General features: G+C 66.7%; 53 protein-coding genes and 1 pseudogene (2 of these 54 only partly in view). 32 read left to right on the top strand and 22 right to left on the bottom strand.

Annotated elements, in window-relative coordinates; all coding sequences use genetic code 11:
- The 7 genes from ACSFBF_RS11210 to ACSFBF_RS11180 all read left to right on the top strand — a co-directional run.
- Window positions 1-1,155 carry the 3' portion of a type II secretion system F family protein gene (locus ACSFBF_RS11210; protein WP_435466876.1) on the top strand. It extends 75 nt beyond the left edge of the window, so the window shows 1,155 of its 1,230 coding nt (coding positions 76-1,230); its start codon lies beyond the left edge, outside the window; its stop codon occupies window positions 1,153-1,155.
- Window positions 1,155-2,120 (top strand): prepilin peptidase, encoded by a 966-nt coding sequence (locus ACSFBF_RS11205; protein WP_435466874.1) that lies wholly within the window; start codon window positions 1,155-1,157, stop codon window positions 2,118-2,120. The genes ACSFBF_RS11210 and ACSFBF_RS11205 overlap by 1 nt, the downstream gene beginning before the upstream one ends.
- A gap of 8 nt (window positions 2,121-2,128) precedes the next feature.
- Complete coding sequence (gene coaE, locus ACSFBF_RS11200; RefSeq protein ID WP_435466872.1) at window positions 2,129-2,737, top strand: dephospho-CoA kinase; 609 nt, start codon at window positions 2,129-2,131, stop codon at window positions 2,735-2,737.
- A 69-nt stretch (window positions 2,738-2,806) separates the two neighbouring features.
- Window positions 2,807-4,300 (top strand): MBOAT family O-acyltransferase, encoded by a 1,494-nt coding sequence (locus tag ACSFBF_RS11195; RefSeq protein WP_435466870.1) that lies wholly within the window; start codon window positions 2,807-2,809, stop codon window positions 4,298-4,300.
- A 1-nt stretch (window position 4,301) separates the two neighbouring features.
- Entirely contained in the window at window positions 4,302-5,336 is a 1,035-nt protein-coding gene (locus tag ACSFBF_RS11190; RefSeq protein ID WP_435466868.1) for an alginate O-acetyltransferase AlgX-related protein, read from the top strand.
- A gap of 30 nt (window positions 5,337-5,366) precedes the next feature.
- Window positions 5,367-6,122: a cell division protein ZapD gene (gene zapD, locus ACSFBF_RS11185; protein WP_435466866.1), complete on the top strand. Its 756-nt coding sequence runs from the start codon at window positions 5,367-5,369 to the stop codon at window positions 6,120-6,122.
- Window positions 6,119-6,331, top strand: a complete 213-nt coding sequence (locus tag ACSFBF_RS11180; protein ID WP_435466864.1) for a DNA gyrase inhibitor YacG — start codon at window positions 6,119-6,121, stop codon at window positions 6,329-6,331. Before zapD ends, ACSFBF_RS11180 begins: the two co-directional genes overlap by 4 nt.
- Window positions 6,332-6,351: 20 nt before the next feature.
- Here the strand turns inward: ACSFBF_RS11180 and ACSFBF_RS11175 are convergent, their stop codons facing one another.
- The 6 genes from ACSFBF_RS11175 to secA are packed head-to-tail and all read right to left on the bottom strand — an operon-like array spanning window position 6,352 to window position 15,689.
- On the bottom strand, window positions 6,352-8,319 hold the full coding sequence (locus ACSFBF_RS11175) for an acyltransferase family protein (RefSeq protein ID WP_435466862.1): 1,968 nt from the start codon (window positions 8,317-8,319) through the stop codon (window positions 6,352-6,354).
- A 17-nt stretch (window positions 8,320-8,336) separates the two neighbouring features.
- Complete coding sequence (locus tag ACSFBF_RS11170; protein ID WP_435466860.1) at window positions 8,337-10,295, bottom strand: acyltransferase family protein; 1,959 nt, start codon at window positions 10,293-10,295, stop codon at window positions 8,337-8,339.
- Between the two features lie 7 nt (window positions 10,296-10,302).
- On the bottom strand, window positions 10,303-10,773 hold the full coding sequence (locus tag ACSFBF_RS11165; protein ID WP_435466858.1) for an NUDIX domain-containing protein: 471 nt from the start codon (window positions 10,771-10,773) through the stop codon (window positions 10,303-10,305).
- A complete protein-coding gene (locus tag ACSFBF_RS11160; protein ID WP_435466856.1) occupies window positions 10,770-11,645 on the bottom strand; it encodes an ATP-binding protein in 876 nt (291 codons plus the stop codon). The genes ACSFBF_RS11165 and ACSFBF_RS11160 overlap by 4 nt, the downstream gene beginning before the upstream one ends.
- Entirely contained in the window at window positions 11,642-12,871 is a 1,230-nt protein-coding gene (gene argJ, locus ACSFBF_RS11155) for a bifunctional glutamate N-acetyltransferase/amino-acid acetyltransferase ArgJ (protein ID WP_435466854.1), read from the bottom strand. Before argJ ends, ACSFBF_RS11160 begins: the two co-directional genes overlap by 4 nt.
- A 31-nt stretch (window positions 12,872-12,902) precedes the next feature.
- On the bottom strand, window positions 12,903-15,689 hold the full coding sequence (gene secA / locus ACSFBF_RS11150; RefSeq protein WP_435466852.1) for a preprotein translocase subunit SecA: 2,787 nt from the start codon (window positions 15,687-15,689) through the stop codon (window positions 12,903-12,905).
- A gap of 169 nt (window positions 15,690-15,858) precedes the next feature.
- Here secA and ACSFBF_RS11145 point away from each other — a divergent pair, with 169 nt between their 5' ends.
- The 4 genes and pseudogenes from ACSFBF_RS11145 to ACSFBF_RS11130 all read left to right on the top strand — a co-directional run bounded on the left by ACSFBF_RS11145 (window position 15,859) and on the right by ACSFBF_RS11130 (window position 19,783).
- Entirely contained in the window at window positions 15,859-16,167 is a 309-nt protein-coding gene (locus tag ACSFBF_RS11145) for a hypothetical protein (protein WP_093077492.1), read from the top strand.
- A gap of 55 nt (window positions 16,168-16,222) precedes the next feature.
- Entirely contained in the window at window positions 16,223-17,209 is a 987-nt protein-coding gene (locus ACSFBF_RS11140; RefSeq protein WP_435466850.1) for an ornithine cyclodeaminase family protein, read from the top strand.
- Between the two features lie 573 nt (window positions 17,210-17,782).
- A pseudogene (locus tag ACSFBF_RS11135) lies at window positions 17,783-18,169 on the top strand (YadA family autotransporter adhesin); the annotation flags it as partial.
- Between the two features lie 18 nt (window positions 18,170-18,187).
- Window positions 18,188-19,783: a YadA family autotransporter adhesin gene (locus tag ACSFBF_RS11130; RefSeq protein ID WP_435467405.1), complete on the top strand. Its 1,596-nt coding sequence runs from the start codon at window positions 18,188-18,190 to the stop codon at window positions 19,781-19,783.
- A gap of 13 nt (window positions 19,784-19,796) precedes the next feature.
- Here the strand turns inward: ACSFBF_RS11130 and ACSFBF_RS11125 are convergent, their stop codons facing one another.
- Window positions 19,797-20,948 carry a threonine synthase gene (locus tag ACSFBF_RS11125; RefSeq protein ID WP_435466848.1) on the bottom strand — a complete coding sequence of 384 codons (1,152 nt, stop codon included), beginning with the start codon at window positions 20,946-20,948 and terminating at the stop codon, window positions 19,797-19,799.
- Between the two features lie 93 nt (window positions 20,949-21,041).
- Between ACSFBF_RS11125 and ACSFBF_RS11120 the strand changes: the two genes are divergently transcribed.
- Complete coding sequence (locus ACSFBF_RS11120) at window positions 21,042-21,668, top strand: helix-turn-helix transcriptional regulator (RefSeq protein WP_435466846.1); 627 nt, start codon at window positions 21,042-21,044, stop codon at window positions 21,666-21,668.
- A 21-nt stretch (window positions 21,669-21,689) separates the two neighbouring features.
- Here the strand turns inward: ACSFBF_RS11120 and ACSFBF_RS11115 are convergent, their stop codons facing one another.
- On the bottom strand, window positions 21,690-22,682 hold the full coding sequence (locus ACSFBF_RS11115; RefSeq protein WP_435466844.1) for a Bug family tripartite tricarboxylate transporter substrate binding protein: 993 nt from the start codon (window positions 22,680-22,682) through the stop codon (window positions 21,690-21,692).
- Between the two features lie 19 nt (window positions 22,683-22,701).
- Window positions 22,702-23,931, bottom strand: coding sequence for a threonine synthase (locus ACSFBF_RS11110; RefSeq protein ID WP_435466842.1), 1,230 nt, complete (start codon window positions 23,929-23,931; stop codon window positions 22,702-22,704).
- Window positions 23,932-24,022: 91 nt separating this feature from the next.
- Between ACSFBF_RS11110 and ACSFBF_RS11105 the strand changes: the two genes are divergently transcribed.
- Complete coding sequence (locus ACSFBF_RS11105) at window positions 24,023-24,943, top strand: LysR substrate-binding domain-containing protein (RefSeq protein ID WP_435466840.1); 921 nt, start codon at window positions 24,023-24,025, stop codon at window positions 24,941-24,943.
- A gap of 11 nt (window positions 24,944-24,954) precedes the next feature.
- Here the strand turns inward: ACSFBF_RS11105 and ACSFBF_RS11100 are convergent, their stop codons facing one another.
- The 3 genes from ACSFBF_RS11100 to ACSFBF_RS11090 all read right to left on the bottom strand — a co-directional run bounded on the left by ACSFBF_RS11100 (window position 24,955) and on the right by ACSFBF_RS11090 (window position 30,415).
- Window positions 24,955-25,623 carry a hypothetical protein gene (locus ACSFBF_RS11100; protein WP_435466838.1) on the bottom strand — a complete coding sequence of 223 codons (669 nt, stop codon included), beginning with the start codon at window positions 25,621-25,623 and terminating at the stop codon, window positions 24,955-24,957.
- 146 nt (window positions 25,624-25,769) lie between these two features.
- Window positions 25,770-26,777 carry a response regulator transcription factor gene (locus ACSFBF_RS11095; RefSeq protein ID WP_093057426.1) on the bottom strand — a complete coding sequence of 336 codons (1,008 nt, stop codon included), beginning with the start codon at window positions 26,775-26,777 and terminating at the stop codon, window positions 25,770-25,772.
- Between the two features lie 23 nt (window positions 26,778-26,800).
- Window positions 26,801-30,415, bottom strand: coding sequence for a hybrid sensor histidine kinase/response regulator (locus ACSFBF_RS11090; RefSeq protein WP_435466835.1), 3,615 nt, complete (start codon window positions 30,413-30,415; stop codon window positions 26,801-26,803).
- A 104-nt stretch (window positions 30,416-30,519) separates the two neighbouring features.
- Between ACSFBF_RS11090 and ACSFBF_RS11085 the strand changes: the two genes are divergently transcribed.
- The 7 genes from ACSFBF_RS11085 to ureG all read left to right on the top strand — a co-directional run bounded on the left by ACSFBF_RS11085 (window position 30,520) and on the right by ureG (window position 35,846).
- Window positions 30,520-30,822 carry an urease subunit gamma gene (locus ACSFBF_RS11085; protein WP_093057424.1) on the top strand — a complete coding sequence of 101 codons (303 nt, stop codon included), beginning with the start codon at window positions 30,520-30,522 and terminating at the stop codon, window positions 30,820-30,822.
- Between the two features lie 25 nt (window positions 30,823-30,847).
- Complete coding sequence (locus ACSFBF_RS11080) at window positions 30,848-31,447, top strand: HupE/UreJ family protein (RefSeq protein WP_435466833.1); 600 nt, start codon at window positions 30,848-30,850, stop codon at window positions 31,445-31,447.
- An 11-nt stretch (window positions 31,448-31,458) separates the two neighbouring features.
- The gene (locus ACSFBF_RS11075) at window positions 31,459-31,764 is read left to right on the top strand and encodes an urease subunit beta (protein ID WP_093057422.1); all 306 of its coding nucleotides are present in this window, start codon (window positions 31,459-31,461) and stop codon (window positions 31,762-31,764) included.
- A gap of 3 nt (window positions 31,765-31,767) precedes the next feature.
- A complete protein-coding gene (gene ureC / locus ACSFBF_RS11070; RefSeq protein WP_435466830.1) occupies window positions 31,768-33,486 on the top strand; it encodes an urease subunit alpha in 1,719 nt (572 codons plus the stop codon).
- A gap of 90 nt (window positions 33,487-33,576) precedes the next feature.
- The gene (gene ureE / locus ACSFBF_RS11065) at window positions 33,577-34,185 is read left to right on the top strand and encodes an urease accessory protein UreE (RefSeq protein ID WP_435466828.1); all 609 of its coding nucleotides are present in this window, start codon (window positions 33,577-33,579) and stop codon (window positions 34,183-34,185) included.
- Between the two features lie 307 nt (window positions 34,186-34,492).
- Window positions 34,493-35,176, top strand: a complete 684-nt coding sequence (locus ACSFBF_RS11060) for an urease accessory protein UreF (protein ID WP_435466826.1) — start codon at window positions 34,493-34,495, stop codon at window positions 35,174-35,176.
- A gap of 16 nt (window positions 35,177-35,192) precedes the next feature.
- A complete protein-coding gene (gene ureG, locus ACSFBF_RS11055) occupies window positions 35,193-35,846 on the top strand; it encodes an urease accessory protein UreG (RefSeq protein WP_435466824.1) in 654 nt (217 codons plus the stop codon).
- Between the two features lie 19 nt (window positions 35,847-35,865).
- Here ureG and ACSFBF_RS11050 read toward each other — a convergent pair whose 3' ends face one another.
- From ACSFBF_RS11050 to ACSFBF_RS11030, 5 genes are all read right to left on the bottom strand, one after another.
- Window positions 35,866-36,045 (bottom strand): DUF3606 domain-containing protein, encoded by a 180-nt coding sequence (locus tag ACSFBF_RS11050; RefSeq protein ID WP_435466822.1) that lies wholly within the window; start codon window positions 36,043-36,045, stop codon window positions 35,866-35,868.
- A gap of 107 nt (window positions 36,046-36,152) precedes the next feature.
- The gene (locus ACSFBF_RS11045; RefSeq protein ID WP_435466820.1) at window positions 36,153-36,680 is read right to left on the bottom strand and encodes a hypothetical protein; all 528 of its coding nucleotides are present in this window, start codon (window positions 36,678-36,680) and stop codon (window positions 36,153-36,155) included.
- A gap of 103 nt (window positions 36,681-36,783) precedes the next feature.
- Window positions 36,784-37,395: an ATP-binding protein gene (locus tag ACSFBF_RS11040; protein ID WP_435466818.1), complete on the bottom strand. Its 612-nt coding sequence runs from the start codon at window positions 37,393-37,395 to the stop codon at window positions 36,784-36,786.
- Window positions 37,395-37,652, bottom strand: a complete 258-nt coding sequence (locus ACSFBF_RS11035; RefSeq protein WP_435466816.1) for a hypothetical protein — start codon at window positions 37,650-37,652, stop codon at window positions 37,395-37,397. The genes ACSFBF_RS11040 and ACSFBF_RS11035 overlap by 1 nt, the downstream gene beginning before the upstream one ends.
- 90 nt (window positions 37,653-37,742) lie before the next feature.
- Complete coding sequence (locus ACSFBF_RS11030) at window positions 37,743-38,903, bottom strand: porin (protein WP_435466814.1); 1,161 nt, start codon at window positions 38,901-38,903, stop codon at window positions 37,743-37,745.
- Window positions 38,904-39,115: 212 nt separating this feature from the next.
- Between ACSFBF_RS11030 and ACSFBF_RS11025 the strand changes: the two genes are divergently transcribed.
- From ACSFBF_RS11025 to ACSFBF_RS11015, 3 genes are all read left to right on the top strand, one after another.
- The gene (locus ACSFBF_RS11025; protein WP_435466812.1) at window positions 39,116-39,784 is read left to right on the top strand and encodes a nuclease-related domain-containing protein; all 669 of its coding nucleotides are present in this window, start codon (window positions 39,116-39,118) and stop codon (window positions 39,782-39,784) included.
- A gap of 89 nt (window positions 39,785-39,873) precedes the next feature.
- The gene (gene bamA, locus ACSFBF_RS11020) at window positions 39,874-42,288 is read left to right on the top strand and encodes an outer membrane protein assembly factor BamA (protein ID WP_435466810.1); all 2,415 of its coding nucleotides are present in this window, start codon (window positions 39,874-39,876) and stop codon (window positions 42,286-42,288) included.
- 16 nt (window positions 42,289-42,304) lie between these two features.
- Window positions 42,305-42,991 carry a response regulator gene (locus ACSFBF_RS11015; RefSeq protein ID WP_435466808.1) on the top strand — a complete coding sequence of 229 codons (687 nt, stop codon included), beginning with the start codon at window positions 42,305-42,307 and terminating at the stop codon, window positions 42,989-42,991.
- A gap of 11 nt (window positions 42,992-43,002) precedes the next feature.
- Here ACSFBF_RS11015 and ACSFBF_RS11010 read toward each other — a convergent pair whose 3' ends face one another.
- Both ACSFBF_RS11010 and ACSFBF_RS11005 read right to left on the bottom strand, forming a co-directional pair.
- Window positions 43,003-43,845, bottom strand: a complete 843-nt coding sequence (locus ACSFBF_RS11010; protein ID WP_435466806.1) for an intradiol ring-cleavage dioxygenase — start codon at window positions 43,843-43,845, stop codon at window positions 43,003-43,005.
- Window positions 43,842-44,003: a hypothetical protein gene (locus tag ACSFBF_RS11005; RefSeq protein WP_435466804.1), complete on the bottom strand. Its 162-nt coding sequence runs from the start codon at window positions 44,001-44,003 to the stop codon at window positions 43,842-43,844. Before ACSFBF_RS11005 ends, ACSFBF_RS11010 begins: the two co-directional genes overlap by 4 nt.
- A gap of 158 nt (window positions 44,004-44,161) precedes the next feature.
- Here ACSFBF_RS11005 and ACSFBF_RS11000 point away from each other — a divergent pair, with 158 nt between their 5' ends.
- A complete protein-coding gene (locus tag ACSFBF_RS11000; RefSeq protein ID WP_435466802.1) occupies window positions 44,162-45,781 on the top strand; it encodes an ATP-binding protein in 1,620 nt (539 codons plus the stop codon).
- Window positions 45,778-46,467, top strand: coding sequence for a response regulator (locus tag ACSFBF_RS10995; protein WP_435466800.1), 690 nt, complete (start codon window positions 45,778-45,780; stop codon window positions 46,465-46,467). The genes ACSFBF_RS11000 and ACSFBF_RS10995 overlap by 4 nt, the downstream gene beginning before the upstream one ends.
- 7 nt (window positions 46,468-46,474) lie before the next feature.
- On the opposite strand, the gene ACSFBF_RS10990 is transcribed toward ACSFBF_RS10995, so the two are convergent.
- Window positions 46,475-46,846, bottom strand: coding sequence for a glutaredoxin domain-containing protein (locus ACSFBF_RS10990; RefSeq protein ID WP_435466798.1), 372 nt, complete (start codon window positions 46,844-46,846; stop codon window positions 46,475-46,477).
- A 317-nt stretch (window positions 46,847-47,163) separates the two neighbouring features.
- Here ACSFBF_RS10990 and ACSFBF_RS10985 point away from each other — a divergent pair, with 317 nt between their 5' ends.
- From ACSFBF_RS10985 to ACSFBF_RS10975, 3 genes are read left to right on the top strand one after another with little or no spacing between them, the layout of a single operon-like run.
- Window positions 47,164-47,994 carry a transporter substrate-binding domain-containing protein gene (locus ACSFBF_RS10985; protein WP_435466796.1) on the top strand — a complete coding sequence of 277 codons (831 nt, stop codon included), beginning with the start codon at window positions 47,164-47,166 and terminating at the stop codon, window positions 47,992-47,994.
- 24 nt (window positions 47,995-48,018) lie between these two features.
- A complete protein-coding gene (locus tag ACSFBF_RS10980) occupies window positions 48,019-49,134 on the top strand; it encodes an enolase C-terminal domain-like protein (RefSeq protein ID WP_435466794.1) in 1,116 nt (371 codons plus the stop codon).
- Window positions 49,135-49,149: 15 nt separating this feature from the next.
- Window positions 49,150-49,887 (top strand): SDR family NAD(P)-dependent oxidoreductase, encoded by a 738-nt coding sequence (locus tag ACSFBF_RS10975; RefSeq protein WP_435466792.1) that lies wholly within the window; start codon window positions 49,150-49,152, stop codon window positions 49,885-49,887.
- Here the strand turns inward: ACSFBF_RS10975 and ACSFBF_RS10970 are convergent.
- Window positions 49,860-50,717, bottom strand: coding sequence for an AraC family transcriptional regulator (locus ACSFBF_RS10970; protein WP_435466790.1), 858 nt, complete (start codon window positions 50,715-50,717; stop codon window positions 49,860-49,862). The genes ACSFBF_RS10975 and ACSFBF_RS10970 overlap by 28 nt on opposite strands.
- Before the next feature lie 103 nt (window positions 50,718-50,820).
- On the opposite strand from ACSFBF_RS10970, the gene ACSFBF_RS10965 reads away from it, so the two are divergent.
- Window positions 50,821-51,801, top strand: a complete 981-nt coding sequence (locus ACSFBF_RS10965) for a Bug family tripartite tricarboxylate transporter substrate binding protein (protein WP_435466788.1) — start codon at window positions 50,821-50,823, stop codon at window positions 51,799-51,801.
- A 2-nt stretch (window positions 51,802-51,803) separates the two neighbouring features.
- Entirely contained in the window at window positions 51,804-52,661 is an 858-nt protein-coding gene (locus tag ACSFBF_RS10960; RefSeq protein WP_435466786.1) for a PhzF family phenazine biosynthesis protein, read from the top strand.
- Window positions 52,662-52,682: 21 nt separating this feature from the next.
- Here the strand turns inward: ACSFBF_RS10960 and ACSFBF_RS10955 are convergent, their stop codons facing one another.
- Entirely contained in the window at window positions 52,683-53,900 is a 1,218-nt protein-coding gene (locus ACSFBF_RS10955; RefSeq protein ID WP_435466784.1) for an acyl-CoA dehydrogenase family protein, read from the bottom strand.
- A 131-nt stretch (window positions 53,901-54,031) separates the two neighbouring features.
- Here ACSFBF_RS10955 and ACSFBF_RS10950 point away from each other — a divergent pair, with 131 nt between their 5' ends.
- Entirely contained in the window at window positions 54,032-55,369 is a 1,338-nt protein-coding gene (locus ACSFBF_RS10950) for an NUDIX domain-containing protein (protein ID WP_435466782.1), read from the top strand.
- A gap of 47 nt (window positions 55,370-55,416) precedes the next feature.
- On the top strand, window positions 55,417-55,530 hold the 5' end (the start) of the coding sequence (yccS, locus tag ACSFBF_RS10945; protein WP_435466780.1) for a YccS family putative transporter. It continues 2,115 nt past the right edge of the window; only the first 114 of its 2,229 coding nucleotides appear in the window; the start codon lies at window positions 55,417-55,419; its stop codon lies beyond the right edge, outside the window.

Below are 55,530 nucleotides of genomic sequence, written 5' to 3'. Positions count from 1 at the left end.
AACGGCAAGCTGGTGCGCGGCGAGCTTCGTGCCGCTGGCGAGAACCAGGTGCAGGCCGCACTGCGTCGCCAGGGCGTGCTCGCGTCCAAGATCAAGAAGCGCCGCATGCGCTCCGGCAAGGCGATCAAGCCCAAGGACATCGCCATCTTCACGCGCCAGCTGGCAACCATGATGAAAGCCGGCGTGCCCCTGATGCAGTCCTTCGACATCGTCGGGCGCGGCAATGCGAACGCGAGCGTGGCCAAGCTGCTCAACGACATCCGTAGCGACGTGGAAACAGGCACGTCGCTGTCGGCCGCCTTCCGCAAATTCCCGAAGTATTTCGACAACCTCTACTGCAACCTGGTGGAAGCCGGCGAAGCGGCCGGTATTCTCGAAGAGTTGCTCGACCGGCTGGCCACCTACATGGAAAAGACCGAGGCGATCAAGTCCAAGATCAAGTCGGCCCTGATGTACCCGATCTCGGTGGTCGTAGTTGCTTTCGTGGTGATCGCCATCATCATGATCTTCGTCATTCCGGCGTTCAAGCAAGTGTTCGCCTCGTTCGGCGCTGACCTGCCCGCGCCGACGCTGATCGTGATCGGCATCAGCGAATTCTTCGTGTCCTACTGGTGGCTGATCTTCGGCGGCATCGGCGGCGGGCTCTACTTCTTCATGCAGGCCTGGAGGCGCAACGAACGCTTCCAGAGAGTCATGGACCGGGCGTTGCTGAAGGTGCCGATTTTCGGCGTGCTGATCGAAAAATCTTGCGTGGCCCGCTGGACCCGTACGCTGGCAACCATGTTTGCAGCCGGCGTGCCGCTGGTCGAAGCCCTCGACTCGGTGGGTGGTGCCTCGGGCAACACCGTCTACGGCGACGCCACGACGAAGATCCAGCAGGAGGTCTCCACAGGCACCAGCCTCACCACGGCCATGACCAATGCCAACCTGTTCCCTTCGATGGTGATCCAGATGACCGCCATCGGCGAGGAGTCGGGCTCCATCGACCACATGCTGGGCAAAGCCGCTGACTTCTACGAATCCGAAGTGGACGACATGGTCGCCGGCCTCTCCAGCCTGATGGAACCCATCATCATCGTGTTCCTCGGCACCATCATCGGCGGCATCGTAGTGTCGATGTACCTGCCCATCTTCAAACTCGGCCAGGTCGTTTGATGCTCGTTTCGCGGGAGTTCGACACCGTTTTCGCCGGTGTGCTGGGGCTATTGATAGGCAGCTTCATGAATGTCGTCATCTACCGCACGCCGGTGATGATGTATCGCGACTGGCTCGCCGACGCCGTCGCCAATCTCATGTCGTCGAAGGACGCGCCTTCGCTGTGGTCGCTGGCCTTCGGTCCGAAGGTCGCGCCCCCCGCTGGGCTGGAAGCGGCAGCCGACAAGGCCGCTGCCGTCATCGAGGCCCAGCCTCCCTTCGACCTGACCCGTCCCGCGTCGCGCTGCGGAGCCTGCGGCCACAAGATCCGCTGGTACGAGAACATCCCCGTGCTGAGCTATGTCGTGCTGCGCGGACGCTGCTCGTCGTGCAAGACCTCGATCAGCCCGCGCTACCCGCTGGTCGAGCTGGTCACGGGCGCCCTGTTCGCCCTCTGTGCCTGGCGCTTCGGCATCACGCCGGCCGGGGTGCTCTGGGCCGCGTTCGGCGCCCTGCTGATCTGCCAGTTCCTGATCGATTTCGACACCCAGTTTCTGCCCGACTCGCTCAACTACCCCCTGCTCTGGCTCGGCCTGATCGGCGCAGCCATGGGCTGGACCGGCGTGCCCCTGAGTTCGGCGGTCTGGGGCGCTGTGTTCGGCTACCTGAGCCTCTGGCTTGTGTACCATGGCTTTCGCCTGATCACGGGCAAGGAAGGCATGGGCTATGGAGACTTCAAACTGCTCGCCGCGCTCGGCGCATGGCTCGGCGCCGACTACCTCATCGCGATCATCCTCGTCTCCTCGCTGGTGGGCGCGGTGATCGGCGTGACTTTGCGCATCGCCGGCAAACTGGCGCACAAGGACATTCCCATCGCCTTCGGCCCTTTCCTGGCCGGCGCGGGCCTTGTCTGCCTCGTGGCGGGCCCCGAAGTCGTGAGGCAATGGATTCCGTTCGCCTTCCCCCTTGGCGCACTAATCCATTGACACACCGCATGGTGCGGCGCATCGGCCTGACGGGTGGCATCGGCAGCGGCAAGAGCACCGTCGCCGGGCTGCTGGTGGCCCAGGGGGCGGTACTGGTGGACACCGACGCCATCGCGCGCGCCATCGCGCTCCCTGGCGGCATCGCCGTGCCGGCCCTCGAGGCAGCCTTCGGCCGCGGGGTCATCGCCCCAGACGGCGGCCTGGACAGGGCAGCAATGCGGCAGATCGTGTTCGCAGATGCAGGTGCCAAGGCCCGCCTCGAATCCATCCTCCACCCCTTGATCGGCGCCGAAACCCAGCGCCAGGCCACAGCCGCCGGCGAGGATGCGGTCGTCGTATTCGATGTTCCCCTGCTCGTCGAATCTGGCCGCTGGCGCGCCATCGTCGACCGGGTGCTGGTGGTCGACGCCACCGAGGAAACACAGCTCAAGCGCGTCGTCGCACGCTCTGGCTGGGCGCCGGAAGCGGTCAAGGCGGTGATCGCCCAGCAGGCCCCGCGCCGGGCGCGCCGGGCCGCCGCCGATGCGGTCATTTTCAACGAGTCGCTGACGCTCGAGGAACTCGCTCAGCAGGTACGGGGTCTCTGGGAACGGTGGGTTCGGCCGGGCACGCGATAATTTGGGGTTGACGCCGCGACGGCTACACGACGATCACGTCAAACGGCGCACGCCTCAGCGCCCCTCACGATGCTTTTCAATTCGTACCCTTTCATCTTTGTTTTCTTCCCGCTGGTCCTGATCGGCTTCTTCCTGATCGGTGCGCGCAGCCCCCGGTCGGCGGCGGGTTTCCTGGCACTGGCTTCGCTCTTCTTCTACGGGTGGTGGAGCGTCAAGGCACTGCCCTTGCTGCTGGGGTCGATCTGCATCAACTACTGGTTCGGGCTGCGGCTCACGCCCTCGCCCAGCCGGGAAGACAAGCACCGCAAGGCCCTGTTGATCATCGCGCTGGTGGTTAACCTTGGGGTGCTGGCGGTCTTCAAGTACGCCAACTTCTTCCTGGAAAACATCGATGCCGGCCTGGCCGCCGCGGGCTTCGCGCAGATCGATCTGGTGCACATCGTGCTGCCGATCGGCATCTCGTTCTACACCTTCACGCAGATCGCCTTCCTGGTCGACTGCTGGCAAGGCAAGGTGCGGGAGCGCAGCTTCATCCACTACGCACTGTTCGTGACCTATTTCCCGCACCTGATCGCGGGGCCCGTGCTGCATCACGCGCAGATGATGCCGCAGTTCAACAACCCGGCCACCTACCGATTCAACGCCAACAACATGGCGCTCGGACTGGGCATCTTCGTCTTCGGCCTGGCCAAGAAGATGCTGATCGCCGACCCGCTGGGGCAGTACGCCGACATGATGTTCAAGGGCGTGCACGAAGGCGTGCTGCCCTCGCTGTACACGGCCTGGTTCGGGGTGCTGGCCTACACGCTGCAGATCTATTTCGACTTCTCGGGCTACTCGGACATGGCGGTCGGCCTGTCGCTGTGCGTGGGAGTGCAACTGCCGCTCAATTTCAGGTCGCCCTACAAGTCGACCAACATGATCGAGTTCTGGCGCCGCTGGCACATCTCGCTGTCGACTTTCCTGCGCGACTACCTCTACGTGCCGCTCGGCGGCAACCGCAAGGGACCGGCCCGGCGCTACATCAACCTTTTCCTGACGATGCTGCTGGGCGGCCTGTGGCACGGCGCCGCCTGGACTTTCGTCATCTGGGGCGCGCTGCACGGCGCCTACCTGATGGTCAACCACTTCTGGAACGCCAAGGTGCGGCGCGGCAACACGAAGACCACGTGGTACGGCCGCGTGATCGGCTGGTTCATCACCTTCCTGTGCGTGATGATCGCCTGGGTGGTGTTCCGGGCCGACAGCATGACGGCCGCCGTCGAGATCTACAAGGGCATGCTGGGCATGCACGGCGCGCCTGTGTCGGCCTTCAGCGAGTTCCGCGTGCCGTTCCGCAAGCCCGAGTTCTTCCAGACCATCCTCGTCGGCATAGTGATCTGCCTGGCGCTACCGCCCACCATCACGCTCGACCGCTGGATCCCGAACGTCGCGGGGCTGGCCGGCCGCCCCCGCCTCCAGCGCCTGGCTACCTGGGTCACGGGGCTGGGCTGCATCTATCTTTTTGGCCTGTGCGTGTCGAAGTTCGGCAACTACAGCCCGTTCCTCTATTTCCAGTTCTGACATGGAAGACACGAAATCGGCCAGGACCTGGCTACGCATCTTTATCGCGGGCTATCTGGTGTGCTGCGCGCTGCTGGTCGCCAGCCTCTTCACCCCCATTCCCTACGGCGACCTGACCCGCATCGGACGCATCTCGGAACGCGAGTTCGGCTGGCATGTGCCGCCACCGCCTATCCCCGACGCAGACATCAAGACGTGGCCGATCCAGGAATCCGACATCCTGGTGATCGGTGACAGCTTCTCCGTGCGCTACGCCTGGCAGTCGGGGCTCGTGGGCGCCGGCTACAAGGTCACCACCACGCACTGGGACAACCTCGGCGGCACCCTGTGCGACGACTTCTCTGGTTGGCTCGAAAAATCCGGCTTCAAGGGCAAGGTGGTCATCGTCGAGAGCATCGAGCGCCTGCTGCAGGACCGCATCGAGAAGTCCGAGAGCTGCAAGACGATGAAGCATGCCTTCAAGCCCACGCCGCCGCCCTTCGAGAACCCGGCCAAGCCCGCCCCCGGCTTCCAGCTCAACTGGGATGCCCAGTTGCTCAGCGGCTGGTTCACATACCAAAACACCAAAGCCATCATGGCGTCGGACAGCTGGACCAATACGCCCGATCGCTGGGGCCCGCTGATCGACGCGCGCGTGGTGCCCGATGGCTGCAAGCAGTTCAGCCACCGCGCCTGCAACAAGCTGCTCATGACCGCCGAAGACCGCGTCAACGCAGCGCTGACGGCCGAGTCCGCGCAGTTCATGAAGCGCTTCGAAAGCACCGCTGCGCCTTACAAGGTGGTGTGGATGGTGGTCCCCAACAAGAGCACCGTGTATTTGCAACAAAACCATGCCGATGCGTTCCGGGCCGAATTCAACCCGCAAAATATCGGGCCAGACCTGTTCGCGCTGGCAGAAGAGAACCGCTTCAAGATGATGGATCTTTTCCCCGCCAACGAGACCCACGTCTCGACCCGGGGTTACATTCTTTTCGGGCAGCGTATGCTGGAGGCTGTGCGCCAGGTGATGCCCACCCCGGTTGCCAAATCACAATGAGCTCGAACCCGACGTGAAAAAACGATACGCGTGATCCTCTACGAGTACCCCTTCAACGAGCGCATCCGCACGTACCTGCGGCTGGAGCACCTGTTTCGCCGCCTCGGCGAACTGGTGCCTGCCGAATCGCCTCTGTCTCACCACTACGCCCTGATCACGATCTTCGAGATCATGGACGTCGCCGCGCGCGCCGACCTCAAGGCCGACGTGCTGCGCGACCTGGACAAGCACAAGAACGTCTTCAACAGCTACCGGGGCAATCCGGCTATTGCCGAAGCCGTGCTCGACCAGGTCGTCGGCCAGCTCGAAGGCAACTTCGCCACCCTCAACAGCGTGGCCGGCAAGGCCGGCCAGGCGCTGACGGAAAACGAGTGGCTCATGAGCATCCGCAGCCGCGCCGGCATTCCGGGCGGCACCTGCGAGTTCGACCTGCCCGCCTACTACGCCTGGCAGCATCGCCCCGCCGCCAGCCGCCGCGCCGATCTTGAACGCTGGTCGAACACCCTTTCGCCGCTGGCCTCGTCGATCTACCTGCTGCTCAAGCTGCTGCGCGATGCCGACGTGCCCTACAAGGTGATCGCCACCAACGGCCAGTTCCAGCAGAACCTGCCGCAGGGCCGCAGCTTCCAGCTGCTGCGCCTGCGCATTGACCCCAAGCTCGGCCTGATCCCCGAAATCAGCGGCAACCGCCTCATGGTTTCGGTGCGCCTGATGCGCCACAACGCGGACGACCGCCTCCACCAAAGCTCGGACGACGCGCCTTTCGAGCTGACCCTCTGCGCATGACGACACGGGTGAACAGCAAGGGCGAACGGATCGTCCGCTGCCCCACGTGCGGCGGCGACAGCATCTACGCGCCGAGCAACGCCTACCGGCCCTTCTGCAGCGCGCGCTGCAAGGGTGTCGACCTGGGTGCCTGGGCCAGTGAAGAATTCCGCATGCCGGCCGAAGCGCCGCCTGACGACGAGCCTTTCGGCGACCCCAAGATCCAGTAAGAAAGCAGCCGCGAGGCTGGCTACTTGCCGCCCGCGTCCTCGTCGAGCAGCGCGGGGTCGATGTAGGTTGCGAAGCTCCGCGCATACCGGGGCCGCAAGTGCCCGATGTCCTTGTAGGCCGGCGAACCGTCGTCCGGCATGCTGCGGATGCACTGGCTATCGACGCACAGGCTGGCAAACGGCTCGATGACCCGCGCGCCATTGGCCTCGGCCACCTGCTTCAGCCGCGCATTGAACTGCGCCTGGTCTTGCGGCATCGGCGCCTTGAGCTGCCCGGTGGCCGCTGTCATGCCGCCCAGCCGGCTGCCCTGGATCTGCTTGAGCGGATCGAAATCCATGCCGACCGGATTGCCTAGCACCAGGTAGACCGTCTTGTGCGCCGACAGGCGCTTCAGCGTCTCACCCAGCGACTTCAGCGACAGGTCGACGCCGTCCCCGCCGAGGAATGGGTGCACAGCCTTCTTGTCGTCGACAAAGTAGTTCACCGTGGGCCCGGCGCCGGTGAAGTAGCAGCTCCAGCACGCCCCGAGCACCACCGAATCGATCTCCGGCTTGAGCGCCAGGTCGAGCACCGCCGCGCGCCGCTCTTCGCACGCCGTATCGGTGCCGCTAAACAGGCCCGGCACAGGCGGGCACGAGCCCTTGGTCGCGAAGTACACCGTGCGGGCCTTGCCCGGCTGCGTGCGCACCAGTTCGAGCGCGCGCGGTGCGTATTGCTCGACGTGGCTGTCGCCGATCAGCAGCACGTTGTGCTTGCCGCTGCCGGTGCGGTAGACGAACTGCCCGCCCAGCGCGGCCTCTTCAAAGCCGTCGTAGTAGTTGTCTTCGCGCGTCGCATCCGCCACGGCCTGCAGGGCTTGGCTGTCGTTGCGCGGCAGCGGCGTGCCCAGGAAAACCAGCACCCCGGCCAGCGCCAACGCAGCGCCGCTGCCCGCCAATCCGCGCAGCATCGCCTGCGAGAGATGGAGCTTGACGAAGCGCTCCAGGAAACGATACGTGGCCCAGGCCAGCATGACCGACGCCACCACCAGTGCGATGCGCACCTGCAGCGAAGGCTCTCCACCGGCCACGATGCGCGCATACGAAAGCAGCGGCCAGTGCCAGAGGTACAGCGGGTAGCTGATCAGTCCGATCCACACCATGACGCGGTTCGACAGCAGATACCGGTTGAGCACGCCATTCGGCCCGGCCGCGATGCAGCTCACCGCGCCCAGTACCGGCAGCAGCGCCCACCAGCCCGGAAACGCCTTCGTGCTGCGCGTCATGAAGAGGCCGAGCACGATCAGGCCTATGCCGACGATGGACTGCAGATGCTTCGTCCACGCGCGCGGCTGCGCCGAACCGCTGGCAGCCTGCAGCCGCATTACCGCCAGCAACCCGCCGGCCATCAGTTCCCACGCGCGAGACAGCGGCGAATAGAACGCCGCCGCGCGGTGCGGCTGCACGGTCAGCACATTGACCAGGAACGAGATCGCGGCCACCACCAGCGTCACGCGCAGGATCGGCCAGCGCTTGCGCCAGGCCAGCCCCAGCATCAGCGGCCAGAAGATGTAGAACTGCTCCTCGATCCCCAGCGACCACAGGTGCAGCAGCGGCTTGGTCTCGGCCGTGGCGTCGAAGTACCCGGCCTCGCCCAGGAAGACGAGGTTGGCGAAGAAGGCGGCCCCGCCCGTGGTCTGCTTGCCCAGTTGCGAGAACTCGCCCGGCAGCAGCACGTACCAGCCGAAGGCCAGCGTCGCGAGCAGCACGAGCACCAGCGCCGGAAAGATGCGCCGGATGCGCCGCGCATAAAAGTCGCGGTAGCTGAAATCGCCCGCGGCCAGGCTCTGCAGAAGAATCGTCGTGATCAGGAAGCCCGAGATCACGAAGAAGATGTCGACCCCGATGAAGCCGCCCGGCAGCAGGCTCGGAAAGGCGTGGTAGGCCAGAACCGAGCCCACTGCGATGGCACGCAGGCCGTCGATGTCCGGGCGGTATTTGGGATGCATCGTTCGCTCAGCCTCGCTCAGCGCGACGGCTGTTGCACGGCGCGCACCGTGCGGTCGAAGTAGCTCGCCTCTTCCCGGGTGTAGCGCGGGCGCAGGTGATCGGCGTCCTTGTAGGCGGGCGAACCGTCGGGCATCGTGCGGAGGCACTGGTCGTCCTTGCACAGCACCGCCATCGCGTCGATGGCTTCGGCTCCGCTTGCAGCCGCAATCGCGCGCAGCCGGTCATTGAGCTGCTTCTGGTCGGCCGGCAACGGCGTCGTCGGCGTCGAGACCGAAACCTCCATGTGCGTCAGGCGGCTGCCTTCGATCAGGCGCTTCGGCGTGAACTCCGGGCCGCCGGGGTTGTCGAGCAGCAGGAAGACCTTCTTGTGGCGCGCCAGCTCGCGCAGCGTGGCCTCCAGCGAGGCCAGCGAGCGGTCGATGCCGTCGCCGCCCTGGAACGGATGGACCACGTTGTCCGCACCGCGGTAGTAGTACTCGAGCGCGCCACGACCGACGAAATAGCAGTTCCAGCAGCCACCGATGACCACCGAATCGACCTCGGGGCCCATCGCATAGGCCAGCATGGCGTCACGGCGCTCGGCGCATCCGATGTTCTTGTCCGCATAGACGCCCGGCACCGCCGGGCACGCGCCCTGGGTCACGAACCAGGCCGACTTGTCCGGCATCGCCAGCGTGCTGGCGAGCTCCATCACGCGCGGCGCGTACTGCTGCACGTGGCTGTCGCCCACGAACAGCACGCGCTTCGGCCCGCCGCCGACCTTGTAGACCAGCTGCTCACCGATCTGGTCGAGCTTGAAGCCCGCGTAGTAGTCGGCGTCCAGCGTGGCGTTGGCGACGACCTGCAGCCTCTCGCTGCTGTTGCGGGGTTCGGGCACACCGAAGAAGATCGCCGCGCCCAGGGCAGCCAGCAGCGCCATCCCCGCGCCCAGCGCCTTGAGCGTGCCCGCGCCGGGGCGGTTTCTGGCATAGCGCTCGACGAAGCGGTACGTGGCCCATGCGAGCAGCACGCTGGCCACCATCGCACCGGCGCGGTAGACCGGCGACGGATGCAGCGGGTCGGCCTCCACGATGCGCACGAACGCCAGCAGCGGCCAGTGCCACAGGTACAGCGGATAGCTGATGAGCCCGAGCCACACCATCACCCGGTTCGACAGCAGGTACTTGTTCAGCACGCCGTTCGGCCCCGCGGCAATGCAGCTCAACGCGCCCAGCGTGGGCAGCAGCGCCCACCAGCCCGGGAACGCCTTGTTGCTGCGGATCATCACCAGCCCGAGCACGATCAGCCCGACGCCCAGCACCGACTGCACATGGCTGCGCCAGGCGCTCGGTGCCGGTGGCTTCAGCCGCATGCAGGCCAGGATGCCGCCCACCATCAGTTCCCAGAAACGGGAGGCCGGCGAGTAGAACGATGCCGCCGGCAACGGGTGCACCGTCGTCACGTTCACCAGGAACGAGACCACCGCGACCACCAGCACCACGCGCACGATCGGCCAGCCCTTGCGCCACGCGAGCCCCAGCAGCAGCGGCCAGAAAATGTAGAACTGCTCCTCGATGCCGAGCGACCACAGGTGCAGCAGCGGCTTGGTTTCGGCAGCCGTGTCGAAGTAGCCCGACTCGCCCCAGAACACCAGGTTGGCGACGAACGCCGTACCGCCCACTGTCTGCTTGCCAAGCTCGGCGAACTCATCGGACAGCAGCAGGTACCAGCCGGCGCACAGCGTCGCCAGCAGCACCACGATCAGCGCCGGAAAAATCCGCCGGATGCGCCGCGCGTAGAAGTCGCGGTAGCTGAAGTCGCCCGCCGCAAGGCTCTGGAGAATGATGGTCGTGATCAGGAAGCCCGAGATCACGAAGAAGATGTCGACCCCGACGAAACCGCCCATCAACGCCGTCGGGAAGGCGTGATACACCAGCACGGACCCGACCGCGATCGCGCGCAGCCCATCGATGTCCGGACGGTACTTGGGATGCATCAATCAGTCAGTTGGCCGGCGCAATGACAGGCGCCACAACGGGCGCGATCACCGGCGGCGGCACGAACGGCAGGCCGCGCTCCTCTGACAGCCACTGCAGCACCGGAAACGCGCCCGGCAGCACCGGCGTCACGTCCAGCGGCAGCTGTTGCCAGGCCATCTGCTGGCCTTCGCGCATCTCGAATTCGCCGCTCCAGGCCGTGACCTTGCACCAGTGCAGGCGCACCAGCGCGTGCGGGTAGTCGTGCTCCGTGACCTTCCAGACCTCGGCGCCGTCGATGGTGATGCCGAGTTCTTCCTGCAGTTCGCGCCGCAGTGCCTCTTCGACCGTTTCGCCCGTCTCGATCTTGCCGCCGGGAAACTCCCAGAAGCCCGCATAGGCCTTGCCTTCGGGCCGGGTCGAGAGCAGCAGCGCGTCGTCGGACAGGCGGATCAGCACGCCGACCGCGACTTCCGTGTGCTTGCGAGGCTCGGTCACGCGGCGCTCCGCCCTGCGTAGTCACGCGCAAACTGGTAGGCCACGCGGCCGCTGCGCGAACCGCGCTCCAGCGCCCACACGAGCGCCTCGGGCCGCGCCGCTGCGATGGCGGCGTCGTCCACGCCGAACGACGAGAGCCACTGCGCCACGATCGTCAGATATTCGTTCTGGCTGAAGGGATAGAAGCTCACCCAGAGGCCGAAGCGCTCCGACAGCGAGATCTTTTCCTCGATCACCTCGCCGGGATGGACTTCGCCATCGTCGGTGTGCGTGTACGTGAGGTTTTCCTTCATGTACTCGGGCAGCAGGTGGCGCCGGTTGCTGGTCGCGTAGATCAGCACGTTGGGCGTCGAGGCCGCAATCGACCCGTCGAGAATCGACTTCAGCGCCTTGTAGCCCGGCTCGCCTTCGTCGAAGCTCAGGTCGTCGCTGAACACGATGAATTTCTCGGGACGCTGCGAGACGACTTCGACGATGTCGGGCAGGTCGACCAGCTCGGCCTTGTCCACCTCGATCAGGCGCAGGCCCTGCGGCGCATAAGCCTGCAGGCAGGCGCGGATGAGCGACGACTTGCCCGTGCCGCGCGCGCCCGTCAACAGCACGTTGTTGGCCGGCTTGCCTTCGACGAACTGCTGCGTGTTGCGCGCGATCTTTTCCTTCTGGACGTCGATTTCCTTCAGCGAATCGAGCGACATCGCAGCCACGTGCTTCACGGGCTCGAGCACGCCGTGGCCAGAGTTGCGGCGGCGGTAGCGCCAGGCGATGGACGCGTTCCAGTCGGCTGGCGCGGCCAGCGGCTGCGGAAGAATCGATTCGATGCGGGTTATGAGCTGCTCGGCGCGCTCGATCAGCTTCTGGAACTGCTCATTCATGACCGGTAATCGGCGTTGATGGTCACGTATTCGTGGCTGAAGTCGCAGGTCCACACCGTCTCGCTGGCATTGCCGCGGCCAAGGCCGATGCGCACCGTGATCTCGCTCTGCTTCATCACGCGCTGGCCGTCTTCCTCGCGGTACGACGGGTTGCGCCCGCCCTTGACGGCCACGTGCACGTCGTCGAGGAACAGGTCGATGCCAGTCTGGTCGAGGTCGGCAATGCCCGCGTAACCTACGGCCGCCAGGATGCGGCCCAGGTTCGGGTCGCTGGCGTAGAAGGCCGTCTTGACCAGCGGCGAATGCGCCACGGCATACGCAACCTGCTTGCACTCGGCAGCGTCGCGGCCGCCTTCGACCTGGATGGTGATGAACTTGGTCGCGCCTTCGCCGTCGCGCACGATGGCCTGCGCCAGCTGGCGGGCCACGTTTTGCATGGCGGCCACGAGGGCCTGGCCGTCGACCGAATCGAGCGAGGTGATGGCCGCGTGCGATGCCTTCTGCGTGGCGATGACCACGAACGAGTCGTTGGTCGAGGTGTCGCCGTCGATGGTCACGCGGTTGAATGAGGCGTCGGCCAGCAGCTTGGCCAGCGGCTGGATCAGCGACGAATCGATCTTCGCGTCGGTGGCCATGAAGCCCAGCATGGTCGCCATGTTCGGGCGGATCATGCCGGCGCCCTTGCTGATGCCGGTGATGGTGACGGTGGCGCCACCGATCTGCACCTGCTGGCTGAACGCCTTGGGGATCGTGTCGGTGGTCATGATGCCTTCGGCCGCGCGCGCCCAGTGGTTCGCGTCGGCATCGGCCAGCGCGGCCGGCAGGCCCGCTTCGATGCGGTCCACGGGCAGCGGCTCCATGATCACGCCGGTGGAGAACGGCAGGATTTGCTCGGGCGCGATCTCCAGCTTGCGCGCGAGCGCGATGCAGGTGGAGCGCGTGCGCATCAGCCCGTCTTCGCCCGTGCCGGCGTTGGCATTGCCGGTGTTGATGACCATCGCCCGGATGCCGTAGTTCGCGGCCAGGTGGTCACGGCAGACCTGCACCGGCGCGGCGCAGAAACGGTTCTGGGTGAACACCCCGCCGACCGCCGAGCCTTCGTCGATCAGCACGACAGTCAGGTCCTTGCGATTGGCCTTGCGCACGCCCGCTTCGGCCACGCCGATGCGGACGCCGGGCACCGCGAACAAGGCGGCGGGATCAGGGGCAGACAGGTTCACGGGCATGGGGTTTCTCTCGGTGAATGTGTTGCGGTCGTCAGTTCAGTTTGCCGTGGCACTGCTTGTACTTCTTGCCACTGCCACAGGGGCACGGATCGTTGCGGCCGACACGGGCGAAGGCCAGGGCTTCGGCGCTCAGCGTGCCCAGACCGGCAGCCGCCAGGCGGCGCTGGCTTTCCTCGTCGACACGCACCTCGACTTCACCGGTTTCGGTCGGCGCGCTGTAGGTGATGTTGGCGACGTTCTCGCCGCGGCTTTCGAGCGCTTCGGCGGCTTCTTCGAGCTGCTCGCCCGACTGCACGCGCACCGTCATCAGCTGGCGCGTGACTTCGTTCTTGACCGAGTCGAGCAACTGGCCGAAGAGTTCGAAGGCTTCGCGCTTGTATTCCTGCTTGGGCTGCTTCTGCGCATAGCCGCGCAGGTGAATGCCCTGGCGCAGGTAGTCGAGCGAGGCCAGGTGTTCGCGCCAGTGGGTGTCGATGCTCTGCAGCAGCACCATGCGCTCGAACTGGGTGAAGTTCTCCTGGCCGATCAGCGCGACCTTGGCGTCGAAGGTCTCGTTGGCGTTCTTGAGCACCTTCTCGACGATGTCTTCGTCGGCGATGGCGTCCGAGGCCTCGACTTCCTTCTTGAGCGGCATGTCGATGCCCCACTCGTTGAAGAGGCTCTTCTCGAGGCCGTCCAGGTCCCATTGCTCTTCGACCGATTCGCTCGGCACGTACTGGCGCGCGAGGTCGGTGAAGCAGCCTTCGCGCAGCGCCGCAATCTGCGCCGTGAGGTCGCCCGCGTCGAGGATGTCGTTGCGCTGCTGATAGATCACCTTGCGCTGGTCGTTCGACACGTCGTCGTATTCGAGCAGCTGCTTGCGGATGTCGAAGTTGCGCGCCTCGACCTTGCGCTGCGCGCTCTCGATGCTGCGCGTGACGATGCCGGCTTCGATGGCTTCGCCGTCGGGCATCTTCAGACGGTCCATGATCGCCTTCACGCGGTCGCCCGCGAAGATGCGCATCAGCGGGTCGTCCAGGCTCAGGTAGAAGCGCGAGGAACCCGGGTCACCCTGGCGGCCCGAACGGCCGCGCAGCTGGTTGTCGATGCGGCGCGACTCGTGGCGTTCGGTCGCGATGATGCGCAGGCCGCCGAGCGACTTCACGAATTCGTGGTCCTTGCTCCATTCGGCGCGGATGTGCGCGATGTCGGCCTGCTTCGCAGCTTCGTCGCGGCCTTCGTCGTTCTCGACCGCCTCGATCATCTTCTCGATGTTGCCGCCCAGCACGATGTCGGTGCCGCGGCCGGCCATGTTGGTCGCGATGGTGATCATCTTCGTGCGGCCGGCCTGCGCCACGATGTCGGCTTCGCGTGCGTGCTGCTTGGCGTTCAGCACCTGGTGCGGCAGGTCCGCCTTGGTGAGCAGCGCGTCGATGATTTCGGAGTTCTCGATGGACGAGGTGCCCACCAGCACCGGCTGGCCGCGCTCGTAGCACTCGCGGATGTCCTGGATGGCCGCCTCGTACTTCTCGCGCGTCGTCTTGTAGACGCGGTCGAGCTGGTCTTCGCGCTTGCTGATGCGGTTGGGCGGAATGATCGTGGTCTCGAGACCGTAGATTTCCTGGAACTCGTAGGCCTCGGTGTCGGCCGTGCCGGTCATGCCGGCCAGCTTGCCGTACAGGCGGAAGTAGTTCTGGAAGGTGATGGAAGCCAGCGTCTGGTTCTCGGCCTGGATCTCCACGCCTTCCTTGGCTTCCACGGCCTGGTGCAGGCCGTCGCTCCAGCGGCGGCCCGTCATCAGGCGGCCGGTGAATTCGTCGACGATGACCACTTCGCCCTGCTGCACCACGTAGTGCTGGTCGCGGTGGTACAGGTGGCGGGCACGCAGCGCTGCATTCAGGTGATGCATCAGCGTGATGTTGGCCGGGTCGTAGAGCGAGGCGCCTTCGGGCAGCAGCTTGAACTCGCCCAGGATGCGCTCGGCGTTCTCGTGGCCGTCTTCGGTCAGGAACACTTGGTGCGTCTTCTCGTCGACCGTGAAGTCGCCGGGCACCGTGACGCCCTCGCCCGTGCGCGGATCGGCTTCGCCTTCCTGCTTCTTGAGCAGCGGCACCACCTTGTTGATGGCAAGGTAGAGGTTGGTGTGGTCTTCGGCTTGGCCGCTGATGATCAGCGGGGTGCGGGCCTCGTCGATCAGGATCGAGTCAACCTCGTCGACGATGGCGTAGTTCAGGCCGCGCTGCACCCGGTCGCCGGGCTCGTAGACCATGTTGTCGCGCAGGTAGTCGAAGCCGTACTCGTTGTTCGTGCCGTACGTGATGTCGCTGCGGTAGGCGGCCTGCTTTTCCTCGCGCGGCATCTGCGGCAGGTTGATGCCCACCGAGAGACCGAGGAAGTTGTAGAGGCGGCCCATCCAGGTCGCGTCGCGGTTGGCCAGGTAGTCGTTCACCGTGACCACGTGCACGCCCTGCCCGGACAGCGCATTCAGGTACACCGGCAGCGTGGCGGTCAGCGTCTTGCCTTCGCCGGTGCGCATTTCGGAGATCTTGCCGTTGTGCAGCGCCATGCCACCGAGCAGCTGAACGTCGAAGTGGCGCATCTTCATGACGCGCTTGGAGCCTTCGCGCACCGTGGCGAAGGCTTCCGGCAGCAGGTCGTCGAGCGATTCCCCCTTGGTGACGCGTTCTTTGAACTCCTGCGTCTTGGCGCGCAGCGCCTCGTCGCTGAGCTTCTCGAACTCGGGTTCGAGCGCATTGATGCGTTCCACCGTCTTGCGATACTGCTTGAGCAGCCGGTCGTTGCGACTGCCGAAAATCTGGGTCAGGAAGTTGGTTGCCATGGGTGGAGATGGGCGGGCACCTGATACGGCAGGCACTTCGACCGGATTCCCTAAGATATGGTGAAAGCAGTTGGGCGCGCTTTCAATGAAAGCAAGCAGCCTTTTTTCCGGCGCGAACGCCGGCAAACCGGGCATTTTAGCTGTCTTGTTTCTAACCCCTGGATTACCGATGTATCGCCGACTTCCCCCCGCCATTTCACTGCAGCAAGCTGCGGAAGGCGCGCCCACCCTGGGCAGCCTGATGGCGCGCGCGCGCGACACCGCCGAGCGGCTCAAGGCGGTGGAAGGGCTGATTCCGCCGGCCATGCGCGGCGCCGTGCAGGCCGGGCCGGCCGAGGGCGACGTGTGGTGCCTGCTGGTCAAGGGCAGCGCCGCAGCCGCCAAGCTGCGCCAGCTGTCGCCGATGCTGGTAACGCGGCTCAAGAACCGGGGATGGGACGTGGCAACCATCCGGATCAAGGTGCATACCGGCCGCTGAGCAGCCAGCCTGCATTGCCTTTGATTTTTCGTCTGGAAGTAGATAATATTTCCAGATGACAACATCTCCCGCGCCTTCGGAAGCCCAACTCCTGCTGCTCGACAAGCACCAGGTCGACGCCCTCCTCTCCCCCGACGATGTGCTCCAAGCCGTGCGCGAGGCCTTCGTGCTGCATAGCGAGCGCGAGGGCCGCGTCTTCCCGGTCGTGCGCGAGCCGCTGCGCACGGGCGGGGTGTTCGGCATCAAGTCCGGCGACGTGCAGGCCCAGGGCCTGCTCGGCTTCAAGGCCGCGGGCTTCTGGCCGGCCAACCGGCAGCGCGGCAGCGAGCCCCATCAGGCAACGATCCTGCTGATCGACCCAGCGACCGGCCGGCCACTGTGCGTCATCGACGGCAACACGGTGACGACAGTGCGCACGGGCGCGGCGGGTGGGCTCGGCCTCCAGCAGCTCGCGCGCCCCGACAGCGCGCGGCTATGCCTCTTCGGCACCGGCGTGCAGGCGCGCATCCAGCTCGACTTCGCGCTGCGCCTCGTGCCCTCGCTGCGCGAGGTTCTCTATATAAGTACGAACGGCCAGCGCAATGCGGCGTTCGAGGCCCATTTCACCGGTCGCTGCGACCTCGCGCCGGCCAGCGACCGCAACGCCGCTGTTGCCCAAAGCGACATCGTGATCACCGCCACGCCGGGCGGCGGCGCCCTCTTCGACCTCGAAGCCGTGCAACCCGGTACGCACCTGAACTGCGTAGGCGCCGACACCCGCGGCAAGCGCGAACTCCCCGGAGGCCTGTTGCCGCGCGTGCGCCTGTTCGTCGACGACCGCACACAGGCACAGCAGATCGGCGAGACGCAATGGGCACCCGACACGCCATGCGTCGAACTGGGCGACCTGCTGAGCGGCAAGACGCTTGTCGAACGAGCCGACGACGACATCACCGTCTTCGACATGACGGGCCTCGCGCTGCAGGACCTGACCGTCGCGCGCCTGCTGCATGCGCGTGCGGCTGAAACGGGAACGGGCACACGCATCGCCTGGCCCTGGTAGCGAGAAACCGGCACGAATTCCTTGAGCGTGCCGAGGTGGCTTGTTCGGAGCCACCGCAGTTCCCGAAGCATCACGACATCGGGGCTCCTGCGCTGAAAACGTGAACTTTTCGATTCAAAGAAGAAAACGTTTTCAGCGCCGCCGAATGACATTCTTTGCCAATTTTTGTCATTAATCGGCGACGAACAAAACTGCGCGCAAAGGCTTCGGACGAATGCCTTTTTGAAAGCGCGAATTTCTACTCGATACGAGATAAAAGCTCGCTCCTCCGCGAGTCATTGAGTCCATTGATGGCTGTCATTAATTGACAGCAATCGTCATTGTCCAATTCGATTGCCAGTCGATACATTCCGCGGCCTGAGAGGTCATAGCGGAGTGCGGCAGCACGCCTTGCGCCTGGAAGCATGAGGCGCGGCATTCAGCCGACATCACATGCGCTCATGCGCAGCAAGAGACGCCCCTCTGCCGCGGGCTCTCTGGAATTCATGCCGCAAATCAAATCGCAATTTTGTGCACGCACAAATCCGCCTTTTGGCCGCAGGTTTCTAGATTTCCTTTTCTTTATCAATTGTTATGAATAATTTGTATCGTGACAGCTTCAGGCTGTCGGCAGTAGTCGGCGCAATTCTGGCTACCGGCCTGCAGATGGCGACATCGGATGCCAGCGCATCCACCTATGCACCGACTGACTGCAACTCCACAACCACGGCAACCATCGGACAAGTGACCGTTAGCGGAACAAACGCTCAACCGGTCGATGGAACCGGACCGTGGTCCAACATCCTCGGTTGCAACACAAGCGGCAACGGTCTGGATGCGGTGTCGGTGTTCGGAACTTATTCTCAAGGGACTGGAAACGGGGCGGCTGTTTTCGGCTTCTCCGGTACGGCCGGTCAGTGGGCCAGCGCGTTTGGCCTCTCGGCAAATGCGTCCGGCGTCGGAAGCACCGCACTGGGATTTGGCGCTCAAGCTGAAAGCTTGAACTCGGTTGCAATCGGCGCAGCTGCGACCGCAGCCGGCCAAGGCAGCGCGGCTCTTGGCAACGGGGCTGACGCGAAGTACGACAGCAGCGTGGCCATCGGAGCAGCCAGCAAGACGGCGGATTCGCTTGCTGCATTGCAAGGCACAGCCGGCTACACACCCTTCCCCGGTGCTGCAATCTCCGGTGCAACGCCAGCTGGTGAAGTGTCGATGGGGGCTGTCGGCAGCGAACGCAGGCTCACCAATGTTGCCGCGGGCGGCGCTCCGACGGACGCTGTAAATGTCAGCCAGCTATCGACGGCGACTGCGTCGCTGTCCACGAGCCTGGACACGACGAACAGCAACGTGGCCAGCCTGTCCACCAGCTTGATCGCAACGAACAACTCCGTTGCGAGCCTGTCGACCTCGACTTCCACGGGGCTGGGCCTCGTCAACGGCCGCGTCGATAGCTTGTCCACCTCAGTCCTGACGAGCCTGAATACCGCGACCAGCAGCATCAGCAGCCTCTCGACCGGCGTCGGCAATCTCTCGACGAGCCTGAACACAACCAATAGCAATCTCGGCAGCCTGAGCACGACCGTCAACACGATCAACGACAAGGGCACCAAGTACTTCCACGCCAACTCGACAGCCGCCGATTCGGTGGCCAGCGGCCAGAAAGCCGTGGCGATCGGCCCGCAGTCAGTGGCCAGCGGCACCAATTCCTTCGCGGCCGGCAACGGCGCAAGGGCCACCGGTACGAACGCGATCGCCATCGGTACCGGGGCGCTGGCCACGGGCTCGCAGGCCATCGGCGCCAATGCCCGTGCAGGTGGCGGCGGTGTGGCCCTGGGTGACAACGCGGATGCTGGCGGCACGCCGCTGAGCAAGGCGCAGAACATCTCCAAGGGCACGGCCATCGGCTTCGGCGCCATCACGCAGCAAAGCGGCGGCGTCGCACTGGGCTCGGGCTCGGTGGCGTCCACCGCAGCGGGCGTGGCCGGCTATGTGCCGGCTGGCGCAGCGGTGCAGCACCGGGTGGCCATTCAGGCGACCACCAGCACGCAGGCAGCGGTGTCAGTGGGCGATGCGGCCAACGGGCAGTACCGCCAGATCACGGGCGTGGCAGCCGGCACGGCCGACAGCGATGCGACCAACATCGCACAACTCAAGGCATCCGCAGCCACCGTGAAAGCCAGCAGCGTGCAGTACGCGACCAACCCGGATGGCTCGGTCAACTACAACCAGGTCACGCTGGGCAACGGTCAGGCGCCGGGCGGCACGCGCATCGGCAACGTGGCGCCGGGTGTGCTGCCAACCGATGCGGTCAACCTGAGCCAGCTGAACCAGGTGCAGAGTCAGGTAGGCGACGTGGCCCGCATCGCCTACTCGGGCACGGCTATGGCCTTCGCGATGTCAGGCACCTACCTGCCGACCCTGTCTGCCGGCGAGAAGACCGTTGGTGTGGGCGTGGGCAGCTACAAGGGCTACAGCGCTCTTGCTCTGACCTTCAAGGCCCTGACCGACGACGGCAGGATTTCCTGGGGCGCGGGTGTTTCGACCACGGGCAAGGAATGGGGCTTCAACGCTGGCGTCGGCTGGAAGTGGAAGTAAGCCACTGAGTCGGCTAGGCGGCGGCAGCGCCGCCGAACAGTTCGGTCATGAACTGCGTCGACTTCAGGCCCGTGCCGGTCAGCAGGGCCACCGTCGTCTCACTGGCCTTGATGTCGCCGCGCTGGGCCAGCACGTCGATGGCCGCCGCGGCCGAGGCGGACGTCGGCTCCGCATAGAGCCCGCTCTCTGCCAGCCGGCGCACCGCCGCCGCAATCTGCTCTTCAGTCAGCGCCACGGTCTTGCCATGCGTCTCGCGCAACGCCTGCAAAATTTCCTGAAGCCGCACGGGCCGCTTGATCGCCGTGCCTTCGGCAATGGTCGGCAGCACGACACGGTCGACCAGCGTGTCGACTCCGGCGGAGAAGCTCGCATCGATCGGCGAGCAGTTCAGCGGCTGCGCGACAAAAATGCGCGGCAGCTTCGTGATCTGCCCCGCCGCCAGCAGCTCCTTGAAGCCGATCCAGCATCCGAGCACATTGCTGCCCGCCCCGGTCGGAATGACGACGTTGTCGGGCGCGACAAAGCCCAGGTCTTCCCACAACTCGTACGCCAGCGTCTTCGTGCCCTGCAGGAAGAAAGGATGCCAGTTGTGGCTCGCATAGAAGATCGATTCCGACTGGCGCACTGCCTCGTACTCCGACTCTTCACGCGGCCCCGGCACCAGTTGCACCTCGGCGCCGAAGGCCCGGATCTGCGCCACCTTCGGCGCAGGCGTGTAGCTCGGCGCGAGCACCTTCACGCGCATGCCAGCTGCTGCACCCGCCGCGGCAATGGCCGCGCCGCCGTTGCCCGAGCTGTCTTCCAGCACCGCCTCGACGCCGATCTGGCGCAGGAAGGACATCATCACCGCCGCGCCGCGGTCCTTGAAGCTGCAGGTCGGGTTGAACCACTCGAGCTTGAAATACGGCTCGAAGCTGCCCCAGCGCTTCTGCACCAGCGGGGTACAGCCTTCGCCCATGCTCGCGGGCTTGTCGATTGCCACGGGCAGCGCCGCGCGATAGCGCCACAGCGAGCGGGTGCGCGAATCGATGTCGTCGCGCGAGATGCCGGGCAGCGGCGTGACCATCATCGGATGGCCGTCGTCCGAGCGCCATCGGCGTTCGGACAGCTCGTAGTGCCTGCCGGTGCGGGGGTCGACATAGCGTGCGCGTTCTCTCTCGGTCATTCGCGGCTCCTGAACAAAACTGGATAATACATCCAGCACTGTACTTTTTGTACAAATTGGATTGTTCGTCCAGAGCTGGATACATTCCCCGGCATGAAGAAGAAGTCGAACAAGCAGCTCCTCGAAATGCTGAGCAACATGGCCGAAGGCCTGGGCCAGACCTTTGCGCCTTTCTGCGAAGTCGTGGTGCACGACCTGAGCAACCCGAAGAACGCGATCTACGCCATCGAGAACAGCCTCAGCGGCCGGGAGGTCGGCCAGTCGGTCACGGAGCTAGGCCTCGCGCGCATCCGCGACCCGGAGTTTCCGGCGGTGATCGCGAACTACGCCAACACCTTTCCCGACGGCCGCAAGGTCAAGAGCACGTCCATCGGCATCAAGGACGACAGCGGCGAGTACGTGGCGGCGCTGTGCCTGAATGTCGACCTCACGCTGTTCCAGAGCTTCCAGGCCGCGATCTCGCAATTCACGAAGATCGACGACAAGGAAGTGCACGAGCACATCGAGGCCGGCGGCAACCACTCGGACCGCATCCACGCGCGCATCGACGATTTCGCGGCCACGCGCGCCACCACCTCACGCTCGCTGAAGCCGGCCGACCGCAAGCAGCTGGTGCAGGAGCTGAAGAAGGCTGGCCTGCTGGAGGTCCGCCGCGGCGCCGAGATTGCCGCGGCGCACATGGGCGTGTCGCGCGCCACGGTCTATAGCGACGCGAAGTAAGGCCCTGCCTGTCCAGCACGCTTATTGCGGCTGCAGCCCGATCTCGTGCGCGGCCTTCTGCCAGCGCTCGGCCTCCGAGCGCAGGAAGGCGCGCAGCTCCGCCGGCGTCGAACCCTTCATCTGCACGCCCAGCACCGACAGGCGCTCCTTCACCGACGGATGGTCGAGCGCGGCGATGGCCTCGCGGCGCAGCTTCTCGATCACGTCGAGCGGCGTGGTGGCTGGCGCCACCATGGCCCACCACTGGTCGATCTCCAGGCCCTTGAGCCCGTTCTCCGCCAGCGCCGGCACGTTCTGCAGGCCGGGAATGTTCGTCACGCGCTGCGTGCTCGTCACCAGCAGCGGGCGGATGCGGTTGGCGCCCAGCAGGCTGGAGCCGCTGGCCAGCGTCGCGAAGTGTCCCGCCACCGTGCCCGCCGCCACGTCGGTGAGTGCGGGCGCCGAGCCACGGTACGGGACCATGTTGAACCTGATCTTCGTACGGCTCGCCAGCAACTCGCCCGCAAGATGGCTCACCGTGCCCGCACCGCTGTGCGCGATGGCCGGCGGCGCACCTTTCGCCGATGCCGCCGCTGCTGTCTTCAGGAACGTCTTGAAGTCCTTGCTGTCGTCGTCCATGCCCGCGAAGAACACCAGCGGCGAGGTGCCGATCATGGTCACGGGCGTGAAGTCGCGCAGCAGGTCGTACGGCAGCTTCGCCGTCACGGCCGGCGCAATCGCGTGCGGCAGTTCGACGATGGCGATGGTGTAGCCGTCAGGCGCAGCCTTGGCCGCCGCATCGGTGCCGATCATGCCGGCGGCGCCGGGCCGGTTGTCCACGATCACCGGGCTGCCGAGGGTCTGGCTCATGCGCTGCGCCATCGCCCGTGCAATGGCGTCGGTGCTGCCACCCGCGGCCCACGGCACGATGAGCTTCACCGGCTTATCGGGGTAGGCCGCCCACGCCGGACCGAACGAAGCGAGCAGGGCTGTAGAGCCGGCGGCCAGAAAGGCCCGGCGTTGCATCGTCGGCATGGTGAGTTCCTGAAGGAAGTTAGATCGGCCGGTCGGGCCAGCTCGGATCGCCGGCCGCATTGGCGGTCAGCATCAGCACCACGTGCGCATCGGCCGCAATGGCGTTGCTCTCGCGCAGCTGGCGCAAGGCGGCCAGGCCGCCGGCCGCGCACAGCTCGGCGCTGACGCCGACCGAGCTGAGCAGCCGCCGCGCGGCGCGCGCTTCGTCGTCGCCCACGACCACCGCACCGCCGCCCGTGGCGGTGGCGGCCTGCCACTGCAGGTAGGTAACGGTGGCCCCCGCGGTGGAAAACTGCGCGGTATGCCCCGGGTAGCTGCCGTTGATGGAGCCGCCCGCGAGCACGCGCGCCAGGCGCGGGAACGGCTCCACCAGCCATAGCCTTGGCAGGCGCGCGATGCGCCCCGCGGCCATCAGGTCGCGAAAGCCCGCGTAGATGCCCCAGGCCAGGTCGCCGCGCGCGGTGGGAATCACGATGTGGTCCGGCAGGCCGCCATCGGCCACGCATTCGAGTGCGATCGGCTTGTAGCCCTCGATGGCCAGCGGCGCACTGCCCAGCGCGGGCAGGCGGTAGTTGGTCAGCGCGAAGTAACCGGGGTGCTGCGAACGCTCGCGCACAAAGGCCCAGCGGCCCGCGTTGTCGGCGAAGACATAGCGCCGCGCGCCGAGCGCGTCGAGCTGCCGCACGTAGGTGGCCGGCATGCCCTCATAGGTGGCTACTTCGCAGCCCAGGCCCGCGGCCCATGCGTAGTGCGCCGCCGACACGGCCGCGTTGCCCGAGGAGGCCAGCACCAGCGTGTGGGCGTCGAAGTCGAGCGCCTGCGCCACGCCCACCGCCGTCATGCGGTCCTTGTGCGAGCCGGTGGGGTTGCGCGATTCGTCCTTGAGGGCCAGGCGCGCCACGTCGAACTGCTGCGCCAGCTCCGGCATGTCCTCCAGCGGCGTCTGCCCCTCCCCCAGCGCGAAGCCGGAGGTGTAGGGCATGGGCATCGCCTCGGTGCTGTCGGGCAGGTAGCTGGCGCGCAGCGCCACGTGGAAGCCCGCGCGCTTGCATGCAGGGCAGCCGTCGTGCGCCAGCGTGACCGGGTAGAGCGCATCGCACCGCAGGCATTGCAGGCCGCGCAGGTTCGGGTTGCGCACGGGCTTGGGTGCCTGGTCACGCACCAGCCCCAAGGGATTACCCGGGGGATGAGCCAGGGGATCCGGGGCAGGAGCGGCGAACTTGAAGTCCAGAACGGGCAATGTCGTCACGGGTCGTGCGTTAGAAGTTGTGACCAAATCTTATGCAATCGGAAATAAAATTATGCAGCCCCAAATACTCAACCGATAACAAGACTTATCGATGCGATTCGGCGAGATCGAAACCTTTCGGGCATTGATGCGCGGCAGCTCCACCCGCAAGGCCGCTGCCTTGCTGCATGTGACGCAGCCCGCCATCAGCCAATCGCTCAAGCGCCTCGAGACGCAAGCGGGGATGGTGCTGTTCCAGCGCACCGGCGGGCGGCTGGTGCCCACGCCCGAGGCGCGCGCGTTGTGGGTCGAGGTGGAGCGGGTGTTCATCGGCATGGACGCCATCGAGCACCGCGTGCGAAGCTTGCGCGACTTCGGCGTCAGCCAGCTGGAGCTGAGCAGCTTTCCGGCCTACGGCCTGGGCTTCATGCCGCGCGCCCTGGCGCGGCTGAAGGCGCATCGCGGCGCGAGCCCCTGGCCACAGGTGTCGCTGCAGGTGCTGAGCTCCAAGGACGTGCGCGACCGCGTGGCCATGGGCATCTCCGACTTCGGGCTGATGGCCGACGAGCTCTCGCTCGAAGGCATCGACCATTCCACCTTCGCGCGCTTTCCCGGCGTGGTGGTAATGCCGGCGGGCCATGCGCTGGCCCGCTTCAAGACCATCAAGCCGGAGCAACTGGCCGAGGCGCCCTTTCTCTCGCTCAACCCCGAAGACCCGTCGCACCAGCGGCTCGAAGCGGCACTGGCCCCGTACGGCGTTGCGCTGCGGGTGCTGGTGCAGACGCCCTATGCGGCCAGCGTGTGCGAGATGGCGCTGCGCGGCCTGGGCGTGGGGCTGGTCAACCCGATCACCGCGCTCGACTACGCGGAGCGCGGGCTGGTGGTGCGCAAGTTTTCGGTCGACGTGTACTTCACCTGCCTGCTTGCGCTGCCGGCCGGCAAGGTGCTCTCGGCCACGGCGCGGGATTTCATTTCGCTCATGCGCCAGCAGCTGGCCGAGGACGAGAAGCGGATACAGCGCTACCTGCGCTGATCCTCAACGGTTCACTTCCAGGTGAACTCGTGGTTCAGCCCGATCACGAAGCCGCGCACGCCCTGCGGCCCGGTGCGCGATGCGCTCACGTCCACGCTGATCAGCGGCGTGATGCTGAAACGCCCCCCGATGCGCGAAGTCCAGAGGCCCGCCGCCCGATTGCGCTCCGCGATGAGCGACACGGTGTCGTTCAGCGCCCATTCGACGCCCACGCCGCCGCGTGGCGTGCGTGCACCGGTTCCGTTGGCCCAGTCGGCACCTGCATTTGCGTGGATCTGCAGGCTGTCGAGTGGCCGCCACGTCAGAGGCACCACGAACTGCCCGCCCGCGCGGCCACCGCGCTTCAGGTCGAACACCGCCCCCATCGACACGGCGGCGCTGAACGGCGCATCAGCCGCCTGTCCGTAGAAATTCCACTTGAGCTGCGGTCCGCCGGTAACCGAATGAACGCCGCTCGCCGAGGTTCGGTCGAAGTTCAGGCCCAGCTCGACCGGACCGACGCGGCATGCAGGCCCGAAGTGAAACCCCGTGACCGGCTCCGTGCCCGTGCGGCCCCACCAGGTCTCGTACTGGCATTGGCCGGGGTCGAGCGTGCTGGCATCGTCCACGTCGAAATGCCCCGCAGCATGTGCGCCCGGGCTCGCGGCCAGATTCGCGAACAGGCAGAAAGCAGCAAGCATCCAGCCGCTGCATGGCGGTCGGGTTGTCGTTCTGTTGTGCCTGTTGTTCTTCATCGTGCGCGTCCCGGAGCCCTCGAACCATTCTAGGGACGCCGAAAGTAGTCGCCATGACGCAGGCGGCGCCGGCAGCAATCAGCCGGCCTGTTTCAGATCTCGAACTGGGGCTGCAGCTCGCGGATGCGCTTGATGGCCACGCCGGCCGCGGCCGTGCGCGTCTCTACGCCGAGCTTCACGTACACCCGCTCCAGGTGCTTCTTGGCCGTGGCCGGGCTGCTGCCCAGGATCTCGCCGATGTCCTTGTTGGTCTTGCCCTTGACCACCCAGTAGAGCACTTCGGCCTCGCGCGCCGTGAGCTTCAGGCTCAGGCTCATGGCTTCGATGACGGCGGTGTCGGACACCTCGCGCATGATGATCATCCACTCGTCGCCATCGTCATCGCTGCTGGTCTGCTGGTGCAGCCGCAGCGTGAGGCTGCTGGCACCCTGCACGATCGACAACGCCGGCGGCTCGATGCCGCGCTGGCGCGCATCGGGCGTGTGGCTGCGCAGCCATTCGAGCACGGCCGGCGGCGTTTCGGGCGCGCGCGTGTCGCAGTAGCGCTGCAGCAGGTCGCGCGCGAGCGCGGTCTGCCAGATCAACCGGCCTTCAGGCAGGCGCACGGTGATGCTCGCGTAGCCGAAGGCATCGAGCGCATTGCGCGCCTGGCCGGCCTGCCGCGCGTCCTGCCGCGCGCGGCGCGCGCCCTGCAGATGCACGTTCATGCGCGCCAGCACTTCCTTCGGCTTGATGGGCTTGGTGACGTAGTCGACCCCGCCGGCTTCGAGCGCTGCCACCAGGTGCTCGGTCTCGGTGAGCCCCGTCATGAACACGATGGGAATGTGCGCCGTGGCCGCATCGGCCTTGAGCCGGCGCGCAACCTCGAAGCCGTCTATGCCCGGCATCATCGCGTCGAGCAGCACGATGTCGGGCCGCGCCTGCGCGGCGCGCTGCAGCGCCTGCTCGCCGTTGGTGGCAATGAGCACGGTGTAGCCCGATTCGTCGAGCGCGTCGTGCAGCACCGCGAGGTTGTCGGGCACGTCGTCGACGATCAGCACGAGGTCGCTGTTGGCGCCCTGCTGCTCGCGCAGGGTCTTGGCGAGTGGTGAGGTTTCCATGACGGAAGATGGCGTCGTCGAAGTCATGCGGCGCTTTCGACGGCTTCGGCCAGCGCGCGGCTCATGGCCTCGAACTGGAACTGGCGGGCCAGTACGCGCTGGGCTTCGGTCCACGACGCGCATTCGGGCTGCGCAGCGTCGATGTCGTCGAGCTGGCTCATGATGCCGCGAAAGTAGCCCAGGCTCACGGCCTCGTCGAGCGCGCGCAGGCGGGCCAGCGAAGGCGCCTGCATCGCGCGCGGCGCCGCGACTGCGGCGGGCCTGGCGGCGGTGTCGGTCCATTGCAGCCCGAGCCGGCGCTCCAGCCAGTCGAGCAGTTCGGTGTGGCGCACGGGCTTGACGAAGAAATCTTCCGGCGCAATGCCCACGTCGTTGTCGAGCCCCTTGTCGAAAGCGTTGGCCGAGACGATGGCCACGGCAGCCTCGGTCAACCCCAGCTTGCGCGCTCGGCGAATGGTCTCCCAGCCGTCGATGCCGGGCATCGCGAGGTCAACGAACATCGCATCGGGCCGGTAGCCGGCCGCGATGAGGTCGAGCGCGTCGTGGCCGCTGGCCGCGCTGCGCAGCTCGAAGCCCAGCGGCGCGAGCACATGGCCCAGCAGGTCGCGGTCGGCCTCCTCGTTGTCGACCACCAGCAGGCGCCGGCGCGGGCCTTCGTAGCCGCGCCGTGCGCGCTGCACCGGCATCGGGCGGCCAGTGCCGGCCACCGTGTCGTGCACGCGCGGCAGGAACAGGCGCACGCAGAAGAGCGAGCCTTCGCCCGGCGTGCTCTGCACCTTCATCTCGCCGCCCATCAGGTCGGTGAGCATCTTGGCGATGGTGAGCCCGAGCCCCGCGCCTGGTGCGGCCGACATGCCCGTCGCATTGCCGCGCGCAAAGGGTTCGAAGATGCGCTCGATGTCTTCGGCCGGCATGCCGGGGCCCGTGTCCTCGATCTCGATGGACGCGAACTCGCGCGCATAGGCCAGCCGCAGCGTGACCTGCCCCGCCGCCGTGAACTTGATCGCGTTGCCCAGCAGGTTGATGAGGATCTGCAGCACGCGCTTTTCATCCGCGCGCACCACCTCGGGCAAGGGGCCCGCTGCCTCGAAGCGGAACTGCAGCCCCTTCTCCGCGGCCTGCAACTCGAACATGTCGGCCAGCTCGCGCAGCGTGTCGGCAAAACGCATGGGCCGCGCATGCAGCGTGAGCTTGCCGGCCTCGATGTGCGCGATGGCCAGCGTGCCCTCGATGAGCGACAGCAGATGCTCTCCGCCGCGCTTGATGACCGCCACCGCCTGCTGGCGGTGCGGAGGCACCGAGTGGTCTTCGCCCATCAGCTGCGCGTAGCCCAGGATGCTGTTGAGCGGCGTGCGCAGTTCGTGGCTGATGGCGCTGATGTAGCGGCTCTTGGCCTGGTTGGCCTGGTCGGCGGCCTGCTTGGCCAGTTCGGCCGCGAGCTTGGCCTGCTCCGCGATCTCGCGGGCTTCATCTGCGGCCTGCTTGGCGGCCTGCAGGGCGCGGTCGGTCTCGCGGTGCAGCTCGATTTCGCGCACCAGCAGATGGGTCTGGCGGTTCGATTCTTCCTGCGCCACCTTGCGGCTCTGGTGCGCCAGCACCAGCCACCACGCGACGATGCCCGCGATGACCAGCAGCGCCATGTACGCCTTGAGGAAGCCCGAGCGCAGCGACAGCTTCTGCACGCCCGCCAACGCCGCGGCCACATCGGCCTCCGACGCCAGCTCCAGTGCGCCTTCGCCGAACGCGCGCAGCTCCTGCTGGTAGAGCACGCCGAACACCACGGCCAGCAGCGGCACGATGACCAACATCAGCAGCAGGAAGTGCCCCAGCCCCGTGTCGAGGTAACGCCAGCTGCGGCGCGGCAGCATCCAGCGCAGCACCGTCGACCATTGCGAAGACAGGCTCGCGTGCGGCTTGCACAGGTCGCCGCAGCGCGCATCGAGCGTGCAGCACAGCGAGCAGATGGCGCCCTGGTACGCGGGGCAATGCGCCATGTCGGGCCCCTCGTACTCGCGCTCGCAGATCACGCAGTGCTGCACCTTCAGGCGCTGGTAGCTGCCCGTTTCGACCTTCGCCCAGCGCACCGCGCGCGGGCCCTCGGCGGGCGCGAAGCCCACGGCGCCATGCACTTCGTCGGAACCGCGCGCCAGGTAGTACTTGCCCCCCGTCGCCCAAGCCAGCAGCGGCGAGGCCACCAGCGCCGTGCCAAGCGCAATCAGCGCCGAGAACGCCTGCGCCAGCGGCCCGAACACGCCCAGGTGCGCCGTGATCGACAGCACCGAAGCCAGCGCCATCGCGCCCACGCCCACCGGGTTGATGTCCCACAGGTGCGCGCGCTTGAACTCGATGCCGGGCGGCGACAGTCCCAGCGGCTTGTTGATGACGAGGTCGGCCACCACGGCCATCATCCAGGCGATGGCAATGTTGGCGAACAGGCCGAGCACGTCGCCCAGCGCCTCGAACACGTTCATCTCCATCAGCATGAAGGCGATGAGCGCGTTGAACACCACCCACACCACCCGCCCCGGGTGGCTGTGCGCCACGCGCGAGAAGAAGTTGCTCCACGCCAGCGAGCCCGCGTAGGCGTTCGTCACGTTGATCTTGAGCTGCGAGATCACTACGAACAGCGCCGTGGCCGCCACCGCCCAGCCGTAGTTCGGAAACACGTACTCGTAGGCCGCGAGGTACATCTGGTTCGGATCGACCGCGCGGTCGGCCGGCACCATGTGCGTGATCGCCAGGTAGGCCAGCAGCGCCCCGCCGAGCATCTTGAGCACGCCCAGCACCACCCAGCCCGGCCCACCGGCCAGCACCCCGGCCCACCAGCGGCGCGCCGTGCTCGCAGTGCGCGCGGGCATGAAGCGCAGGTAGTCGGCCTGTTCGCCCATCTGCGTGATCAGCGCAATGCCGACCGTAAGGGCAGCGCCAAACAGGTGCAGATCGAAGCCCTTGGTGCCGGAGCGAACCCCGTTGTAGTGCACGATGCCCGCGAACGCACCAGGATCGCGCACCAGTACGTAGGCAAAAGGCACCACCAGCATCAGCAGCCACAGCGGCTGCGTCCACAGTTGCAGCCGGCTGATGGCCGACACCCCGTGCGTGACCAGCGGAATCACCACAAGCGCACACACCAGGTAGCCCCAGACCGGCGGGATACCCAGCGCCAGTTCCAGCGCATAGGCCATCACCGCCGCCTCGAGCGCGAAGAAGATGAAAGTGAAGCTCGCGTAGATCAGCGAGGTGAGCGTGGAGCCGATGTAGCCGAAGCCCGCGCCGCGCGTGAGCAGGTCCATGTCGACGCCGTAGCGCGCCGCGTACACGCTGATCGGCACGCCCGCCAGGAAGATGATGAGCCCCGTCGCCAGGATCGCCCAGAAGGCGTTGGCAAAGCCGTACTGCACCAGCAGCGTGGCGCCCACTGCCTCCAGGATCAGGAACGACGCCGCCCCGAAGGCCGTGTTGGCCACCCGCCATTCGGACCACTTGCGAAAGCGCTGCGGCGTATAGCGCAGCGCGTAGTCTTCCAGCGTCTCACTGGCCACCCAGCTGTTGTAGTCGCGCCGCACCTTGACGATGCGCTGTGGCGCGTCGTCAGGGGTGGTGGGTGCGGCGTCGGGGTTCACACCGTTTCGGTGCATCTTTCGTGCCATCCGTACGGCTTTTGGCGAACAGGGCACGACTGTTGCAAAGAAGCCGGCTTGCCCATAATGGCCGCCACTCTCCGCCACCCGATGCCGATCCCATGGAACTGACCCCGCGCGAAAAAGACAAGCTGCTGATCTTCACCGCGGCGCTGCTCGCCGAACGCCGCAAGGCCCGCGGCCTGAAGCTCAACTACCCCGAAGCCATCGCCCTGATTTCCGCCGCCGTGATGGAAGGCGCCCGCGACGGCAAGAGCGTCGCCGAGCTCATGAGCGACGGGCGCGCGGTGCTCACCCGCGCCGACGTGATGGACGGCATCGCCGAGATGATTCCGGACATCCAGATCGAAGCCACCTTCCCTGACGGCACCAAGCTGGTCACCGTGCACCAGCCCATCGTCTGAAATTCGAAGAACAAAAGGACTTTTCATGCGCCACAACGCCTCCAGAACCCTCGCCCTGCTCGCACTCCTGCTGCCGCTCGCAGCCAGCGCCCACACCGGCGTCGACGGCGGGCTGCACCACGGCTTCACCACCGGCTTTTTGCATCCGCTGACCGGCGCCGACCACCTGGCCGCGATGGTCGCGGTCGGCTTCTGGAGCGCACTTGCCGCGCGCCGCGCCTGGCCCGACCTGCTCTGGGCGCCGCTCGCATTCGCCGGCATGCTGCTGGTGGGCGCGTTGATGGGCCTGGCCGGCGTGCAGCTGCCGGCGGTCGAGCCGATGATCGCGGCCTCGCTGCTGGTGCTGGGCCTGCTGGTCGTCACGCGCGTGCACCTGCCGGCCGTAGTGGCCATGGTGGTGGTCGGCGTGTTTGCCGTGTTCCACGGCGTGGCCCACGGCTACGAACTGGCCAGCGAAGACGGCGCCGCCCTCACGCTGGCCGGCATGGTCTGCGCCACCGTGCTGCTGCACGCCGCCGGCATCGCGATGGGCTGGGCGCTGCGCCACGCCAACGCATGGGTGCCGCGCGTGGCCGGTGCCGCAGTGCTCGGCCTGGGCGCGACGCTGCTGGCGCAAGCCATCTGAGGCGGCCGGCCATGATTCCTGGCGAACTCTTCACCGACGACGGCGAGCACGCGCTCAACCCCGGCCGCCGCACCCTTACGCTGGTGGTGCAGAACACCGCCGACCGGCCGATACAGGTCGGCTCGCACTATCACTTCGCCGAGACCAACGGCGCGCTCGGCTTCGACCGCGAGGCCGCGCGCGGCATGCGGCTGAACATTGCCTCGGGCGCAGCAGTGCGCTTCGAGCCGGGCCAGCAGCGCACGGTCGAGCTGGTCGATTTTTCCGGCGATCGCATCGTCTACGGCTTTCGCGGCCTCGTTCAAGGGAAGCTCTGAAACATGGCCACCATCGGGCGACGCGCCTATGCAGAAATCTTCGGCCCCACCGTGGGCGACCGCGTCCGTCTTGCGGACACTGAACTGCTGATCGAGGTCGAAGCCGACTACACCCTGCGTGCCGGCGGCTACGGCGAAGAGGTGAAGTTCGGCGGCGGCAAGACCATCCGCGACGGCATGGCGCAGTCGCAGCGCACCCGCGCGCAGGGCGCCGTCGACACCGTGCTGACCAATGCACTGATCCTCGACCACTGGGGCATTGTCAAGGCCGACATCGGCCTGAAGGACGGCCGCATCGCCGCCATCGGCAAGGCCGGCAACCCTGACGTGCAGCCGGGCGTGGACATCGTCATCGGCCCCGGCACCGAGATCATCAGCTGCGAGGGCAACATCGTCACCGCCGGCGGCATCGACAGCCACATCCACTTCATCTGCCCGCAGCAGATCGAAGAAGCACTGTCTTCCGGCGTGACCACCATGCTCGGCGGCGGCACCGGCCCCGCCACCGGCACCTTCGCGACCACCGCCACACCCGGCCCCTGGCACATCGAGCGCATGCTGCAGGCGGCCGATGCGTTTCCGATGAACCTGGGCTTTCTCGGCAAAGGCAACGCCAGCCTGCCGCACGCGCTGCACGAGCAGATCGAAGCCGGCGTCATCGGCCTGAAGCTGCACGAAGACTGGGGCACCACGCCCGCGGCCATCAGCAACTGCCTGGACGTGGCCGACGCCACCGACACGCAGGTGGCCATTCACAGCGACACGCTCAACGAATCGGGTTTCGTCGAGAACACGATTGCCGCCGTGGGCGGCCGCGCGATCTGCGCCTTTCATACCGAAGGCGCGGGCGGCGGGCATGCGCCCGACATCCTGCGCGTGGTGGGCGAGGCCAACTTCCTGCCCTCCTCCACCAACCCCACGATGCCCTACACCGTGAACACGCTCGACGAGCACGTCGACATGCTCATGGTGTGCCACCACCTCGACGCCGGCATCGCCGAAGACCTGGCCTTCGCCGAGTCGCGCATTCGCAAGGAAACCATCGCTGCCGAAGACGTGCTGCACGACCTGGGTGCCATCAGCATGTTCAGCTCCGACAGCCAGGCCATGGGCCGCGTCGGCGAAGTCATCATCCGCACCTGGCAGACCGCGCACAAGATGAAGCTGCAGCGCGGCAAGCTGCCCGAAGACAACGAGCGCAACGACAACTTCCGCGCCAAACGCTTCGTCGCCAAGTACACGATCAACCCCGCCATTGCGCACGGCATCGCGCACGAAGTGGGTTCGCTCGAAGTCGGCAAGTGGGCCGACATCGTGATCTGGAAGCCGGCCTTCTTCGGTGTGAAGCCATTCACCATCCTGAAGGGCGGCACCATCGCCATGGCCGCCATGGGCGACCCGAATGCATCCATTCCCACGCCGCAGCCGGTGCACTTCCGCCCGATGTTCGGTGCGTACGGCGGCTCGCTGGCGAAGAGCTCGCTGACTTTTGTCTCGCAGGCCGGGCTGGCCTCGGGCATCAAGGAGCACTACGGCCTGAGCAAGCACCTCAGCGCGGTGAAGAACATCCGCAACGTGCGCAAGAGGGACCTGATCCACAACGGCTATACGCCGAAGATGGAGATCGATGCGCAGACCTACGCGGTGCGCGCCGACGGGCATCTGCTGACCTGCGAGCCGGCGAAGCTGCTGCCTATGGCGCAGCGGTATTTCCTGTTTTGAGGCCGGGGTATGCGCCTGCTTGACAGGCTGCGTATCCTCGAAGGTATTCATCCAGCCAACGAGTGCCCTTTGGGGCACTCCCTTCGCACCATGCTCACCGCCAACAAACTCATGCCCCAGGGCCGCGGCCTTGCGCCCGTGCTGCTCAAGCGCGCCGCCACCATCGAGCTCGACTGGGACGTCCGCCAGAAAAGCCGCTTCGACGCCACCGACTCGCAAGGCCGCCAGATCGGCGTGTTCCTGCCGCGCGGCACGGCCGTGCGGGGCGGCGACGTGCTAGTGGCCGAAGACGGTTCGCTCGTGCGGGTGATCGCGGCGCCGCAGCCGGTGTTGCGCATCACGCATTGCACGGCCCACGGCACGCCCTTCGATCTGACACGCGCGGCCTATCACCTGGGCAACCGGCACGTGCCGATCGAGCTGAAGCCCGACCACCTCAAGATCGAGCCCGACCATGTGCTGGCCGACATGCTGCGTTCGATGCACCTGATCGTCGTAGCGGTCGAGGAGGCTTTCGAGCCCGAGGGCGGCGCGTATGGGTCGCACGAGCATTCGCATGGCGGTGGTCACAGCCATGACCATGGACATTCCCACGGCACCGGCCCGAAGCCGCTCGTGCTTGCGCCGGAACTGCTCGACGAGCATGACCACTCGCACGATCATGGTCACGACCACGGCCATCACGGCCACTCGCACTGAATGAAACTGCTTCGGCATGTTGTGGGCCATTCGGGGTGCGATCACGCCGACGGGGTACCTTGCTCCGCGAATGTCCCCCGGCCTGCGGCCTCCTCCTTTATTTCGCTGCGCAAGGCACCCCATCGACGTGATCGTCCAGCGCAGCGGTTGATCGGTCGGCACGACAGCCGCGCCCATGTGCGAATGGCACCGGGTGCTCCCCGCAGCGAAATAAAGGAGGAGGCCGAAGGCCGGGGGACATTCGCGGAGGGGAGTACCCGGTGTCATTCGTACGCGCCCTGAATAAGTAGCCCCGCAAGAACCCGACATGCCCGAATCCGGTAACAGCCCCCAAAGCCTCCTTCAGCTCATCTGGCTGGCCTCCCCGGCCTTGCCCGTAGGCGGCTTCTCGTACTCCGAAGGCGTCGAGGCCGCAGTCGAATGGGCCGGCATCGATTCCGAACCACGCGCCGCCGAATGGCTCGCCGACCAGTTGCACCTGAGCTTCGCGCGCGGCGACCTCGTTGTCTTCGCGCAGGCCGTAGCAGCCTGGCGCGCCAACAACACGCAACGCATCCGCCAACTCAACGAATGGGTGCTGACCACCCGCGAATCGGCAGAGTTCTTTCTGCAGACCGAACAGATGGGCCGCTCCTTCGTCGAGTGGCTCAAGCTGCATCACGCCGACACCGCCGAAGTCTTCGCCGACCTGCCCGCGAGCTACCCCATCGCCTTCGCCTTTGCGGTGAGCCGCACCGGCGCCACGGTGCACGACGGCTGCCTGGCCTTTGCCTTTGGCTGGGCCGAGAACATGGTCGGCGCCGCCGTCAAGGCCGTGCCGCTGGGCCAGAGCGCGGGCCAACGCATCCTCGGGCGGCTGGCACAGGAAATTCCCGACGCCGTGACCCGCGCCATGGCCCTGGGCGACGACGAACGCCAGGCCTTCGCGCCCCTGCTGGCTGTGTTGTCGGCCCGCCATGAAACACAATATTCTCGCCTCTTCCGAAGCTGAACCGGACACTTCCTCCATGACCTCCGCCCTGCACCACATTCCCCGTCGCACCAAGAAATTGCCCCCGCTGCGCGTGGGCATCGGCGGCCCTGTCGGCTCGGGCAAGACCACGCTGCTCGAAATGCTCTGCAAGGCGATGCGCGACAAGTACGACCTGATCGCCATCACCAACGACATCTACACCAAGGAAGACCAGCGCCTGCTGACCGTGGCCGGCGCGCTGCCGGCCGAACGCATCATGGGCGTGGAAACAGGCGGCTGCCCGCACACCGCGATCCGCGAAGACGCCTCGATCAATCTCGAAGCCATCGACCGCATGCTCGAAGACTTTCCGGATGCCGACATCGTGTTCGTCGAATCCGGCGGCGACAACCTCGCGGCCACCTTCAGTCCCGAACTGTCGGACCTCACGATCTACGTAATCGACGTGGCGGCCGGCGAGAAGATTCCGCGTAAAGGCGGCCCCGGCATCACCAAGAGCGACCTCTTCGTGATCAACAAGACCGACCTCGCGCCCTACGTGGGCGCGAATCTCGACGTGATGGAGCAGGACACGCAGCGCATGCGCCGCCAGCGTCCCTACGTGATGACGAACCTCAAGACGCTCACGGGCGTGGCCGAGGTGGTCGCGTTCATCGAGGAACGGGGCATGCTGCTGGCGGCCGCCTGAAGCGCGACGACGGACAGTCTCAGGGCAGCCCCAGGTACACGCGCAAGTCGTCCTTGCGCGTGCCGGCGGACGCCACGGCCGTGCGCAGCTTGGCCTCGCTCACGCCGAACCACTTGGTCCAGTAGTCGACCTCTTTCAGGTCGGTGACATCGATTCGCTCATCGTCCTGCGGAATGCGGGCCTCGCCGTCATCGGACATCGTCGTCTCCAGAAAAATGGGGTTACAGCAGTCTCCCCATCGGCTCAGTGCCGCCAGCCAGACGGATTCGGATGGGCTTGCAGGACAACTTCCATCCCGCGGCGAGCTCAGAGCTCGCTGCCGTCGCGCAGCTGCCGCGCCTTGTAGACCAGCCGCACGCTCGCGCGGCGCGGGTCGCTGACCTGCTGTACGTAGACGTCGGTGTCGTTGCTCACCCAGGCGGCATATGCGCTGCCCGGGTCGCGCGATGCGAGTTCGTTGCCGAATGCCCCGCGACCCCATTGCACCAGCGCCGCAAAGGCCGCGGTGCCGTTGTCGGGCGTGGCCTGCGCCGCCGCGACGTATTCGACGCGCCGCAGCTCCGAGGCGGCGAAGAAGAAGGTCGGCTCGAACAGCAGTCCAGCCATCTCGACGGGTGCTGCGCGCCAGTTGCCGACGAGGCCGCCGCCGAGGCGCTGCGGCCGCTGCACGCGCTCGGCTGCGGGTAATGCAGCCTGCAACTCGTCAGCCGTCATGCCCAGCCGCACGCCCGGCGGCAGGGCCTGCGCATGCAGCGCACCGGCGGCGAGAAGGGTCGCGCTCGCAACGAGCGCACGGAGAAAAGTCAGAGGAGCAAGAGGTCGCACGTTCGGCATCGGGGGAGAAAAGCGGCGGCACCGTGGGACCGCGAGTATGACGCGGAGTTCCACGAGGCCCATCCCTGCCAGCCTTGCGTCGATCAGTCAGTCAATCAATCGATCAATGAGCGCGCTCGTCTGCCAGCAACGGCAGGCGCAGTGTCAGCCCCAACACGCCGCCGGCATCCGGGGCTGAATAGATGCGTCCACCATGATGGCCGGCAATGCGTTCGCAGGCCTTGGCACTCGCCCCCGCAATCGCGGCCTGCGCGGTGTCGAAAAATCGCGCGAGCGGCGGGCGCACGTCGACGGCATCCAGGTCGCGCCAGTGAATCACGGCCTGCGTGCCTTCCGCATGCGCGCGAACCTGCAACGTGGCGCCCGCGCGCATCACGCTGGCCGCGTAGTCCGTCACCTTGGCGAGCAGCTCGCGCAGCTCAGCCTCGATCGCCAGCACGGGCACGGCCTCAGTCGGCAGCTGGATGTCGAGGCGGATGCCCTGGCAGTCCGGGGCGGCGTCGAGCAGCGGTCGGAGGTCTTGCACGCGGCTGGCGCTCAGCCGCTGTTGCGCTTCCTTCCTGGCCTGCGCTGCGAGTTCGCGCGCCTTCGCGCCGTTGCGTACGTTGGCGATGAACAACGAGGCCATCAAGCAGACCACGCCGCCAAGGCCGAGAAGGATCACGCCGGCGATGATGGCACCGAGGTTGCCGGAATGCAGTTGTCCTCCGCTCATCAGCGCGCTCCCGGGGCTTGTTGCATGTCGGGCTCGCCCGGCATGCCGCGCGCGCAGCCGCCCTGCGTGCCATCGCAGCCGTCCCAACCAGGAGGGGGCGGCCTGCGAGCGCCGTAGAACATCGGCGGCGGCCCTTCGCCGCGGAAGAAACCCGGCGGCGGCGGTGGCCGGTAGGGCATGGGCGGCGGGGGAAGCATGATGCATCCGGTCAGGCCGGCGGCCGCCAGCATGCCTGCGAAGAGTCGGATTCGGTTCATTGCAAACTCACTGCTGGGTAGAAAACGAAAAAGCCGCGCGGAAGAAAAAGAGCGCGTGCTCCTCTTCTCCCGCGCGGCGCGCGTCCTGCATCAGAACACGTGGCGGATACCGAAGTCGTAGCCGGTGGAAGAACGCGGCAGGCCCGTGTAGGCCGTGCCCGTGCTGCCATAGCCCGTGGTGCTGGCCGACACCAGGCTGCCCGTGTAGTTCACGTCGTTGCGGTTGTTCACGCGCGCCACCGTCGCATACAGCGCCGTGCGCTTGGACAGGTTGTGCACGTAGCCCACTGCGAACTTGCGTGCCATCGGGTCTTCGCCCGTGATGCCGGCCGTGCCTTCGTTGTAGCGCACTTGCGAGTACGCCACGCGGATCAGGCCTGCGCCCACCGGCACGGTCGCACCGATCAGGTAGCCGTTGTAGGTGTCGTGCGTGTCAACCGCTGCCGCGTAGTCGAACTTGTTCTTCACGTTCGACAGCTCGCCGAACAGCTTGACGGGACCGAAGTCGTACGAAGCGCCCAGATTGATGGTCTGCACCCTGCGCTCCAGCGCGGTGGTGTCCACGACGGTGCTCTGGCCCACGGCCAGTGCCACGTCCAGGGGACCGTTGGCATAGCCGAAGCGGCCACCGACGTAGCGGCCAGCCGTGCTGCTGGAGGCGGCCGTGGTGCTGGTGGCGTCGGTGGTGGCGTTCTCGTGCAGGCTGTACTGCACCTGGCCGTAGAAGCCGCCCAGGTTCGGCGGCAGGAAGTAGCCGATCGAGTTGCTGGCACGCACGTAGTTGGCGTTGTTGATGGTGGTGTTGCCGCTGACGGTGCTGATGACGTTGGTGCCCGAGCCGTTGGTGCCGAACGGATCGAAGACGGTGTCGTTCCAGAAGGTGGCGGTGTAGTCGCGGCCCAGGCGCAGCTCGCCGAAGCCACCCGACAGGCTCACGGTGGAGCGGCGAGCGAAGGTGGAGATGCCGGTGGCGCCGTCGTCGTTGGTGATGGGTGCTTCGAGCCAGAAGCTCGCTGCCAGCCCGCCGCCGAGGTCTTCGGTGCCGCGGAAGCCGATGCGGCTGGAGTTGTAGGCCGAGTTGCCCAGGCTGGTCTTGCTTTGCTTGACCGACGCGCCGGTGGTCGTGTCGCGCGAAGTGGTCGACTGGTAGGTCAGGCCAGCGTCCACGACGCCGAACAACGTGACGGACGATTGGGCAGAAGCCAGGCCGCAGACGGCCAGGGCAGCGAATGCCGTGAGGGTTTTCTTCATTCAGGGTTCTCCAGTTGCAGCGGCTCTCCATCGAGCAGCAGGCACGCATCGTCTCGTTCAAATTCGGAGGAATCTTGTGAATGCCTCTGCTTTGCGTGAACTGTTGTTTGCGTGCACTGCGCCAAGAGAAGCCCCGGCACAACCGGAGGAAACACCTCACACAAGAAGTCTCCCAAAAGCAGCGCAATGCTCGGCGACCGAAGGAGTCATCCATGACCATTGCCATGCCAAGCACCGTCGCCACCTCGCTGGGCGTGCAGCAGCTGACCAGCGCATTCAGCCCTGCCTTTTCCTACCTGCGCATTCTTCGCAACCTCATCATTCCGATGCCCGAGGGGCATGCGGTGCGCACCGCGCGCATCGACGCCGTGGTGGTGTGCGAAACCGGCCTCTACCTGTTCGAGATCAAGGCCTGGCGCAACGCTTTCGTCTACCGGAAGAAGTCGGACCAGTCCCCGCCGCGCTGGTTTCTGCGCCTGCACGGCGGCAAGAGCGCGCGCGAGGTGAAAGACCCCGCATGGCAGGGTGGACGCAAGACCACCCAGCTGCGCAGTCTGCTGCCCGACGACCTGCGGCTGCAGTACTTCGTGCTGCTGCCGTGCGAAGGCATCGAGCTCGAAGGCGTGATGCCGGCAGCCGTCATCACTCAGCAGGACCTGCCCTACATCGCGCGCCTGGTGCGCAACAACGGGCGCACCGCGCGCACCTACCGGCTGCTCGACGAAGAGGCCGTCGACCGCACGGTGGAGCGCCTGCTGCAGATACAGGGGTCCCTGTCGCTCGAAGAACATCTGCAGAACTGCCGCGAAAGAGCCGGCTTCGTCGCGGGCGAACAGACGGCGCCGGCATGGCCGGCCTCAAACGCCATGGGGTTGCAGTAATGTAAAGACCAAGGTAAAGACCCCGAGCGGCCTGGGGCAGCCGGAGAAAAGTCCCAAATTTCTCCGACATTGGCAAAGACCATGCGTCGATGCACTTTCCCAAGTCCCTCGCAGCGGCCAGCGCGCTGCTTGCCTCTCTCGCCGCCCCTCTCGTCGCTCTTCCCGCCTGGGCCGTCGAACCGTTCACCGTCAGGGACATCAAGCTCGAAGGTCTGCAACGTGTCGAACCCGGCACCGTCTTCGCCACCATGGGCCTGCGCGCCGGCGACACCTACAGCGATGAACGCGGCAGCGCCGCCATCCGCGAGCTGTTCAAGCTCGGCCTCTTCAAGGACGTGCGCATCGACGTGAACGGCAACGTGCTGGTGGTGGTGGTGGAAGAGCGCCCCTCCATCGCCGACGTCGACTTCGTCGGCACCAAGGAGTTCGACAAGGCCGCGCTGCAGAAGGCCCTGCGCGAGGTGGGCATCGCAGAAGGGCAGGCCTACGACAAGGCCCTGGCCGATCGCGCAGAGCAGGAGCTCAAGCGGCAGTACATCAGCCGCAGTCTTTACAACGCACAGGTCATCACCACCGTCACGCCGTTGGAGAACAACCGTGTGAACCTGACATTCACCGTGACCGAAGGCGAATCGGCGCGCATCAAGGAAGTGCACGTGGTCGGCAACAAGGCCTTCAGCGAAAGCACGCTGCTCGACCTGTTCGACCAGGACACCGGCGGCTGGCTCGACTGGTACACCAAGTCCAACCAGTACTCGCGCACCAAGTTCAACGGCGACCTGGAGACGCTGCGCTCCTACTACATCACGCGCGGCTACCTGGAGTTCCGCATCGAGTCGACACAGGTCGCCATTTCGCCGGACCGGCAGACGCTGACCCTCACCATCAACATCATCGAAGGCCAGAAGTTCGTGGTGGCCGGCGTGAAGCTCACGGGCGACTACGTGGGCCACGAGGACGAGTTCAAGACGCTGGTGACCATTCGCCCCGGCAGGCCCTACAACGGCGAAGACGTGGCCGCCACCACCAAGGCCTTTACCGACTACTTCGGCACCTTCGGCTACGCCTTCGCACGCGTGAAGGCCGAGCCCGAGATCGACCGCGAGAACAACCGTGTCACGCTGGTGCTGAAGGCCGAGTCCTCGCGCCGTGCGTACGTGCGGCGCATCAACATCGGCGGCAACGCGCGCACGCGCGACGAGGTGATCCGCCGCGAGTTCCGCCAGTACGAAGGCGCCTGGTACGACGGCAACAAGATCCGCGCCTCGCGCGACCGGGTCGACCGCCTGGGCTTCTTCACCGAAGTGAACGTCGACACCGTCGACGTGCCCGGCTCGCCCGACCAAGTCGACCTGGTGGTGAACGTGGCCGAGAAGCCCACCGGCTCGCTGCAGCTGGGCGCGGGCTACTCGTCCACCGACAAGGTCTCGCTGAGCTTCGGCATCACGCAAGAGAACGTGTTCGGCAGTGGCAACTACCTGGGGCTGAACGTGAACACGAGTTCGTACAACCGCACCGTCTCGGTCACGGCGACCGACCCGTACTTCACCAAGGACGGCATCTCGCGCACGATCAACGTGTTTCACACCACCACCCGGCCCTACTACGAGGCCGACGGCAACTACAAGCTCGCGAGCGAAGGCGGCTCCATCCGCTTCGGCTTTCCGGTGGGCGAGCAGGACACGGTGTTCCTCGGCATCGGCCTGGAGCGCTGGTCGTTCACGCCCGGCACCAACGGTGCCTACACACTGGTCGACGGCTCGTACGTGTACACCGCCACGCCGCAGGCCTACCTCGACTACTTCAAGTGCACGGGCACCGCACCGAGCGTGACCTGCGCCAAGTCGAGCGTGGTGGGCATCCCGGCCACGCTGGGCTGGTCGCGCGACGACCGCGACAGCGCACTGGTGCCCACGCGCGGCCGGCTGCAGAGCGCCAACCTCGAAATCGGCGTGGGCAGCGAGCTGCGCTACATGAAGACCAACTACCAGTACCAGCAGTACTTTCCGCTGTCGAAGCAGTACACGCTGGCCATCAACGGCCAGCTCGGCTATGCGCGAGCGCTGGGCGACAGCACCTACCCGATCTTCAAGAACTTCTACGCCGGCGGCCTGGGCTCGATCCGCGGCTTCGAGCAGAACTCGCTCGGCCCGCTCGACTCGGTCACGGCTGGCGCGCTCGGCGGCACGCGCAAGGCGATCTTCAACATGGAGTTCAGCACGCCGTTCCCGGGTGCGGGCAACGACAAGACGCTGCGTATGTACACCTTCTTCGACGCGGGCAACGTGTTCGCCGACCGCACCGCCAGCATGACGGACGCGCAATGGAAGGCGCAGAACCGCATCCGCGCGTCGGCCGGCATCGGCATCAGCTGGATCTCGCCGCTCGGCCCGCTGCGGCTGGCCTACGCGGTGCCGCTGATCTACCAGAAGGAAGACACGGCCAACGGCATCGCGGCCGACCGCACGCAGCGCTTCCAGTTCCAGATCGGAACCTCCTTCTGAGCGGAGTGCCCTGGCCATGGCTCGCATCCTGCTGGTGGAAGACGGACGCTACAGCAGCGCCCCGCTGCTGCTCGGCCACCTGCAAGGCGCTGGCCACGAGGTCGAGCAGGTCGAAGACGGCTCGGCGGCGCTGGAGCGCATCCTGAGCATGCCGCCGGCGCTCACCCTGCTCGACATAGTGCTGCCGCGCATCGACGGCATCCAGGTGCTGGAGACGGTGCGCTCGCACAGCAACCACCCGATCATCATGCTGACGGCGCGCGCGCAGGAGGCCGACCGGCTGCTGGCGCTCGACTTGGGCGCCGACGACTATGTCTGCAAGCCTTTTTCGCCGCGCGAGGTGGTGGCGCGCATCCACACGGTGCTGCGCCGGCATGCGCAGTGGCGCGATACGGCCGCCCGGCCCTCGGCCGCGGTGCGCTTCGACGATCCGCGCGGCAACGCCTGCCTGGAGGGGCGCGCGCTGAGGCTGACGCGCCGCGAGCTGCTGCTGTTGCGGGCGCTGTCGCGCGACCCCGGCCGGGTGTTCACGCGCTCCAAGCTGCTCGAAGCCGCGTTTCCGGAGGCGTTCGACGTCAACGAGCGCGCGGTCGACGGGCACATCAAGAACCTGCGCAAGAAGCTCGCGGCCGCCGTGCCCTCGCACGACTGGATCCGCTCGGTCTACGGCGTGGGCTTCAGCTTTGCGGAGCGGCCGGCCTGAGCTCGCGAGACTCAGCCTTCGGCGCGCGGCGGCACCAACGCGCGGGCGCGCGCAGTGCCTTCCAGCGCGCGAGGCCGCATCGGACGCATGCCACCGCCACCGGGCGGCGGGCCACCAGGGCCGCCAGGACCACCAAAGCCAACACCGGGCCGCGGCGGCCGGTCAGTCACCGGGTTCGCCGCCGGGTCCACCACCAGCGCGAGCGTGGCAACGTAGCGCTGCCGCTCCTCGCGCACCGCGCCGAGCACTGTTGCGCCGGCCTTCAGCGCGATGCCGTCTACGCTGTTCAGCGTGTCGCGCAGCCGCGCGCGCTGGTAGAGCGGCATCTGCGTGTAGAGAAACTCGCTCAGCGCATCGGGCAGGAAGAACTGCGAGGTGAGCACGGCGTGCGCGCCCTTGATCACCTTGAAATGGATGTGCGTGGTGCGCCCCGCATACCAGCCCGGGTACACGGTGCCGAAGGAAACGGCGCCTTCGCCATCGGTGTGCTGGCTGCCGCGCAGGAAGGTCTTGCCCTCGAAGGACTGGGCGCGGTCGTCGCCCTGCTCGCCGAAGCCCGAGTAGCGCCCCTGCGCATCGCAGTGCCACAGGTCCACGCGCAGCTTGGGCAGCGGCCGGCCAGCCGCATCGCACACGGTGAAGCGCACGTCCAGCGGCACGCCGTCGAGCCCTTCGGTGATGTCGCGGCGGTCCAGTGCGAGGTCGAGGTAGTACGGCCCTTCGGTGGCCTGCGCGGTCAGCGGCAGGCGGCGCTGCGCGGCCAGTGCCGGGCGTGCCGATGCCGACAGGCCCGCAGCGCCGAGGGCGGCCAGCAGGCCGCGGCGCCCGGGGAGCAGCGAATCGGGGGGTGTCATGGCGTCTTTTCCTTGTCGATCAGTCCGGCGCCGGACGCGGCGGGCTGCGTGGCGCATCCCTCCGCCCAGAAGACGAACAGCGTCCACGCCTGGGCGATCAGCCAGAAAAACACCGTGATCGCCAGCTGCAGCGGCAGGCCCATGTGAGGAGGGTTCATAGCCTGCATCGTGCGGACCAATTCAGGAGAAATGGTGGAGAAAATTCCTCCCAATTTCCTCCACATTCGGCCGCAATGATCGGCCGCTTGCCCATGAAGCACCCCTTCGCCTGCCCGCCATGCATGCCGCAGAATGCGGCCATGCCTCCCCCCAGCCCATGCCTCACCTGACACTTTCCAGGAAGATCTTCCTGGCGCTGGCCGCCCTGTTGATCGTGCTGCTGATCAGCTTCGCTGGCCTGTCGATCATCGCGCTGCAACGCGGCCTGGGCTCCTACGTGGCCGAGATCGAGATCCGGCGCATGGACTGGCTCACCGACCTGCTGCTGAAGCACTACGTCGCCAACGGCGACTGGAAGAGCCTGCGCGACAACGACGACGCCTGGCGCCGCCTGCAGATGGGCCGGATGGCTGCCCTGCTCGACAGCACCAGCAACGGCAACAACACCGGCGACGAGCGGCGGCTGCCGCCCTGGTACGAGTACCGCGCCATGCGCGGCGGCAATCCTTCCAACCCTCCACCGCCCGACAACGGCGCCAACGGTAGCCCGCCGCCCCCACCGCCCTCGGAGACGACGCTGTCGTCACCACAGCTCGACCTGATGCCGCGCCGGCTGCCGACCATGCCGCCGCCGTGGTTCTTTCGCGATCCCCGCGAGATGCCGGACTCCATCTTCCAGCGCCTGGCCGTGCTCGACGCGCACGGCGCGCACGTGGTGGGCGCCAACATCGACCTTGCGAATGCCACGCGCACGCCGATCCGGCGCGATCGCACGGTCATCGGCTACCTGGCGCTCATGCCGCTGCAGGGCCTCGAAAGCGAGGCCGACCGCGCCTTCGTGGCGCGGCAGTCGGGCGTGATCGTGCTCACGGGCCTGTGCGGCCTCGGCTTCGCGCTGGTGCTGTCGTGGCTGCTGGCGCGCCGCTGGTTCAAGCCCATCGACGAACTCACGCAGGCCGCGCAAGACCTGGCGCGCGGCCGGCTCTCCACCCGCGTCGCGGTGCAGGGCTCGGACGAGCTGGCACTGCTCGGCCGCACCTTCAACGACATGGCGCAGCGCCTGGACACGGTCGAGGCCTCTCGCCGCGCCTGGCTGGCCGACGCGGCGCACGAGCTGCGCACGCCGCTGGCCGCCATGCGCGCGGAGATCGAGGCGCTGCAGGACGGCGTGCGCACTTTCGACGAACGCACCGCGCTGCGGCTGCACCGGCAGGTGCTGCGGCTCGGCCAGCTGGTCGACGACCTGCGCAGCAGCATGCGCGAGCCGCAGAGCGACCTGCTCACGGCCACGGTGTTTCCACTGTCGCTGCTGAAAGAAGCGCTCGACCACACGCGCGACCGCTTCGCCGCGCGTGGCATCACGGTAGACCGGCGCGCCATCGACCTCATCGGCGCCGCCGCGCAGCCGACCATCGACGGCGACGCGCACCGGCTGCACCAGGTGTTCATGAACCTGCTGGAGAACACGCTGGCCTATACCGACCAGGGCGGCCAGCTGCACATCGACGTCACGGTCGAAGGCGCATGGACCGGCAACTGCCTCACCCTGCTTTTCGACGACAGCGCGCCGGGCGTGCCCGAGGCCGAGCTGCCGCGCCTGTTCGACCGCCTGTTCCGCGGCGAGGCCTCGCGCAGCCGCGAACACGGCGGCTCCGGGCTCGGCCTCTCGATCTGCCGCGCGACCATCGAGACGCACGGCGGCACCATCGATGCGTCAGCTTCGCCATTGGGCGGGCTGCGCGTGACCATCACCCTTCCACTGGGGGCATCCTCATGACACGCATCGTCATCGTCGAAGACGAAACCGACATCGCCTCGGTAGTGCAGGACTACCTGCGCCACGCGGGCTACGAAACCGAGCACTTCGCCGACGGACAAAGCGCGCTGGAAAGCATCGTCGCCGCACCGCCCGACCTCACGCTGCTCGACATCATGCTGCCGCGGCTCGACGGCATCGAGGTGCTGCGCCGCGCGCGCGAGCACACGGCGCACCCGATCATCATGCTGACTGCGCGCATCGAGGAGGTCGACCGGCTGCTGGGCCTGGAGCTGGGCGCCGACGACTACGTGTGCAAGCCCTTCTCGCCGCGCGAGCTGGTGGCGCGTGTGCGCGCCGTGCTGCGGCGCACCGCACCGGGGCTGGCCCAGGGTTCGGCCTCGCAGAGCGAGGCTCCGGGCCTGGTGCTCGACGACGTGCACTGGCGCGCCTCGCTCGAAGGCACGCCGCTGAACCTCACGCGGCGCGAGTTCGGGCTGCTGCAGGTGCTGTCGCGGCACCCGGGGCGCATCTTCTCGCGCTCCCGCCTGCTCGAGCTGGCCTACGACGACACGGTGGACGTGACCGAACGCGCCATCGACAGCCACGTGAAGAACCTGCGCCGCAAGCTCGGCTCGGTCACGCCCGAGCACGACTGGATACGGTCGGTGTACGGCGTCGGCTTCGCGTGGGAAGTGCCGGGCTAGCCGGTGGCTATTGGCTGGCGAGAAGCGTCTTGAGCTCGCCGCTGTCGATGAGCTTCTGCAGGTCCGTGGCACCACCGACCAGCATGCCTTTGACGAACACCATCGGAAAGGTCGGCCACCCGGTCCATATCTTGAGCGCGTTGCGGTCGCGCCATTGGCTCAGGTAGCTGCCGTATCCGAGGTACTTGTACGGCTGCCCGATCCGGTCGAGGGCTTCGCGCGCTTTCTTCGGAAACGGATTGAGGCCCATGCCGACCACGACCACGTCGTGGGCTTCTATTGCGGCCATGACTTCCCTGACGAGGGTCTGACGACTGTCGGCCAGCTTCGCGCGAATGGCTGGGTGGATGCGAGCTTCTTCGAGGACGGGGCGGGGCATGGGGAGCTTTCGGTGGTTCGTGTGAATGTAAGGGCGTAGGCCGGCTTCCTGATTGCCAGACTGCACCAGCAATCCATCGTTGCAATGGCAAGCTTCTTGCTCGATGCCTCCCGCGACTTGCTCATTCCGAGCAAGCACATATCGGCATCCGCCGTCGTCGAAACGACGAGATCGAATGTTCTTTCGACGATCTGGTCTCTACCTTCGGTCTCCTGTCGTACCTACGATCACATCAGTCGAAGACTGTCATCGCTTCAAGCCGAAGCCGATGCCTTGTTTTTTCCTTCCCCCCGAGCCCTGAAAACGGAGTATTCATCATGAAGCGTCGCGATTTTGTTGCTGGTTCAATGTTGGCGGCGGGTGCCGCTCCGTGGGTGACCGCGTTGGCGCAAGCGAACGAATCGACATGGGAGCGCGTGACGCGCACCAAGGTCATGCGCGTCGGCGCGGTCGATGGCGGACTGCCCTATTACAAGAAGGACATGGTGAGCGGTGAGTGGCTCGGCTGCATGGCCGATTTCTATCGCGGCCTGGCCAAGAGCCTGGACGCTAAGCTCGACATCACGCCCACCAGTTGGGGCAATTCCGTGCTCGAGCTGCAGTCGCAAAAGATCGACATCTTCTTCGGCCTGAACCCGACGCCCGCACGACTGCAGGTGATCGACTTCACGGACCCGGTGCTGAACATCGCCTTTGCCGCCGTGTGCAAGAAGGGCTATGCGCCAAAGACCTGGGCAGAACTCGACCAGCCCACGATCCGCGTCGTGGTCGACAAGGGCTCTTCGCACGACACGCTCGCCACGCGCCTGCTCAAGAACGCGGAGATCACCCGGCTGGACAGCGCTGTCGATGCAACGCTGGCGCTGCAGGTCGGGCGCGCCGACGCCCAGATCCTCGTCCTGCCGCTAGCCCTGAGCCTGGCCAGCAAGAACCCCGCGGTGGGCCAGGTGGTCATCCTGACGCCTGAAGAAGTCGCAACCTCCAATGGCGGCGTTCGCAAGGAGGCCGACACGCGCTGGCTCAAGCACGTCAACGGATGGCTCGCCAGCGAGCGCGCAAGCGGAAACATCCGCAAGACCTTCATCTCGAACCTCAAGTCCGTCGGGGGCGTCAGCGAAGACAAGATTCCGCCACAGATCAAGGTCTGACGATCACTCCCGAGCACGATCATCATGAAGATCCAGAACATTGAAGTGCACCTGCTCGAGTCGCCCATCAAGATGAAGCGATCGCAGGGCGTGGGAAGCATCCAGGCCTCCATCAAGCGCGTAGTGGTCCGCGTGCGAACCGACCAGGGCATCGATGGCATCGGCGAGGGGCAGGCATGGGAGGTGTTCTCGGGCACCAACGAGAACCTGTTCCACGGCATTGCGCAATACCTGCGCCCCGTGCTCCTGGGCACAGACCCGCGCGACATTCCCCAGCGCATGGCCGACTGCGACCGGGCGCTGGTCGGCAGCCCCGAAGCCAAAGCAGCGGTGGAGATAGCCCTGTTCGACCTGTGCGGCAAGGCGGCCAACCTGCCGCTGTATTCGCTGATCGGCGGCAAGGTGCGCGACAGGATTCCCTTTTCTTTTTCCATCGCCAATCCCGACATCGATGCCGACATCGAACTCGCGAAGCAAATGCTCTCGGCCGGGCATCGCATCTTCAAGGTGAAGACGGGCTTCGCCTCGCACGCGGAAGACATGCGCCGGCTTTCGCTGCTGAGGGAACACCTGGGCTTCGAGTTCGATTTGCGCATCGACTACAACCAGGGCCTGCAGCCCTACAACGCGCTGCAGCAGCTGCGTGATGTCGAGCAGTTCAAGCCCACCTTCATCGAACAACCGGTGCCGCGCGATGCCATCGCGGCCATGGCGCAGATTGCGGCGGCGCTCGACACGCCGATCATGGCCGACGAAAGCGTGTTCTCCCCGGCCGAGGCGCTGCGCACGGTGCAGGAGCGCGCCGCCGACATCATCAGCATCAAGCTCATGAAGGCCGGCGGCATCGGCAAGGCCATGAAGGTGAACGCCATCGCCGAGGCGGCGGGTCTTCCCTGCTACGGCGGCACGCTGTGGGAGGGCGGCGTTGCACTGGCGGCGGCGTCGCACTTCATTGCGGCAAGTGCCAACGTCTCGCTGGGCTGCGAGTTCTACATGCCGAAGTATGTTTTCCAGGAAGACATCCTGGTCCGCATGACGCCAGCGGAAGCGGGGCACGTGCATGTGCCGAGCGGTCCGGGCATCGGTGTCGAGATCGACTGGAAGATCGTCGAGAAGCAACGCATCGCGTTCTCGGCCTGAAGCGCCGGCTTTGGCATGAACACCGTCATCGTGACCGGCGCGGGCTCGGGCATCGGCGCCGCGACCTGCCGGCTCCTTTCAACGCAAGGTATCGACCTCGTGATCCACACCGGCAGCAACCGCGCGGCGGCCGAAGCGGTGGCGCAGCAATGCGGTGCGGTGCGGAGCACCGTCGTGGTCGGAGACGTCGGCACGCCGGAGACGATCGACGCCCTGCTCGATGCCGCGCAAGCCCAGGGCGGCCTGCGCGGCGTGGTGGCCAACGCCGGCTTCGCAGACCGGCGTTCGCTCGCGGAGCTGGACGACGAGATCGTCGAGCGTTCTCTGCACGTCATGGTCGTTTCGCTGGCGCATCTCCTGCGCAGGAGCCTGCCTCTGCTGGGGGCGAACGGGCAAGGCCGCTTCGTTGCCGTGAGTTCGTTCGTCGCGCACCGCTTCCGGCTGGGTAGCTCCACGTTTCCCGCGACGGCTGCCGCCAAGGCGGGCGTGGAAGCGCTGGTGAAAGCCGCGGCCGCCGAAATGGCGCCGCGCGGCGTGACCGTCAATGCAGTCGCACCGGGCTATGTCCGGAAAGACGGCGCGAAAGCGGGCGCGCTCAACGAGGAGCAATGGAAGGCAGCCATCACACAGGTGCCCATGGGCAGGCTCGCAACCCCCGACGACATCGCGGCCCCGATTGCCTTCCTGTTGAGTCCGGCGGCAGCCTTCATCACAGGGCAGGTGATTCACGTGGACGGGGGAATGACGCTGTAGAAGGCCGGGTCGGGCCCCGAGGCGCGGATCTGCGTCGCGGTCTTCGCCCAGGTCTTCTCCAGCATCCGCGACAGGTACGAACCCGACTCCCAGCCCACCTGCAGGGCGATGGACAGCACCGACTCCCGCGTGTGCGCCAGCAGGTAGGCCGCGCGCTCCAGGCGTCGGCGCTGCAGCCAGGCCAGCGGCGACAAGCCGTACTTCGCGCGGAAGATGCGTTCCACCTGACGGCGCGAGAGGCGGTGCTGCTGGGCAAAGGCTTCCAGCGACAGGGGCTCTGCCAGGTCGCTTTCGATGGCCTCGGCCAGCAGCTCGGCCACCAGCAGGGCCGATGACGGATCGCCGTCCGACAGCGGATTGCCGCTGAGCCGCGCCGCCTCCATGACGAGCGCGCCGCACAGCGCGTAGTTTTCGTCGGCGCCGGTCTTCGCGGACTCGAACATCCGCTGCGACAGCGCACGCAGCGCGGTGCTGCCCGCGCGCATGCCCTGCGGCGGCCCTGAGACACCCTGCGCCTGCAACGCGGTCGCCCACAGCGCGGGATCGACGTAGACCGCGATGTGCGTCTGCCCTGCGGTGAGCGTGGTGGTCGAATGCGCGCTCCCCGCCGCAAACCACACGAAGTGCCCGGGACCAAGTCGCTGCGCCTCGCCCTGTGCATCGCCGACGCTGAAGCGCCCCGCGAGCGGCACAAACAGCATGTCGCAATCGTGCACGTGGGTGTCGGTCGCATAGCGATCGCGCGTGCTCGCGACCATGGTGGCGTGGTGCGAGAGCCGCTCGACGAACAGCGACTGGCGGGGCGTCGAGGGCGCGTTGTTCAGCTGCATGGCCACTCCTTGTCGCATTTGAATTCGTGCATGTCGCAATCGGTCGCACGCATTTGCGCACGCTCAACAGAATCGGGAAACACCACTCCCGCAAGCAAGAAGCATGACCCCAAAACCCCTGCGCCGCGCGCTTTTCGGTCTGGCAGCCGCCGGGCTCCTGTACGGCCCTGCAGCCTCCTGGGCGGCCCCGGACTATCCGGGCAAGCCGGTCACGATCATCGTACCCTTCCCCGCCGGCGGCGGCACGGACGTGATCTTCCGCTCGGTGCAGCAGCGGCTGCAGGCCGCGCTCGGCGTGTCGGTGATCATCGACAACCGCTCCGGCGCGGGCGGCACCGTGGGCACGGGCTTCGGCGCGAAGGCGAATCCCGACGGCTACACGCTGGTGGCCGCCACCACGTCAACCATCGCATCGGCCGACGCGGTGTACCCCAAGCTGCCCTACGACCCGATCAAGGACCTGGTGCCGGTCGGCACCATCGGCACCACGCCTTTCGTGCTGGTGGTGACGCCTTCGCTGGCGGCACGCGACGTGAAGGGCTTCATCGATTACGCCAAGGCGCATCCCCAGGCGCTGAACTACGGCAGCATCGGCAACGGCAGCCTGAGCCATCTGGCGGGCGAACTCTTCAAGCAGCGCACCAGCATCGAGATGACGCATGTGCCCTACCGCGGCGCGGCGCCCGCGCAGGCCGACCTGATGGCGGGGCAGATCCAGGCGCTGTTCGACAACCCACCCGCGCTGCTGGCGCAGGTGCGCGGCGGCCGCATGCGGGCGCTGGCGATCAGCGAGCCCTCGGCCGGCTTCGACGGCCTGCCCACTTTCGAGCAGGCCGGCATCAAGGACTTCAAGCCGCAGCTCTGGTACGGGCTGATGGCCCCGGCGGCCACGCCGCAGCCGGTGATGCAGCGCCTGCGCGCCGCGCTCGACACTGCCTTGAACGACCCGGCCCTGCGCGCCGACATGCTGGCCAAGGGCGTGACGCCGTGGAACGTGCAGCCCGACGCGTTCCAGGCGCAGATCCGCAACGACATCAAGCTCTGGGGCGGCATCGCGCGCTCGGTGAACGCGAGGGCCGATTGACGATGGCTGCCGTTCACAACATCCGCGTCTTCGTGGGGCCCGACCCGAAGGTCGGCGGCAACCCCGCGCCGGTGTGGCTCGATGCCGACGCACTCACAAGCGCGCAGATGCAGGAATACACGCGGCAAAGCGGGCATGAATCGGTCTTCGTGCTGAAGCCCGCGACGGCCGCGCATGCCCTGCGCATGCGCTACTTCGTGCCGAACCACGAAATGGAAATGTGCGGCCATGCCACGGTCGGCGCGCTGTGGCTACTGCATCGGCGCGCCGAGTGGGACGGCGCACCGGTCGCCATCGAGACGCTGAGCGGCACCGTGACGGGCCGGCGCGTCGATAGCACGGTGCAGATCAGCCAGCCGCGCGCGGTGGTGCAGGAAGTGACGCAGCAGGCGCTGGTCGAAGAGATCGCGCAGTGCCTGGGCATAGACGCATCGCAGATCGCGGGGCCGGTGCTCAATGCCGCCACCAGCCGTGTGAAGACACTGGTGCGGCTGGCGGACACGGCGCAGTTGCATGGCTTGCGCGCGGATTTTTCGCGCGTCGAATCGCTGTGCGAGCGGCTCGGGTCCACCGGGCTGTATCCCTATGCGATGTCGCAGGAGGCGGCCGACACGGTCAGCGCGCGGCAGTTTCCGAAGTCTTCGGGCTATCCGGAAGACGCGGCCACGGGCATCGCCGCTGCTGCGCTCGCGTGGGGCCTGCGCCATCTGGGCCTGGTCGGCCGCGGCGCGCTGTCGGTGACGGTTCGCCAAGGCGAGGCCATGGGGTCGCCTTCGGCCATCCACGTCGGACTGCCTTCGGAGGCGATGGCACAGGAAGGCTGCTGGGTGGGTGGCGACGCCGCAGCGGACCGCCCCTGAAGCAGCACAGCTGGTCCTGCCTTACTGGTACGCCGCCAGCTCCTGCTTGGCAATCGCGTTGCGGTGCACCTCGTCGGGACCGTCGGCCACGCGCAGGTGGCGCTCGTAGGCGTAGAAATGCGTGAGCAGCGTGTCCTGGCTCAGGCCCATGGCGCCGAAGGCCTGCATGGCCCAGTCGACCACCTTCACGCAGTTGTTGGGCGTGAGCACCTTGATCATCGCGATCTCCTTCGCGGCGACCTTGTTGCCCACGGTGTCCATGCGGTAGGCGGCGTTGAGCACCATCCAGCGCGACTGCTCGATGAGCATGCGCGACTCGGCAATGCGCTCGCGCCACACGCCCTGCTCCGACAGCGGCTTGTGGAAAGCGACGCGCGACACGAGGCGCTGGCACATCATTTCCAGCGCGGCCTCGGCCATGCCGATGGCGCGCATGCAGTGATGGATGCGCCCAGGCCCGAGGCGGCCCTGCGCGATCTCGAAGCCGCGGCCTTCGCCGAGCAGGATGTTCTCGACCGGCACGCGCACGTTGTCGAAGACGATCTCGGGGTGGCCGAACGGCGGGTCGTACACGCCGAGCAGCGCCATGTCGCGCACGATGGTCACGCCGGGCGTGTTCTTCGGCACGAGGATCATCGATTGCTGCTTGTGGCGGTCGGCGTTGTCGGGGTCGGTCTTGCCCATCAGCACGAAGATTTCGCAGCGCTCGTTCATCGCGCCGGTGATGTACCACTTGCGGCCGTTGATGACGTACTCATTGCCTTCGCGGCGGATGCTGCAGCGGATGTTGGTGGCGTCGCTCGAAGCCACCTCGGGCTCGGTCATCGCGAAGGACGAGCGGATCTCGCCGGCCAGCAGCGGCTTGAGCCAGCGCTCCTGCTGGGCCTTGGTGCCGTAGCGCGCCAGCACTTCCATGTTGCCGGTGTCGGGCGCGGAGCAGTTGAAGATTTCCGAGGACCAGTAGCGCCGGCCCATGATCTCGCACAGCGGGGCGTACTCGACGTTGCTCAGGCCCGGGCCGTGCTCCGACTCGGGCAGGAACAGGTTCCACAGCCCGCGCTCGCGTGCCTTGGCCTTGAGGTCGGCCATCATCGGCAGCTCGGCATAGGGGCGGCCTGCGCGGGCGTTGGCGGCCAGTTCTTCTTCGTGGCGTTTTTCGTTCGGGTAGACGAACTCGTCCATGAACTTGAGCAGCTCGTCGCGCAGCGCGATCACCCGGGGTGTGAATTCGAAATGCATGGTACGTCCTTCAACAACAGTCGATGTGCCTTGAAGGTACGTCGCGCACCGCATTCCGGACGGTCTTCCGCGCGACAGCCGGGGGCCCCTGCTGTCGCCTTCGCAGCAGCCACCGGCGCGACAATGCGTGCATGACAGCCAGCACTCCGGATGCCACGCCACAACCCGCTTCGCCACCGCGCCCCGTGCGCTCGGCGGCCACCCTCATCGTTCTGCGCGACGCAAGCCACGGCCTCGAAGTGCTGATGCTGCGGCGGGCCGAGAAGGCCAACGACCAGAACAGCGGCGCCAGCGTGTTTCCGGGCGGCGTGATCGATGCGCACGACCGCGGCCTGCACGTGCACTGCGGCGGCATGGACGACAGGGCCGCGAGCGAACGGCTCGCAGTGCCGGAGGGCGGGCTCGACTACTACGCCGCCGCGATCCGCGAATGCTTCGAAGAAGCCGGCGTGCTGTTCGCGACCGATGGCAGCACCGACCAATTGGTGGCGCTGGACAGCCTGCCGCCCGATCAGCTCGCCGCCATGCGCCATGCGGCGGAGCAAGGCACCGATGCGCTGCTCTCGCTGTGTGATCGGCACGGCTGGCGGCTCGCGGCCGACCGGCTCGCCTATTTCGCTTACTGGCTCACGCCGCCGGGCATGCCGCGTCGCTTCGACACGCGCTTCTTCATCGCGCCGATGCCCGAGGCGCAGAGCGTGCAGCCCGATGGCCGCGAGACGGTCGAACACATGTGGCTGCGCCCCGCCGAGGCCGTGGACCCGGCGCGCGGGCTCAAGCTGATGAACGTGACGCGCCGCATCCTCGAGCAGCTCGCGCAATTCGCAAGCACGGCCGAACTCATGGCCCATGCGCGCGGCCTGAAGCACATTCCGCGCGTCATGCCACGGCTGGCGGATGGGCCTGCGGGACGACGGCCGGTAAACATGGACGAGCCGGCGTACGAAGAAGTCGCGCATCTCGACCCGGACGGCAAGGGCGGTGGCCGCTATGCGCACGAGGCCGGGCTGGTGACGCGGCTGTCGGCACGGGTTCTGCGGGTTACGGGGGAAGCATCGGGCGAGCTGGCGCACAGCTACTTCGTGGGAGCTGCGGGCGGCGATTGCGCATTGATCGATGCGTTGCCCGCGAGCCCCGGGCACATCGCGGCCCTCGTCGCAGCGGCGCCCGGGCGCGTGCGATGGCTGCTGTCGACGCAGGCGCTGTCGGAAGAAGCCATGCGCGCCCTCGACGGCCTGCGCGACGTCTGGCCCGACGCATCCACCGTGTTGCCCGCGCCGGGCGAACGGATCGACCTGGGCGATGCCACGCTGCGCGTGCTGCCGGGCACGGACGGGGCGCAATCCCGTCAGTTCCTGCAGGTCGAGGACGAGATGCTGCTCACAGGGGTTGCCCCCGCAGCCGACAGCGCCCAAGCCCGGTGGATCGCCCCGCGCCACGGTTTCCTGCGCAGCCGACCCAGTTCTTAGCCACAAGGCGCCACACGGCCGTGGCATGCATCGTGCAAGATCAGCCCATGCTTCCCCTGTCCCCCGACGCGCTGCGCCAGCGGCTGCGGTCTTTCGCTTCCCGCGCGCAACCCGTTCGCATTCTTCTCACCCTCGGCAGCCTCATGGCGGCCTGCGCCTGG

This window comes from Variovorax nivicola (genome assembly GCF_051216475.1).
GTDB lineage: Bacteria > Pseudomonadota > Gammaproteobacteria > Burkholderiales > Burkholderiaceae_C > Variovorax.
This window is presented reverse-complemented; position numbering and strand designations above follow the sequence as displayed.

Bases quoted from the DNA above. Each gene is read 5' to 3' on its own strand.
- ACSFBF_RS10955 (WP_435466784.1), bottom strand. From the start codon at position 53,900: ATGCATTTCGAATTCACACCCCGGGTGATCGCGCTGCGCGACGAGCTG.
- ACSFBF_RS11100 (WP_435466838.1), bottom strand. From the start codon at position 25,623: ATGCTTGCTGCTTTCTGCCTGTTCGCGAATCTGGCCGCGAGCCCGGGC.
- ACSFBF_RS11175 (WP_435466862.1), bottom strand. From the start codon at position 8,319: ATGCATCCCAAATACCGCCCGGACATCGACGGCCTGCGTGCCATCGCA.
- ACSFBF_RS11050 (WP_435466822.1), bottom strand. From the start codon at position 36,045: ATGTCCGATGACGGCGAGGCCCGCATTCCGCAGGACGATGAGCGAATC.
- ACSFBF_RS11030 (WP_435466814.1), bottom strand. From the start codon at position 38,903: ATGAAGAAAACCCTCACGGCATTCGCTGCCCTGGCCGTCTGCGGCCTG.
- ACSFBF_RS10965 (WP_435466788.1), top strand. From the start codon at position 50,821: ATGACCCCAAAACCCCTGCGCCGCGCGCTTTTCGGTCTGGCAGCCGCC.
- ACSFBF_RS11060 (WP_435466826.1), top strand. From the start codon at position 34,493: ATGCCCGAATCCGGTAACAGCCCCCAAAGCCTCCTTCAGCTCATCTGG.
- ACSFBF_RS11000 (WP_435466802.1), top strand. From the start codon at position 44,162: ATGCCTCACCTGACACTTTCCAGGAAGATCTTCCTGGCGCTGGCCGCC.
- ureC (WP_435466830.1), top strand. From the start codon at position 31,768: ATGGCCACCATCGGGCGACGCGCCTATGCAGAAATCTTCGGCCCCACC.
- ACSFBF_RS10960 (WP_435466786.1), top strand. From the start codon at position 51,804: ATGGCTGCCGTTCACAACATCCGCGTCTTCGTGGGGCCCGACCCGAAG.
- ACSFBF_RS11170 (WP_435466860.1), bottom strand. From the start codon at position 10,295: ATGCATCCCAAGTACCGTCCGGACATCGATGGGCTGCGCGCGATCGCG.
- ACSFBF_RS11005 (WP_435466804.1), bottom strand. From the start codon at position 44,003: ATGAACCCTCCTCACATGGGCCTGCCGCTGCAGCTGGCGATCACGGTG.
- ACSFBF_RS11160 (WP_435466856.1), bottom strand. From the start codon at position 11,645: ATGAATGAGCAGTTCCAGAAGCTGATCGAGCGCGCCGAGCAGCTCATA.
- ACSFBF_RS10950 (WP_435466782.1), top strand. From the start codon at position 54,032: ATGACAGCCAGCACTCCGGATGCCACGCCACAACCCGCTTCGCCACCG.
- secA (WP_435466852.1), bottom strand. From the start codon at position 15,689: ATGGCAACCAACTTCCTGACCCAGATTTTCGGCAGTCGCAACGACCGG.
- ACSFBF_RS10985 (WP_435466796.1), top strand. From the start codon at position 47,164: ATGAAGCGTCGCGATTTTGTTGCTGGTTCAATGTTGGCGGCGGGTGCC.
- ACSFBF_RS10990 (WP_435466798.1), bottom strand. From the start codon at position 46,846: ATGCCCCGCCCCGTCCTCGAAGAAGCTCGCATCCACCCAGCCATTCGC.
- ACSFBF_RS11035 (WP_435466816.1), bottom strand. From the start codon at position 37,652: ATGAACCGAATCCGACTCTTCGCAGGCATGCTGGCGGCCGCCGGCCTG.
- coaE (WP_435466872.1), top strand. From the start codon at position 2,129: ATGGTGCGGCGCATCGGCCTGACGGGTGGCATCGGCAGCGGCAAGAGC.
- ACSFBF_RS11010 (WP_435466806.1), bottom strand. From the start codon at position 43,845: ATGACACCCCCCGATTCGCTGCTCCCCGGGCGCCGCGGCCTGCTGGCC.
- ureG (WP_435466824.1), top strand. From the start codon at position 35,193: ATGACCTCCGCCCTGCACCACATTCCCCGTCGCACCAAGAAATTGCCC.
- ACSFBF_RS11140 (WP_435466850.1), top strand. From the start codon at position 16,223: ATGACAACATCTCCCGCGCCTTCGGAAGCCCAACTCCTGCTGCTCGAC.
- ACSFBF_RS10980 (WP_435466794.1), top strand. From the start codon at position 48,019: ATGAAGATCCAGAACATTGAAGTGCACCTGCTCGAGTCGCCCATCAAG.
- ACSFBF_RS11115 (WP_435466844.1), bottom strand. From the start codon at position 22,682: ATGCCGACGATGCAACGCCGGGCCTTTCTGGCCGCCGGCTCTACAGCC.
- ACSFBF_RS11125 (WP_435466848.1), bottom strand. From the start codon at position 20,948: ATGACCGAGAGAGAACGCGCACGCTATGTCGACCCCCGCACCGGCAGG.
- argJ (WP_435466854.1), bottom strand. From the start codon at position 12,871: ATGCCCGTGAACCTGTCTGCCCCTGATCCCGCCGCCTTGTTCGCGGTG.
- ACSFBF_RS11190 (WP_435466868.1), top strand. From the start codon at position 4,302: ATGGAAGACACGAAATCGGCCAGGACCTGGCTACGCATCTTTATCGCG.
- ACSFBF_RS11015 (WP_435466808.1), top strand. From the start codon at position 42,305: ATGGCTCGCATCCTGCTGGTGGAAGACGGACGCTACAGCAGCGCCCCG.
- ureE (WP_435466828.1), top strand. From the start codon at position 33,577: ATGCTCACCGCCAACAAACTCATGCCCCAGGGCCGCGGCCTTGCGCCC.
- ACSFBF_RS11045 (WP_435466820.1), bottom strand. From the start codon at position 36,680: ATGCCGAACGTGCGACCTCTTGCTCCTCTGACTTTTCTCCGTGCGCTC.
- ACSFBF_RS11145 (WP_093077492.1), top strand. From the start codon at position 15,859: ATGTATCGCCGACTTCCCCCCGCCATTTCACTGCAGCAAGCTGCGGAA.
- ACSFBF_RS11105 (WP_435466840.1), top strand. From the start codon at position 24,023: ATGCGATTCGGCGAGATCGAAACCTTTCGGGCATTGATGCGCGGCAGC.
- ACSFBF_RS10970 (WP_435466790.1), bottom strand. From the start codon at position 50,717: ATGCAGCTGAACAACGCGCCCTCGACGCCCCGCCAGTCGCTGTTCGTC.
- ACSFBF_RS11205 (WP_435466874.1), top strand. From the start codon at position 1,155: ATGCTCGTTTCGCGGGAGTTCGACACCGTTTTCGCCGGTGTGCTGGGG.
- ACSFBF_RS11195 (WP_435466870.1), top strand. From the start codon at position 2,807: ATGCTTTTCAATTCGTACCCTTTCATCTTTGTTTTCTTCCCGCTGGTC.
- ACSFBF_RS10975 (WP_435466792.1), top strand. From the start codon at position 49,150: ATGAACACCGTCATCGTGACCGGCGCGGGCTCGGGCATCGGCGCCGCG.
- ACSFBF_RS11120 (WP_435466846.1), top strand. From the start codon at position 21,042: ATGAAGAAGAAGTCGAACAAGCAGCTCCTCGAAATGCTGAGCAACATG.
- ACSFBF_RS11085 (WP_093057424.1), top strand. From the start codon at position 30,520: ATGGAACTGACCCCGCGCGAAAAAGACAAGCTGCTGATCTTCACCGCG.
- ACSFBF_RS11040 (WP_435466818.1), bottom strand. From the start codon at position 37,395: ATGAGCGGAGGACAACTGCATTCCGGCAACCTCGGTGCCATCATCGCC.
- ACSFBF_RS11180 (WP_435466864.1), top strand. From the start codon at position 6,119: ATGACGACACGGGTGAACAGCAAGGGCGAACGGATCGTCCGCTGCCCC.
- ACSFBF_RS10995 (WP_435466800.1), top strand. From the start codon at position 45,778: ATGACACGCATCGTCATCGTCGAAGACGAAACCGACATCGCCTCGGTA.
- ACSFBF_RS11075 (WP_093057422.1), top strand. From the start codon at position 31,459: ATGATTCCTGGCGAACTCTTCACCGACGACGGCGAGCACGCGCTCAAC.
- ACSFBF_RS11025 (WP_435466812.1), top strand. From the start codon at position 39,116: ATGACCATTGCCATGCCAAGCACCGTCGCCACCTCGCTGGGCGTGCAG.
- ACSFBF_RS11080 (WP_435466833.1), top strand. From the start codon at position 30,848: ATGCGCCACAACGCCTCCAGAACCCTCGCCCTGCTCGCACTCCTGCTG.
- ACSFBF_RS11090 (WP_435466835.1), bottom strand. From the start codon at position 30,415: ATGCACCGAAACGGTGTGAACCCCGACGCCGCACCCACCACCCCTGAC.
- ACSFBF_RS11095 (WP_093057426.1), bottom strand. From the start codon at position 26,777: ATGGAAACCTCACCACTCGCCAAGACCCTGCGCGAGCAGCAGGGCGCC.
- bamA (WP_435466810.1), top strand. From the start codon at position 39,874: ATGCACTTTCCCAAGTCCCTCGCAGCGGCCAGCGCGCTGCTTGCCTCT.